The following is a 54,546-nucleotide window of genomic DNA, read 5'->3' on the forward strand; positions in this document are numbered from 1 at the left end:
ACCACCGATGACTTCACCTGTCCGGGCCTTGGCACACCTCCCCTAACGACCCGACAAGCCCAAAGTCACCGGTATTGGGGCTAGCCGACCGTTTCCACCGCCACCTGCTCGCGCGGCACGTCCTGCGCGTCGGCGGCGGTGGAGCGGCGCAGCGCCTCGTGCAGCCTTGCCGGGGTGAGGACGCCCAGGAAGCGGCCGACGCTCCCCTCGTCGATGACCGCGATCCACCCCGCGTCATGCTGAAGCATCGTGGCGAAGGCATGCTTGAGCGAGGCCCCGACGGGCAGCCAGGCCTCCATCCGGCGGGCGTGCCGGCGTACGGAACCGGTTGCGGACGCCGCCCGTTCCGCCGAGATCCAGCCGTGCAGATTGTCGTCGCCGTCCAGGACCACGGCCCAACGCGCGTCCTCTGCCCGCAGTTTCGCGGCGGCCTTCCCGACCGGGTCGTCGAGGTGCACGATGGGCGGCTGCTCCAGGTCGCCCGGCTCGATCGGGGTCACCGAGAGCCGCTTGAGGCCCCGGTCCGCGCCGACGAAGTCCGCCACGTACGGGGTGGCGGGCGCGCCCAGCAAGGTGGCCGGCGGATCGAACTGCTCGATGCGCCCCCGTCCGTACACGGCGATCCGGTCGCCGAGCCGGACCGCCTCCTCGATGTCGTGGGTGACAAAGAGGACGGTCTTGCGGACGGCCTTCTGGAGCGCGAGGAACTCGTTCTGCAGATGCTCCCGGACGACCGGGTCGACCGCCCCGAACGGCTCGTCCATCAGCAGTACGGGTGGATCGGCCGCCAGCGCCCTGGCCACCCCGACGCGCTGCCGCTGGCCGCCGGAGAGCTGCTCCGGGTAGCGGTCGCCGTACACGGCAGGGTCCAGGCCCACCAGATCGAGGAGTTCGGCGGCGCGCTCCCGGCCCTTGGCACGCTTCCAGCCGAGGAGGTGGGGGACGGTCGCGGTGTTCTCCAGGACCGTTTTGTGCGGGAACAGGCCGACTTGCTGGATGACATAGCCGATACGGCGGCGGAGACGGACCGGGTCGATGGCGGATATGTCGTCGCCGTCGAGGAATATCCGGCCCTCGGTCGGCTCGATCAGCCGGTTCACCATCTTCATGGTGGTCGTCTTGCCGCAGCCCGACGGTCCGACGAGCGTGACGAGTTCACCCTCGGCGACCTCGAAGGAAAGGTCGTCGACTGCGGTTGTTCCGTCGTCGTACCGCTTGGTGACGTGCTCGAATCGGATCATGGTTCCCCATTGTCGCCGAGTTGTCGCCGCGTGCGGCCAAGGTTGTGTGAAGGCCGTGTTGCTGGACTGAGACGACTCTCGGTGATTGTCAGAGGTCGGGGTTAGGGTCGGAGACCTGAGGAGGGGGTGGACGCAATGGCCGCGCAGAACTGCCTGGTGACGAACGACTGGATCTGCTGGGAGTACGTCCGCTCCCGCAGCCAGGAGCTGACGGACGCGACCGTGCAGCATGTCTGGATCACGGTGGTTTCGGTGCTGATCGGGCTGGCGGTCGCATTCCCGCTTGCGCTGCTGGCGCGGCGCAGCCGGAGGTTCGCCGGCACGGTCCTGGGACTGACGACCGTGCTCTACACGATTCCCTCACTCGCCATGTTCTCGCTGCTGCTTCCGGTGTTCGGGCTGTCGGCCGCCCTGGTCATCACCGGCCTGGTGCTCTATTCACTGACGATCCTCGTGCGGAACATCCTGGCCGGCCTCGAAGCGGTGCCCGCGGAGGCCCGGGACGCCGCGAAGGGCATGGGGTACGGGGCGGGCCGGCTGCTCTGGGAGGTCGAACTGCCACTCGCGCTGCCCGCGTTGCTGGCCGGCGTCCGGATCGCCACGGTGTCGACGGTCGCGCTGACGACCGTCGGGGCGATCGTCGACAAGGGCGGCCTGGGCAATCTCATCGAGGGCGCGCTGCCGAGCTTCTTCAAGGCGCAGATACTCGCCGCCTCCGTCCTGTGCGTACTGCTGGCCGTCGTCGCGGACCTGCTGCTCCTGGGACTTCAGCGGTTGCTGACGCCCTGGACCCGAATACGTACATCGCCCATACGTACGCCGCGCATCCGTACGCCTCGCCCGGCGAAGGCGGGCTGAGCGATGGGTGTACTGGCCGACGCGTGGACATGGCTGACCACCGGCAGCCACTGGTCCGGCGAGGGCGGGGTCTGGAACCGGCTCGGCGAGCATGTGTACGTCAGCGGGGTGGCCCTCGCGCTGGCCTGCGCGATCGCGCTGCCGGTCGCGCTGTACCTCGGACACATCGGCAAGGGGGGTGCGCTCGCGGTCAACATCTCCAACGTGGGCCGGGCGATACCCGTCTTCGCGGTCCTGGCCCTGTTCATGGTCTCGCCGCTGCGCAGCGCCGGGTATCTGCCGACGATCACCGCGCTCGTGCTGTTCGCCGTACCGCCGCTGCTGACCAACGCCTACGTCGGCATGCGGGAGGTGGACCGGGCGGTGCTGGAGGCTGCCCGGGGGATGGGGATGTCAGGCCGCCAGGTGTTCGTCCGGGTCGAACTCCCCCTCGCCTACCCGATGGTCATGACCGGTCTGCGGTCCGCATCGGTCCAGGTGGTGGCCACCGCGACGATCGCCGCCATGGTGGGCCAGGGCGGGCTCGGCCGGATCATCACGGCCGGCTTCAACACGTACAACACCCCGCAGGTGGTCGCGGGCGCCCTGCTCGTCGCGCTGCTCGCCCTCCTCGTCGAGGGTGCGCTGGTGGCGGCGAACCGACTGTTCAGCCCACTGCGGCAGCACTGATTGGATGGAGAACCTCATGAGCAAGACCTCGCGCATAGCGGGTGCGGTACTCGGCGTGGCGGCTCTGACGGGCTCCCTTGCCGCGTGCGGCGGAGAAAGCCTGGAAAAGGAGAAGGACAGCGGCAGCGCGTCCGCCGGCGCGGGCGCGGGTGCCGGCGCGGGCAAGAAGGGCCCGCTGGTCATCGGCGCGGCCGGCTTCACCGAGTCCCAGGTACTGGCGGAGCTGTACGCGCAGATCCTCAAGGACGCGGGCTACGCCACGTCGGTCACCACCGTGAAGAACCGCGAGCTGTACGAACCCGCCCTGGAGAAGGGCGAGATCGACGTCGTACCGGAATATGCCGCGACGCTCGCGGAATTCCTCAATGCCAAGGTGAACGGCCCCAAGGCGCCGGAGGAGAAGCCGGTCGCCTCCAGCGACGCCGCCGCCACCGTCGCCGCGCTGGAGAAGCTCGGCACCCCGCTCGGTCTGAAGGCACTGCCGGCCGGCGAGGCCGTCGACCAGAACGCCTTCGCGGTGACCAAGGAATTCGCCGAGAAGAACAAGCTCAAGACCCTTTCCGATCTGGGCCGGTCCAAGGTCAAGGTGAAGATCGCGGCGGGCGACGAGTGCGAGATCCGTCCGTTCTGCGCGCCGGGCCTGAAGAAGACGTACGGCATCGACGTCGCCGGTATCGACCCCAAGGGCGTCGGCACTCCGCAGGCGAAGCAGGCGGTCAAGGACGGTGACGACCAGCTGGTCCTGACCACCACCACCGACGCGACGCTGGAAAGCTTCGGCCTGGTCCTTCTCGAGGACGACAAGAAGCTGCAGAACGCGGACAACGTACTGCCGGTGCTGAATGCCGAGGACGCCGGAGCACCCGGGATAGCAGAGGCGCTGGGCAGGCTCACGAAGGCGCTGACGACCGAGGATCTGGTCGAACTGAACCGCAAGGTGGACGCGGAGCGGGCCAAGCCGGCCGAGGCGGCGAAGGCATATCTGGAGTCGAAGGGTCTGCTGAAGTAGCAATCGCCGGGCGGGGCGGCGCGTAGGCAGATAACTCCCGGGAAACAGATTGCCGGGCGGGGCCCCACGCGCCGTCTACGCACGGTAAATTTCAGGCCATGCCACGTGGACGCCACCGCCATTCCCCACCCCTGCACAGGCTCCTCACGCCGTCGACGGTCGCCGGTGTGTCTCTCGCCTGCGCCGCCGTCGCCTGGCTGGTTGCGGAACCGGTGGCGCTCCGCCTGCTGGTCGCCGCGGCGGCAGCCGCCGCGGTCGTCGGCGCCGCCCTCATGCGCAGCTGGGACCGCGTGGCCGGCCGCAAGGTCGCCGAGCTCACCCGGGCGCGGGCGGCCGACGAATGGAAGACCGACGAGCGAATAGCCGAGCTCGAGGCCGACCTCGAGGAATCCCGCGAGCTGCGCACCCGCCTGGACGCGAAACTGCGCGCCAAGCGGTTGGAGTTGGCGGGCCTGCGCGGTGAGCACGCCGAGCTGCTGCGCCGGTACGCCACGGCGGAGACCGAGCGCGCCGGCGCGCTGGAAGGCCGCCGGCTGCTCGCCATCGAAGCCGCGTCCCCGGCGAAGGAACTGCCAGCCGTCTCCGCAGACCGCACCGCGAGCGGCGCGCCGACCCCCGCCGCGTACGCTCGCGCGGCCGAAGCCCTCCGCCACCTCACCCGCAACGCCGCCGCGCAGGAAGCGCGGTGCACGGTCGAGGAGGCCCGCCGCCGCGACCTCGCGGAGCGCGCGCGGGAGGCGGAGGAGCCGCAGGGGAAGCACGCGGCGGCCGCAGGCGCCGAACACACGCGCCCGTCGTCCGCCCTCCCCGCCCGCCGCCCGGTCCCGGCCGCCACGGCGATCGCCCCGTACGCACCGGTCCGCCGCTCCGCCTCGCGCATCGAGGGCGGCTTCGACTTCTTCGGTACGAAGGCGGGCGCGAAGGCCGCCATCGAGGCCGTCCAGAACGAGGACCTCGCCGACGTGGTCGGCGCGGAAGCACTGGCCGCGCACAAGGCCGAGGCAGGCGCCGGCGAGTTCAAGGCACTCCCGCCCGCGAACCGCACGGTCGGCCAGGTCATCGACCTCACGGCACACGACGAGACGGAACAGATCGACGTGGCGCAGCTCCGCACCGCGATCTCCTGATCGCCGAAGTCCGTGCCGGAGAGCTCCCGGCCCTGCGGGACGAGCTGATCGCGCTCTGCGCCCAGGTGTTCTTCGGCCCGCCGTGGCACGAACCGCCGGAGCGATCCGTACGACGGACGTTCACCCTGGCCGAGCTCGCGGTCTCCCCGGCGCACCAGGGCAAGGGCCTGGGCCGCGCCCTCCACGACGCGCTCCTGGCCGGCACCTCCACGCCCAGACTCCTGCTGACCCTGCCCGTCGGGGAGTTGCCCGACCGCTATGCCCGCTGGGGCCGGCGGCGCTGGACGGCGGTCGCGGTGACCGGCCAGCCGGGGGAGAGCTCCCGGTCAGCACTCTCGTGATCAGTCGCCCCGGGGGCGCCAGTCGGCCGCCTGGCGTACGGCGAGCGTGGCTCCCCAGAGCCAGAGCAGCAGGCTGAGCACACCGACCACCGCCGCGCTCAGCGCAAGGAACGTTCCTGAGACGAAGGAAGCGCCGTTGGCGGTTGTCGGCCCGGCGATCCAGACGCCGACGAATTCGCCCACCAGTGCGGCGAGCATCAGTGGCACGAACACCGTCCATGCGGCGATGTTCCAGAAGAAGCCGCGGTTGCCGGTCAGCACGCTGAGGGGGGCGAGAGCCTTTCCGTGGCGGAGCATCTCGGTCAGTCCGCCGAAGCCTGCGGCGGCGGCCAGAATGCCAATCCCCACGAGTCCGAGCAGAGCGATCCAGCGTCCCTGATCTCTGTTCGAGACCGCGACGGGCAACCACTCTGCCCCGATGCTGTCCACGTGTGCCCCGGTGGGAAACGCTCGGTAGGCAGCCCGCTTGATCGCTGGAACCGACAGGTCTTCGCGCTCCGGAGAGAGCATGACCAGTCCTTGCGCGTCCGCGCTCGCAGCGGCCTCGGCCACGTCTCCTCGCTGCACAGCGACATCGCCGTACCACTGGATGAGTTCGCGTACCCGCGGGTCCCGGGGCACACCCTCAAGCCGGGTCACGGAGGCCGGACAGGGCAGGTGCATGAGCTTCAAGGACTCGCACGGACCGGTGAAGACCAGCTGCTCCGCCCCTGGTGGGGAGACGAGCGCCAGGGCTGCGGCGCCCTGCAGCGACTCCCGGAGGAAGCTGCTCACGGACGCAGAATCGGTCGGGCCGCCCGGTCGCACCACGAGGGCGCTGCTGCCGATTCTCGCCTTGGTGGCCTCGGCTGCCTGAGCCTGTGAACCGAAGAGGCCCTGCCAGGCGACGATCTGGACGAGAAGAGTGAGAGCCACGACCACCCCCGCCGTCATCCTGGCGATGGGGCGCGGGTGGCTGCTCGCCCGCTGCCCGGCCACGAGCAGACCGGGACGGCCCCACGAGCGGCCGGCCCTGGCCAGCAGGCCGCCCAGTTTGGACGTGCCCACCGCGACCGCCGCGGGCAAAGTCGCCAAGGTACCTGCCACACCACACCAGTTGATCAATGTGTAGGCGGAGGTCCCCGGGGTGACGAAGTCCGGTCCGCGCACCGCCACCAGAATCATGACCGGGCAGAGCACGGCCCAGAGGACGGGGGATCGCCTGGCCGCGGCCGGGCGAGTGCTGCGGCCGGGACGCCGGGAAACCTGGTCGGCGACGACGGCCACGACCAGCACCAGGGCAACGGCGCACAAAGGCGCGAGTAGCAGCGGCACCAGGGCCCGTTGGGTGTCGGTGAGCGAGAGAGTGAAGCCGACCCACGGCAGGCGGTAACTCACCACCAGCGAACCCAGGATGGGCAGGAAGGCCAGGACGCCGCCCCAGCACGTGGCGCGCCACGCCTCCCCGACCGCGATGAGGGCGCGGTCGCGCGCGCTGCCGCCCAGGACAGCGATCAACGCGGTCCGCCGGTCCCTGGCCTGGGAGCCCGACCGCACGGCCACCGTCAGCAGAACGACCGCCGGCAGCAGGAGCAGCCCCGCCACCATCGACTGAAACACCCACTGCGCCTTGTAGTCCTGGGACGCACCGGCGGCGTTCCGCCCCTGGCCCAGATCCTGGCCGTAGCCGACGATCACATTCTGATCGGGGCCTTCCGTGACGGGGGTTGGCTCACGAAGCGGCCGGACATAGACCGCACGCTCCTCCGGGTCCGCCAGACCCTCTTCCCCAATGATTCCGGCAAGGCGTCCGTAGCGTTCAGCGATCTTCTCCGAGGCGCCCGATCGCAGCAGGGCGGGTGACAGCACCGCCTCCCCGGGCTCGGGCCATTCCCGCACTCCCGGCGGCAGCGGCGCATCCGCGGTGAGGGGGGAGATGAAGAACACGGGGAACTGGCCGCTGCCCTGGAGCGAGTCGTAGCCCTTCTCCCAGACCGCGGCAGCGGGCAGGTCCGGGCGTACCACGCGATCAACGGGCCCGCGTGCTGCCTCCCGCGACTCTTGACCGGCATACGAGGCGTGGACCACAACGAACGCCGCCAGCCCCACCGCCAGAGACGCAGTGGCACACAGCAGCGCCAGGAATCTCATCCCGCCCGACTCGGCGCGCCGGCCCGCCGCCTTACCGATCCGCAGGAGGTGCCGTCGCCTGTCCAGGGCGCTCATCGTGCGCCCGCCGGATCAATGACGGGCGAGAGCTTGCCCTCTTCCAGCCGCACCATCCGATCGGCCCGTCGCGCCACATCAGTGTCGTGAGTGGCCACGAGAAGCCCGCAGTTGTGCCGGGCGGGCATGGCGAACAGCAGCTCGGCGACCCGGTCACGCGACGCCCGGTCCAACGCACCGGTCGGCTCATCGGCGAGCAGCAGCGTGGGCGAGTTGATCAGTGCGCGGGCCACGGCGGTGCGCTGGCGCTCTCCACCGGACAGGTCTTGCGTGGCAGTGCCCGCGGGCACTCCGAGTTCCTCCAGAAGTGAGGCCGCCCGGCTGTACGCCTCGGTACGGTCGGTGCCGGCCAGGAGCGCCGCCAGGGCAACGTTGTCCACCGGCGTCAGTTCCGGCAGGAGCTCACCGAACTGGAAGACCATGCCGATGGCACGGCTTCTGTGCACGGCCAGAGCCTTGCCCTTCATACCGCCCATCGAGGCGCCGGCTACCTCCACCGCACCGGATTCAGGGCGAACCAGCCCCAGGACACACGACAGAAGCGTGCTCTTTCCCGACCCGCTGGGCCCGGTGACCGCGACCGACTCTCCCCGGCACACAGCGAGGTCCAGTCCCGCGAACAGCGACCGCCCAGCGACGCTGTAGCGCAACTCGCTGACGCCCAGCACCGGCCGCGCGTCGGCCACAAGGGCCGCACTGTCACCATGCATCTGGCTTCCTTCTTCTTGCCAAGGGGAAGTGCGGGGACCCTCCGTCAAGCAGGCCGGTCCCCGCACCACACTGAGTGCTAGCCCTGTCCGTGCCAGACAGTGCAGTCGTCCGGGTTCCAGTCGATGGCGACGCATGCCTGCAACTCATCGACAGGGTTGGCCGGTTGGTTCGAGCTGTAGGTGGTCGTACCGTAACCGCTGGAGTTCCTCAGCTCGAGACCGTCAGCGTTTCGACGGTTGTAGTTCGCATAGACCTCTTTACTGTCTCGAGCCGTGTCAGCCACCGCGATCTGGCCGCGACTCCCGGCGCTCCACGACTTCACGCCCGTTCTCTGCGCGGAAAGGTCCTTGGCGAGCGCAGGTGACGCACCTATTGCTGCGGCGCCAACGACCGTAAAGAGCATGGCCTTAGCCACGGTCTTTCGCATGTGCATTGGGATGAAACTCCTCTAGGGATTGGATGCAAAGCGCCCAGCCCGAGGGGCCTCAGTACGTGCGTTCGATTCCCCCCGGATCTCGGGTGATTCAACACGGCGTCGCAACCCCCGTCAACCACCCTTCGCTCTGGCTCCGTTATAGCTAGCTACTACTTTCAGCCACTGTTTATTCATCTGGGTCCAGTCGGCTGAGAGCCGCGGGTCGAACTTTGCGGGCGAGGCCGTTTATTGCTTGGCGCACGAAGTTCGGCCTGTGCTACCACTTCGGGGTTTGCTAACGCTGATCACGAAACCCGCGAAGGGCTGGAACACATCGTGCTCGGAGACCTGGTTAAGCTGCGCCCGATGGGGCCGTCGGATGCTGAGGCGCTGTGGCGGTGGAACCACGACCCCGACGTCATGCGGTGGATGGACGACGGCTACGCCCAGCCGCTGGCCCAGGTCGAGAAGTGGATGGCCGAGCGGCCGCGCAATACGTACGGCGACGTGCTGTTCGGGATAGAGGTACTCGCCGACGCGAAGCTCATCGGCCTGGTCGCCCTGCACGACGCCGAGCCGGAAACGGGATGCGCCACGCTCGACATCTACCTCGGCGAGAAGGATTACTGGGGGCGCGGCTACGCCACCGACGCGATGCGGACGATCTGCCGCTACGGCTTCGAGGACATGCGGCTGCACAAGATCACGCTAACGGTAGTCACCGAGAACCACGCCGCTCGCCGCGTCTACCAGAAGGTCGGCTTCGTAGACGAGGGCAGGCTGCGCCAGGTCTTCCGACGCGACGGCAAGTGGTACGACCAGTTCACGATGGGCATGCTGGAAGGCGAACTCCGCTGACAGGCTAGGAGACTCGGCGTTGGCGGCAGTCGCTGCAATGACCTGGCTCGTGTGACCGGAAGGCGCGTTCGCAGCCCGGGCAGTTCTGCAGGGGTTCCGGGAGGGAGCCTCTTGGTTCAGGCGCGCGGGGCGCGGGGAGCGCGGGTGGCAGCCATTCGGCGAGCCGGTGGGCGAGCAGTTTGGCCGGCCGGTGGATGATGCCCACGGGGAGCGTGCTGGTGAGCGTGCGACGGACCTGCCCGGGGAGTACGCCCCGCTCCAGCCAGGCGGCCACGCCCGGTACGAGCTGGGAGATGTCCCGTACGGAGAGCGTGAGCCGGGGGTCCGCGCTGCGGAGGCCGGCGAGCAGGTCGGCGGCGGGCTGGTGCAGAACGGGATCGACCGGCGGGGGCGGTGACGTTGGCGTGGGTGTGGGTGTGGGCGTGGGCGGTTTGGGGTCCGGCTCGGGCTCGGGGCGAGGGGGCTCGGGCTTCGGCGCGGGCTCGCGAGGCGCTGACTCCCGGTGGCCGGGGTGCTCGTAGTACGTCGTACGCGTGACGATCCGCTGAGCCGGTGTCCGTTCCTTCCACCGCAGGAGATACCCCGCCTCCTCCAGCTCCCGCAGCGCGCCTGCGATGCGGTACTCGCTCTCCGGGAAGCGCTCGGCCAGCGCCTTGATGCCGACCCTCGCGCCGTCGGGCAGCGACTGGATGCGTACGGCGATACCGATCGCCATCGCGGAGAGGGTGGGGTGCTGGGCGAGATGGTTGCCGACCACGGTGAAGTGGGTCTCGTGGTGGTGGCGGACGTGGACGACGCCGGAGGCGTGCGCGATAGACTCAGCTGAAGTCATCGGGAAGGGTCTTCTTCCTGGTGATCAGGCCCTCGGCTTTGGGATGCCAGTCCCGCCGGGGGCCGTTGCTTTGTGAGGTTGTGACGCGAACGTACCGCGCCGCCTCCGGCATATTCCACTCCGTCACCCGATGTGATGACGTGAGGAGTTGGGGAGTGGGAGGGGAGGGTTTGGAAGTTTCTTTCCCTGTTTCTTTAGGAGGCGTCGGGGTCCTCCGCGTCGTCCGCCACCGGATCGCGGGGATCGTGATGCGGCAAACGATCACCGCGCGAGACGGCCACCCGCAGGCAGTCGTGGAGCGCCTCGGCGAGCCGCATGGAAAGGAAACGAAACTCCGTGCTGGGGACGCTGGGCGCGCGGAACATCAGGCGGGCGTGGGTGAGGAGTTCCTCGCTGACGGAGAGCTGCATTTCCTCGATCCGGTCGGCGAGTTCGGAGACCGGGCCGGTGCCGTCGGTGGACAGGTAACAGGGAGCGCCGTCGGGCCGCGCCCAGGGCAGAAGCCGGTGTGCGGAATTCGTCGTCATGTCACCAACGGTGACAGTCAGTAGCTATCGTGGAGAGGTGCGACGGCGTCAGGCGACCGCACAGTCCGTGCAGTGCGGAGGGGGTGCGGTGATGTCCCGCGAGAATCAACCACCGGTCAGCTTGCAGATGTTCGGCGAACTGGTGAAGTGCCGACGGGAGGGCAAGGGGTGGACGCAGGCTCGGCTGGGAAAGTCCCTGGGCTACTCCGAGTCCTGGGTGCGGAAACTGGAGAGTGGCGGCTACAAGCCGAAACCGGAACAGGTAGAGGTCCTGGAATTCGCCCTGGACGGTGACGGCTCGATCCGGAGGCTGGCGAAGTTCCTGGTCCGGGACGGCTTCCCAGAGTGGTTCGCGGAGTATGCGAATCTGGAGGCGGAGGCGATCGTGCTCCAGTCGTACAACACGCATGTACTGCACGGGCTGTTGCAGACCGAGGCGTACGCCCGGGCGGTGCTCGCGGCCCGTGTTCCGGCATCCCGCGTGGAAGAGGCGGAGCGCTGGCTCCAGGCCCGGATGTCCCGCAAGGAGATCTTCGACCGCACGCCGCTGCCCACTCTCACCTTCGTCATCGAGGCATGGGTGCTGATGCGGCCGGTCGGCGGGCGAGCCGTGATGAAGGAGCAGCTGCGGCATCTTCTGGAACTGGGACAGCTGCCGAACGTCTCGATCCAGGTCATGCCGATCGAATGCGAGGCGCACGCCGGATTCGACGGTCCGATGACCCTGCTTGAAACGCCCGACCATCGGATCGCGGGCTACGCAGAAGGGCAGGTGAAGAGCAGGGTGATCACCAACCCGCATGAAGTCAGCATCATGGTGCAGCGCTATGGCACACTCCGCAGTCAGGCCCTGACCATCGGCGAATCAGCCCGTTTTATCCAGGAGTTGGAGCAACAGCTATGAGTGCCGACCTTGCGTGGTTCACCTCCAGCTACAGCGGCAGCGACGGCGGCGAATGCGTCGAGGTCGCCGTCGAGTGGCGCACCTCCAGCTACAGCGGCAGCGGTGGCGGCGAGTGCGTAGAGGTCGCCACCTGCTCCGGCGCGGTCCACGTCCGGGACTCCAAGGACCGCACCCGCCCCGGCCTGACCGTCGCCCCCGCCCAGTGGGCGGCGTTCACCGGCTTCGTCTCCGACCCTCGGGTAGCTTGGCGAGTGTGACTGCCCAGGCCATCGAAGAGGTCCGGCTGACCCTCGTCGGGCGGCAGCACCGGAAGTGACCTCGTTGCACACGCCGCCAACAAGCGACGGCTGCGGCGACCTCAACATCCTCGTGGAGCGGGACCGGTATCTGGCTCGTACGTCCGGTATCGAGGCCACCGTCTGGAACTTGGACGAGCTGCTGAAGGCGCACGCGTGACTCTCGTGCGCCCCGCCCGGCATCGCGAGTTTCTCGCCTTGCCCCGGACCGATGCGGACCGCACGCTGGACGTATGACGTTTCCGGGCGAGTCGGCCGAGTACCGGGCCGCACGCGATCGGCTGCTCCTGCAGGAGGTCGCGCTGCGCCGCGCCACCGAGGCGGTGGCCGCAACGAGGCGCAAGCTGCCACCGGGTGGAGTGGTCACCGAGGACTATGTGTTCCAGGGGGTGGGAGCGGACGGCGCTCCGACCGATGTGCGGCTGTCCGAGCTGTTCGCGCCCGGCAAGGACTCGCTGGTGATCTACAGCTTCATGTTCCCGCGCCACTCCGGCGACGACCGGCCGGGGCCGACGACCGGGCGCACGGCGCAGCTGAAGCTCGAAGAGGGCCCGTGCCCGTCGTGCACGGCATTGCTCGATCAGCTCGACGGCGCCGTGGAGCATGCTGCTCCGCACCTCAACTTCGCGGTCGTGGCGAAGGCGCCGCTGCCGCGACTTCTCGACTTCGCCGAAGAGCGTGGCTGGCGACGGCTGCGGCTGCTGTCCGCGGGCGGCAACACGTACCAGCGCGACTATCTCGCCGAGGCGGCGGACGGATCGGCGATGCCGATGCTGAACGTGTTCCGGCGCGACGGTGAGACGATCCGGCACTTCTGGGGCTCGGAGCTGCTGTACGCGCCCACCGAGCCCGGTCAGGATCCCCGCCATGTCGGCACCATCGAGCCGGTCTGGAACCTGTTCGATCTCACCCCCGAGGGGCGCGGCAGCGACTGGGACGAGCAGCTGAGCTACTAGGGCGCCGTTGGCTCGGCATCGTCCGCCTTCACACAAGCCTTTGGCTGTCAGTGCCGGCGGATAGCCTGCACTGACGTGAACTGGCAGGCCCACCCCGGGAGGACTCACGCCGTGCCCCGCAGCATCCCCGAGCCGCCTTTCGACTTGGAGGCGTTGATACCGGAGTTCGCCGGCCCCGCCAGGGAGACGATCCTGCTGTACCCGAGAAGCGGGGACCCTGGCGTACACGAGAGTTCCATGGGCGGCCCGCTGCTCTGGCCGGCCGGGGAACCCTGGCCGTACTGCACCCAGTCCGGGCACTCAATCTGAACAAGGTGGTCACGCACTGGCCGGACATGCTGCGGGTGGCCGGCTCCCTGGTGACCGGGCAGGGCCGCGCGTACGACCTGCTGCGGATGTTCGGCCGCGAGGGGCGGCCGATGCCGCTGGGCCAAGCCTTCGCCGAGTACGGGCGGATCGGCAAAACCCTGCACCTGCCACCGGGTCGTCGACCCGGTGGACGACACCTACCGCCGACAGATGAACCGGCAGCTCACCGTCCAGGAGTCCCGCCACAAGCTGGCCCGCGACATCTGTCACGGCCGGCGAGGAGTAGTGAAACGCCGACGGCGATTTCCCGGCCCGGGGCTTCCGGCGCCGCCGATGGCGCTCTGCTCGTGCGCTTTTGCCCGGCGTGTGGGGCCGCGTGGAGCTGCCGCCTGGGGGTATCGACGGCGTTTGTGGGACTACCAAGGGTTTCTGTTACCTCCTGCCCGGAATGTCTGCCTAGCCTCGGATGCAGAAGCGGTGATCAAGAGGGTCACCGGCGTCGACGCGAAGAGGTGCTGAGCATGGCTGAGAGGACGCTGCGGGACAAGGTCGCGGTCATCGGCGGAGGTGAGAAGAACCTGGGCGGTCTGCTCAGCAGGACCTTCGCCGAATCCGGAGCGAAGGTCGTGGTGCATTACCACACCTCCGAGAGCGACGCGGAGCAGACGGTGAAGGCGATCCAGGACGCCGACGGCCAGGCGGTCTCGGTGCAGGGTGATCTCACGCAGGTCGCGGACGTGCGACGACTGTTCGACACCGCGGTCGACACGTACGGCGGTGTGGACATCGCGGTGAACACCACCGGGATGGTGCTGCGCAAGCCCATCCTGGAGACGACCGAGGAAGAGTATGACCGCATGTTCGGCATCAACGCCAAGGCGGCGTACTTCTTCATCCAGGAGGCGGGGCGGCGGCTGAACGACCACGGCAAGATCATCAGCCTGGGCACGTCCCTGCTGGCCGCGTTCACCGACGGCTACTCCACCTACGCCGGCGGCAAGGCGCCGCTGGAGCACTTCACCCGGGCGGCGGCCAAGGAGTTCGCGGACCGGCACATCTCTGTGAACACCGTGGCTCCGGGGCCGATGGACACCCCGTTCTTCTACCCCCAGGAGACCCCCGAACGGGTGGAGTTCCACAAGTCGCAGGCAATGGGCAACCAGCTCACTGAGATCGAGGACATCGTCCCGGTGATCCGGTTCCTGGCCACTGAGGGCTGGTGGTTCACCGGCCAGACCATGTTCCCCAACGGCGGCTACACCACCCGCTGACCTGCACGCCCCGGGACGGGCTCTGCCGTGGACACCGGCCGGCCCGTCCCGGACGGCCTTCCCCGCTCCAGCACGTGGAGGAAACGATGACTGACCAGCTGATCGACCCCGCAGTGGCCGCCCTCGTCGACGCGGTCAACGCCGGCGGCAAGGAAGCCTTCTTCGCCACGCTGACCGACCACGCCACGATGTCCGACGACGGCACCGACCGCGAGCTCGGCACGTGGGCGGAGAGGGAGATCTTCTCCTCCAGCGGCCGCATGGACGTCGAGAACGTTTCCGCCGACGGACGGACGCTGACGGCCACCTACACCAACGCCACCTGGGGCAGCATGCGCACCCGATGGACCTTCACCGTCACCGAGGATGGCCGGATCAGCCGCTTCGAGACCGGCCAAGCCTGAACCACTCCGCCCGGCCAGGTCACAGCGGCGATCGAAGGAGAGACGTAATGAGCGATCACGGCGCGTCCACCACAGGGCCGCTGCGGCGCGCGATGCGCGGGCGGGATCCGGGCGAGGAGCACCGTGCCGCGACACCGCTGGAGCTGTTGTTCGACCTGACGTTCGTGGTCGCGATCTCGCAGGCCGCCGCCCAACTTCACCACGCGCTGAGCGAAGGTCACCTCGGGCCCGCACTGGCCGGGTACGCGGCGGTGTTCTTCGCGATCTGGTGGGCGTGGATGAACTTCACCTGGTTCGCCTCCGCCTACGACACCGACGACGTGCCCTACCGGCTGCTGACGCTGCTGCAGATGGGCGGGGTGCTGGTCCTGGCCGCAGGAGTACCCGCCGTATTCGAGGACGGCGACTTCACCGTGGTGGTCGTCGGCTACGTGATCATGCGGGTGGCGGTGATCACCCAATGGCTGCGGGCCGCGGCCGAACACCCGCAAGGACGCAGCACGGCCCTGCGCTACGCCGCCGGGATCGCCGTGGTCCAGGCCGGGTGGATCGCCCGGCTGTGGGCGCCCGGAGCATGGGCGTGGATCACGTTCGTGGTGCTGGTCGCGGCGGAGCTGGCCGTGCCGGTCTGGGCGGAGTACCGGGGCGGGCCCACTGCCTGGCACCCCGGTCACATCGCCGAGCGTTACGGCCTGTTCACCATCATCGTGCTCGGCGAGGTCATACTCGCCTCCCTGGCAGCCGTCCAGTCCGCCGTCAGCGAGGGTGGTCTGTCCAGCAGCCTGCTGATGATCGTCATCGGGGGTCTGCTGCTGGTCTTCGGCCTGTGGTGGATCTACTTCACCGGCCAGAACGTCACCCTCACCAGCTTGCGCACCGCCCTGGGCTGGGGGTACGGCCACTACGCCGTGTTCGCCGCCGTCGCCGCGATCGGCGCCGGCATCGAAGTGACCCTGGCGGCTGCGGAACACCACGCGCACGTCTCCGACCGGACAGCCGCCCTGGCCGTTGCCGTACCGGTGGTGATCGTCCTGGCCGTCCTGGGCGTCCTGCACCGCGCGACCGGCACCGGCGCGGTGGGCCACTGGCTGCTGGTGGCCGTCGGCGTCCTCATCGTGCTGGCACTGGGCCTCGCCGCCCCGGCCCTCGGGGTGGGCGGCGCGGTGCTGGGCATGGGCCTGGCCGTCGCCGCCACTCTGGCCGCCAACCTGCTCACCGTCCACCGCCGCACCGCCGGCGAGGCATGACATGAACCTCGACCTGCACAAGCTGGACCACCTGATCGCCGTCGCGGAGGAAGGCAGCCTCACCCGCGCCGCCGCCCGCCTCCACCTGTCCCAGCAGGCCCTGTCCACCTCCATCAGGGTCCTCGAACGCGAAGTCGGCGTACCCCTGCTGGAACGCGGCAGCACCGGCATCACCCTGCTCCCCGCCGGACAAGCCCTGGTCGAAGACGCCCGCGTCCTGCACGCCATGGCACGCTCCGCACTGCAACGCGCCCGCCGCACAGGACGCGGCGAACCCGAAATCCTGCGCATCGGCCACACCCACGCCATCACCGGCGAAGAGATCATCACTCTCCTGTCACTGGTGACCGAGACCCACCCCGGCCTCGTCCTGGAGGTCCACCAGCGCTACCCCCACGAGCTGGCCTCCGCCCTCCTCGCCGGCGATCTCGACATCGGCCTGTGCCGCGGCATAGCCCCAGCCCACGGACTGGCCCGTGCCACCCTGGGCCACCAACGCCTGCACATCGCCGTCTCCGCCGACCACCACCTCGCCACCCGCACCACCGTGGCACTCACCGAACTCGCCGACGAAACCCTCATGGTGTGGGGACACCCCGGCCGCTCCGGCTACACCGACCTCCTCATCGATCACTGCCGCCGCGCCGGCTTCGAACCCCGCACCGTACGCACCGACCGCCAAGGCACACCCCCGGTCACCGCCGTCATCGGCACCGACCGGATCGCATTCGTCACTGCACCCCCGGGCCCCGCCGCAGGCGGCAAAGCGCACATCCTCACCCTCGAACCCCCCACACACGTACCCCTGCACGCCCTCTACCTGCCCCAAGCCACGAGCCCCGGCCGTGACACCTTCCTCAGCAGCGCCAGCTTCTGAACCTCTCCGGCACGAAGCGTGGCTCTCTCATAAATGACCAGATACGAAAGTTCTGCGAGAGGCCCGGAGTCGATGACGTTTCCCCATAGCTAGGACGACCAGAACGTCACCCGGATCGGCTCACCTGGGCGTGGAAGGCCAGGAGGGCGGCGACCAGCGCGGCCAGTGGCGCGAGAATCTGCCCGGCCCGGGCCCTCACTTGTCGATGTCGCCGACGACGAAGAAGAGTGAGCCGAGGATCGCCACCATGTCCGCGACCAGCGTGCCGGGCAGGAGTTCCGTCAGCGCCTGGATGTTGTTGTACGAAGCCGAGCGCAGTTTGAGGCGGTACGGGGTCTTCTCGCCCTTCGACACCAGGTAGTAGCCGTTGATGCCGAGCGGGTTCTCGGTCCAGGCGTATGTGGCGCCCTCGGGGGCCTTCAGTACCTTCGGCAGGCGCTGGTTGATCGGGCCGGGCGGCAGGTCGGCCATGCGGTCCAGGCACGCGTCCGCCAGGTCCAGCGCGTTGTGGGTCTGGGCCAGCAGGCATTCGAAGCGGGCCAGGCAGTCGCCCTCGGTGCGGGTGACGACCTTGAGGGTGTCCTGAAGGTCCGGGTAGGCCAGGTACGGCTCGTCGCGGCGCAGGTCGAAGTCGACGCCCGAGGCGCGGGCGATGGGGCCGCTGACTCCGTACGCGTGGACCGTCTCGGCGGAGAGGACGCCCACGCCGCGGGTCCGGGCGCGGAAGATCTCGTTGCCGAGGACGAGGTTGTCGTACACGTCCATACGGGACTGGCACTCGGCGACCGCGGCGCGGGCGCGGCCGAGCCAGCCGGCCGGGAGGTCCTCCTTGAGGCCGCCTACGCGGTTGAACATGTAGTGCATCCGGCCGCCGGAGACTTCCTCCATGACGTGCTGGAGGTCTTCGCGTTCCCGGAAAGCGTGGAAGATCGGGGTGATTCCGCCGAGTTCGAGCGGATATGAGCCGAGGAACATGAGGTGGTTCAGCACCCGGTTCAGCTCGGCGAGCAGCGTGCGCGTCCAGACCGCGCGCTCCGGGACCTCCATGCCGAGCATGCGCTCGACCGCCATCACCACGCCCAGCTCGTTGGAGAAGGCGGACAGCCAGTCGTGCCGGTTCGCGAGCATGACGATCTGCCGGTAGTCGCGCGCCTCGAAGAGCTTCTCCGCGCCGCGGTGCATATAGCCGATGACCGGCTCCGCGTGCTGGATCCGCTCGCCGTCGAGTACCAGGCGGAGGCGCAGCACACCGTGGGTGGAAGGGTGCTGGGGCCCGATGTTGAGCACCATGTCGGTGCTCTCCGCCGCGCCGCCGATGCCAACCGTCGTCTCCGTCATGGACACAGTCTCTCAGCCCTACGCTGGAGGCATGGATACGGGGACGGCAGCACCGGAGTCGGACGCGACGGAAGAACCACGATGGACCGGACTGCCCGGGGGGCTGCTCTCCATGAGGCGGCTGTTGCTGGCGGGGTGGCTGGGGGTGATCGCCGTCGCGGGCGGGATCCTGCTGTGGATCTTCGCCGCGCCGGGCTGGGCCGCTTTCGCGGTGCTGCCGGTCGCGCTGCTGGTGTGGGGCTGGGTGATGCTCGGCCGCAACTGGCGGTCCTGGCGGTACGCCGAGCGCGCCGACGACCTGCTGATCAGCCGGGGAGTGCTGTGGCGGGAGGAGACGGTCGTGCCGTACGGGCGGATGCAGCTCGTCGAGGTGACGTCCGGGCCGCTGGAGCGCCGCTTCGGGCTGTCCAGCGTCCAGCTGCACACGGCCGCCGCGGCGACCGACGCCCGGATTCCCGGACTGCTGCCCGAAGAGGCGGCCCGGCTGCGCGACCGGCTCACGGAGCTGGGCGAAGCCAGGTCGGCGGGCCTGTGAGCGGCGCCGTCAGCGGCCCCGGCCCGTCGCCCGAGCCTCTGGGCGAGCGGCGGCTGCATCCCGTTACCCCGCTGCGCCGCGCCTGGGCGCCGATAGCCGTCGTCGCGGGTATCGCCTTCCACGACCTCCGCCAGGCGCAGCACTGGGTGGAGGGGCTGACGGTCGGGACCGGGCTGCTGATCGTCGCCGTCGCGATCCCGGCCGCCGGCCTGTACGGCTTCCTCACCTGGTGGGTCACCCACTTCGCGGTCACTGACACGGAACTGCGGATCAGGACCGGTCTGCTCTTCCGTCGCACCGCCCACATCCGGCTCGACCGGCTGCAAGCCGTCGACGTCACGCAACCGCTGCTGGCGCGCTTCGTCGGCGTGGCCAAGCTCAAGCTCGACGTCATCGGTACGAACGACAAGGACGAGCTGGCCTACCTCGGCGAGAGGGACGCACGCGCGCTGCGGGCCGCACTCCTGGCGCGGGCGGCCGGATTCGCCCCCGAGGACGCGGCGGGGGTCGGCGAGGCGCCGGTGCGGGAACTCGTCCGCGTACAGCCGAAGATCCTCGCCATGTCGCTGCTGCTGACCGGGGGGACCTGGAGTGCGCTGCTCGCGGCGCTCGTCGTGCCGCCGTTCGTCTGGTGGCTCAGCGGCAGCCTGTGGGCGGCTATCGCGACGGCCCTGCCGTTCCTGGGCGGGGTGTGGGCGGCCAGCGCCGGGCGCTTCATCGGCGAGTACGACTGGACCGTCGCCGAATCCCCCGACGGGCTGCGCCTGGACCACGGCCTGCTCGACCGTACGCACGAGACGGTGCCGCCGGGCCGGGTCCAGACCGTACGCATCGTGGAACCGCTGCTGTGGCGGCGGCGTGGCTGGGTGCGGGTGGAACTGGACGTGGCGGGGTCCTCGAACAACGTCCTGCTGCCGGTCGCGGAACGTGCCGTCGCCGAGCGCGTCATCGCCAGGGTCCTGCCGGGCGTGGACCTCCGCGCCCTCGTCTTCTCGCCCTCGCCGGGGCGGGCGGCGCGATGGTGCGTACCGCTGTGGTGGAAGGGGTACGGGCTGGCCGCCGACGCGACGGTCTTCGCGGCCCGGCACGGGCGGCTGTGCCGGCGCGTCGAGGTCGTCCCGCACGCGAAGGTCCAGAGCGTGCGGCTGACCCAGGGCCCGTGGGAGCGCGGGCGCGGCCTCGCGGACGTCCACGTGGACACGGGAGCGAACAAGACGGTGACGGCGCGGCTGCGCGAGACGGGTGAGGCGGCGGCTCTGCTGGCCGAACAGGCGGACCGGTCCCGGACGGGCCGGGCGGAGGCCCGCCCGGACCGGTGGATGGCGTAGCTCCCGGCGGCCGGGGCCGGACGCCACCGGGGTGTCCGGCCCCGGCCGCCGGGCCGGCAGCCGCCTTCCGGCCGCCGTCGCGGCGCAGCCCCACGGCTGGGCCGCGCTTCGCTCACTGGAGGCCGGGATCCACCCGCACGAGTGGCGGTCCGCTCAGAGCGGCGGAACCGGAACCGCGATGCCCACCGGGTGCAGGAGCCAGCCGAAGTCCCCCAGGCCACCCTGGGCCGTCAGTTCCGCCGCCTCGCCCGCCGCCGACAGGGCGCGCACGTACCCGGCCGGGTCCGTCGAGGCCTGACCCAGGGGCGGGCGGGCAGCCGAGACGCCCAGGGCGCGCAGCGCCTCCCGCTGCCTCAGCAGGGTCGCGTCCGGGCCGGCGCACGCGTCCAGGGCGACATGGGCGGTGATGTCGCACGTGCCGTCCGGCACCGGGTTCACCTCGCGGCCCTCGCGGAAGCCGGTCAGCGTGCCGAACGGCGGGCGCGCCTCCCGCGTGTGGCTGTAGTCGACGGCGACCGCCAGGCCGCGGTCCATCGTGGCCACCGCCGCCGCCCAAGCCTCGTCCCGGGGGCGGCCGATCTCGGCGCGCAGGCCGGGGACCGGGGCCAGCGGCCACCAGCTCGTCAGCCAGGCGAGGTCCGGGCCGGACACCGGGTCGCCCCGCGCTTCCGTACCGTCCGGGCCGACCAGGACGTACCGGGCGACACCGTCCTCGCCGACCTCCGCCACGTCCACCGGCACGTTGTCCAGCCACTCGTTCGCGAAGAGGAGTCCGGTGATTCCGCTCGGCGGCTCCTCCTGCCACGCGATGGCGGGGTCCACGCCCTCCGGGGGACGCGGGGCGCGCTCCACCGCGTGGGCGCGGACCCGTTCCCGTACCGCCGGATCCAGCGCCGCCAGTACGTCCGTCAGCAGTTCGCCGCGGCCCGCGCCCATATCCACCAGGGCGAGTTCCGCCGGGTGTCCGAGCGCGGTGTCGACCCTGGTCAGCAGCCGGGCGACCGCCCCCGCGTACAGCGGTGAGGCATGCACCGACGTACGGAAGTGGCCCGCGGGGCCGGGACCGTCGGGGCGCCGGTAGAAGCCGCCCGGACCGTACAGGGCGGACTCGGCCGCCTCTCGCCACCCTCGCCACTCGCCTGTCACACGGTCAAGGCTAGGCTCTGTCTCCACCTTGGGGAGTACGCGCCCGAGGACCGGATCGCTCCTCCGGTTGACCCCTGCACCTATTCGCTGTCCCTACGCTGGGTTACGTGCAACGCCTCTACGACTTCATTCGCAGGCACCCGACGAGTGTCGACAGCTTCTGGGCTGTGACGCTCCTCGGGTTCTCCATGCTGTGGGTCGTCCACGCGTCGATGGCCCCAGTGCCGATGTACGCCGCCATCCCCATCGTCCTCGCACTGTGCACCGTGGTCGCGCTGCGCCGCCGCGCGCCGGAGTGGATGCTCGGCCTCGCGGTGGCCGCGGGCGTGGCGCAGCTCGCGCTGAACGTCGAGATCAATCCCGCCGACTGGGCGATGCTCGTCATCATCTACACGGTCGCCGCGACCGACGCCCGGCGCTGGGTGTCCCGGTTCGCCCTGATCGGCGGCCTGTGCGCGGCGCCGCTCGCGCAGCTGCGCTGGCCGGAGCCGAACATGAGCCTCCTCGGCCGGATCTTCTTCATATCGATCATGATTGTTCCGTTTGCCCTCGCCTGGGTTCTGGGCGATTCGATGCGCACCCGCCGTGCGTACTTCGCGCAGCTCGAGGCGCGCAACGCCAGCCTGGAGCAGGAGCGTGAGGCGCAGGCCAAGGTGGCGGTCGCCGCCGAGCGGGCCCGTATCGCCCGCGAACTGCACGACGTCGTCGCGCACAACGTCTCGGTGATGGTGGTGCAGGCGGACGGCGCGGCGTACGTCATGGACGCCGCGCCCGACCAGGCCAGGCAGGCGCTGGAGACGATCTCCAGCACGGGCCGGCAGGCCCTCGCCGAGATGCGCCGCCTGCTGGGCGTGCTGCGCACCGGCGAACCGAAGGAGGGCGGCGAGTACGTACCGCAGCCCGATGTCGAGCAGATCGAGGACCTGGTCGAGCAGGTACGGACGGCCGGTCTGGCGGTGGACTTCAAGGTCGAGGGGACACCGCGGCCGCTGCCGAGCGGCGTGGAGCTGACCGCGTACCGCATCGTGCAGGAGGCCCTCACCAACACCCGCAAGCACGGCGGTCCCGACGTCGGCGCGAGTGTCCGGCTCGTCTACTTCGACGACGGGCTCGGTCTCCTCGTGGAGGACGACGGACGGGGTGCCGCGCACGAGATGTACGAGGACGGCGGCGCCGACGGGCGCGGCCACGGCCTCATCGGCATGCGCGAACGCGTCGGCATGGTGGGGGGCACGCTGGACGCGGGCCCGCGGCCGGGCGGCGGCTTCCGGATCAGTGCGCTGCTCCCCCTGAAACCGGCCCACTGATGCCCGTATCCGCGCACAGGAACTAGGAAAGGGACGACACATGTCGATCCGCATGATGCTCGTCGACGACCAGGTGCTGCTGCGCACCGGTTTCCGTATGGTGCTGGCCGCCCAGCCCGACATGGAAGTCGTCGCGGAGGCGGGTGACGGCGTCGAGGCGATCGAGGTGCTGCGGTCGACGGCGGTCGACGTCGTGCTGATGGATGTACGTATGCCGAAGCTGGACGGGGTGGAGGCGACCCGCCGCATCTGCGGGCAGGAGGTCCACCCGAAGGTCATCATCCTGACGACGTTCGACCTCGACGAGTACGCCTTCTCCGGCCTGAAGGCGGGCGCGAGCGGCTTCATGCTCAAGGATGTGCCGCCGGGTGAACTGCTCGGCGCGATCCGCGCGGTGCACAGCGGAGACGCGGTGGTCGCGCCGTCGACGACGCGGCGGCTGCTGAACCGGTTCGCGCCGATGCTGCCGAGCAGCGACAAGGAGCCGCATCACAAGGAGATCGAGCGGCTGACGGAACGCGAGCGCGAGGTCATGCTGCTGGTCGCGCAGGGCCTGTCGAACGGCGAGATCGCGGCCCGGCTGGTGCTGTCGGAGGCGACGGTCAAGACGCACGTCGGCCGCATCCTGACCAAGCTGGGCCTGCGCGACCGGGTGCAGGTGGTGGTCCTGGCGTACGAGACGGGCCTGGTCCGGGCGGGCAGCGGCGGGGTCTGAGCGCTTGCCCGACCGCTTGCCTGATCACACTCACGCCCATGGTGCGGTCCGCCCATGGCCGGGGCCGGGCGCGGGGTGCGGGCCGCGTCGGCCCGCGTGAGTCGGCCCCCAGCCGACGCGGCCCGCCGGCTAGGTCCTGTCCGGCCGATCATGCCGGGCTCGCGTGCCCGCGGTGACATCAGCCGCTCCGCGGCGGGCCGCGCCTCGCCGCGTTGTCGTCGGTCGCCGACGTCCCCCAGCTACCTCCCCCAGCTACCTCCCCCACCGCGTCGCCCGTCGCGGCAGCGACTGATGTCACGGCCTCCTCCGCCTTGCGATCCACGGCACCAGACCCCGCTCCCTTATCCGGCCTGATCGACCGGAAAGGCCCTAGGCAAGGCGCGTGACGAAGTCCGCCACCGCCGCCTTCACTTCGGCCGGCGTCCACTCCAGGCCGGGCGCCGTCACCGTTACCTCGGTGACCGACAGGCCGGGCGGGGTGTCCGGGAACCAGCGGCGGAAGAGGGTCACGCCCGTCTCCTCCGCCTGCCGCACCGACGCCTCGTCCAGTGCGTCCGCCTCGTACGGTAGCCACATCTGGAACTGGTGCGTGTGCGGCACCTGCGGGTGCACCCGGAACCACGGCACCCCGGCCTCCCGGAAGCCGTCCCGAAGGGCGGCGGCGACCACCTTCGCGTGAGCGACGTACGACGGCAGCCGGGGCAGCTCCCGCTCCATGCCGAGCAGCGCGCTCAGCACCGCCGGGTACTGCTGGAAGAGCTGGCCGCCGTACCGGTGACGCCACACCCGCGCCTCGTCGACCAGCGACTCCGAGCCTGCGAGCACCGCGCCGGACATACCGTCGAGCGACTTGTAGAAGGACACGTACACGCTGTCCGCGAGGCCCGCGATCTCGGGGAGCGTACGGCCGAAGTGGGGGGCGCACTCCCACAGCCGTGCGCCGTCGAAGTGCACCACCGCATCGCGTTCCCGGGCGGCCTCCACCACCTCGGTCAGCTCGTCCCACGACGGCAGCACGAAGCCCGCCTCCCGCAGTGGCAGCTCCAGCATCAGCGTCCCGAACGGCTCGTGGCAGGCCCGCACCTCCTGTGCGGTCGGCAGCCGCGGCCCGGACGTCGGATATACGGTCCGCAGCCCGCTGACGACGGAGAGGGCATCCCCTTCGTGCAGCTCCGGATGGGCCAGCGGGTGCAGCGCGACGAGCGGGTTTCCGGTACGCCCCGCCCAGCAGCGCAGCGCCACCTGCTGGGCCATCGTCCCGGTCGGGAAGAACGCCGCGGCCTGAAGGTCCAGCAGGTCGGCGACCCGCCGCTCCAGCTCCGCGACCACCCCGAGGCCGTACAGGTCGACCCCCTCGTCGACGTCGAGCACGGAGCCGGCGTCCGCCGCAAGCGCGGCCAACTGTGCGCCGATCGTCGCGTCGGCGGAGGCGCGCCACAGCAGCCGCTTCGACCCGCGCCAGGCGGCGATCCTGCGCCGCCGCCGGTGCTGCTCGTCCGGCTCGTTCGTCACATCCGTCGCCGTACCTGCCGTATCCGCCATCCGTCGATCATCGCCCACGCGCCGCCGCCCTGCCCACAGCCTGTGGACAACTGAAGGGCGCGGAGTGACGCTGGCGTAGCATGACGAAGAATCGTCCGGTACCCCCCGCGGACTGGAACGGAAGGCCGTCGCGCGTGAACGCATCCCCACCAGCGGACCCTCGGGACCGCCCCGCCCGTCTGACCGTCGGCGTGGTCGGAGCAGGCAGGGTCGGCCCTGCCCTCGCCGCTTCGCTTCAGCTCGCGGGGCACCGGCCCGTCGCCGTCTCGGGCGTCTCCGACGCATCGCTCCGCAGGGCCGCGACGCTGCTCCCCGATGTCCCGGTTGTCACACCCGCCCAGGTTCTCGAGCGAGCCGAACTGGTGCTGCTCACCGTCCCCGACGACGCGCTGCCGGGTCTCGTCGAGGGGCTCGCCGAGACCGGGGCGGTGCGGCCGGGGCAGCTGCTGGTGCACACCTCCGGGCGGTACGGTACGGCCGTCCTCGCCCCCGCCCGACGGGCCGGCGGCCTGCCGCTCGCCCTGCACCCCGCGATGACGTTCACCGGCACCGCCGTCGACGTCCAGCGGCTGGCCGGCTGCTCGTTCGGTGTCACCGCCCCCGAGGAGCTGCGGCTCGCGGCCGAGGCGCTGGTCATCGAGATGGGCGGCGAGCCCGAGTGGATCGAGGAGGAGGCCCGTCCGCTCTACCACGCGGCCCTCGCGCTCGGCGCGAACCATCTCGTCACCCTGGTCGCCCAGTCGATGGAGCTGCTGCGTACGGCCGGGGTGGAAGCTCCCGACCGGATGCTCGGCCCGCTGCTCGGCGCGGCCCTCGACAACGCCCTGCGGTCGGGGGACGCTGCCCTGACGGGACCCGTCGCCAGAGGCGACGCCGGTACCGTCGCCGCCCATGTCGCGGAGCTGCGCAAGCACGCGCCGCAGGCTGTGGCCGGCTACCTGGCGATGGCCCGCACCACCGCGGACCGCGCGCTCGCACACGGCCTGCTCAAGCCGGAGCTGGCCGAGGACCTGCTCGGCGTACTGGCAGAAGGAGGCGACCGGTGAGCCCCAGGCCGTTCGCCCGCGACGCGGTCGTGCCCCGGCGCGGGGGGTTCGAGCTGATCCCCACCCGCGACGACCTCGAATACGCCCTCTCCCCTTACGGCGAGCCCGGCCGCAACGCCGTCGTCATGACCATGGGCGCCCTGCACGAGGGTCATGCGAGCCTGATCCGTGCCGCCAGGGAACGCGTCGGCAACGACGGCTTCGTCGTCGTCACCGTCTTCGTCAACCCCCTCCAGTTCGGGGCCAACGAGGACCTCGACCGCTACCCCCGCACCATCGACGCCGACGTCAAGATCGCCGAGGAGGCGGGCGCGAGCGCCGTGTTCGCGCCCTCCGTCGACGAGGTCTACCCGGGCGGCGCCCCACAAGTCCGGCTCAGCTCGGGCCCGATGGGTGAGCGCCTCGAAGGAGCCACCCGGCCCGGCCACTTCGACGGCATGCTCACGGTCGTCGCGAAGCTGCTCCACCTCACCCGCCCCGACCTGGCCTTCTTCGGTCAGAAGGATGCCCAGCAGCTCGCCCTGATCCGGCGTATGGCCCAGGACCTCAACTTCCCGGTCGAGATCGTCGGCGTACCCACCGTCCGGGAGCCCGACGGCCTCGCGCTGTCCAGCCGCAACCGCTACCTCTCAACCGCCGAGCGGCACACGGCCCTCGCCCTCTCCCGCGCCCTGTTCGCGGGCCGTGACCGGCTCGCCGCGCAGGAGGCGCTGCGCGCCCGCGCCGAATCCGTGCCCGCCACCGACGAGCGCGCCGCCGCGCTGGCCAAGCTCGGGGAGGCCCGCGCCTCCGCGGACGCCCATGCCATAGCCCGGGCCGCGGACGGACTGCCCACAGCGGTTCGCGCCGCCGCACGGGCCGTACTGGACGAGGCCGCCCGGGCGCAGCCGCCGCTCGCCCTGGACTACCTGGCGCTCGTGGACCCCGCCGACTTCACCGAGGTCCCCGACGACCACACCGGCGACGCGATCCTCGCCGTGGCCGCAAAGGTGGGCACGACCCGCCTGATCGACAATCTCCCGCTGGCCTTTTCCCCGAACCGACACAGTGGAGAGCCCAAGTGACCACCGGTATACGCCTGCACGCCCCCGCCCCCGGCTGGGCGATCGCCGCCGACGTCGTGGTCGTCGGCTCCGGTGTCGCGGGGCTCACTGCCGCCCTGCGCTGCGCCGCGGCGGGCCGTAAGACGGTGGTCGTCACCAAGGCCCGCCTCGACGACGGCTCCACCCGCTGGGCGCAGGGCGGTATCGCGGCCGCCCTCGGCGAGGGCGACACCCCGGGCCAGCACCTGGACGACACGCTCGTCGCGGGCGCGGGGCTGTGCGACGAGGAGGCCGTACGGACGCTCGTCACCGAAGGCCCCGACGCGGTACGGCGGCTGATCGCCACCGGCGCCGTCTTCGACACCTCCGCCGCGACCGGCGAGATAGAGCTGACCCGCGAGGGCGGGCACCACCGCCGCCGCATCGCGCACGCGGGCGGCGACGCGACCGGCGCCGAAATCTCCCGCGCCCTGGTCCAGGCCGTGCACGCCTCCCGCATCGAGACCGTCGAGAACGCCCTCGTGCTCGATCTCCTCACCGACGCCGAAGGCCGTACGGCAGGCGTCACCCTGCACGTCATGGGCGAGGGCCAGCACGACGGGGTCGGCGCGGTGCACGCCCCCGCGGTGATCCTGGCGACCGGCGGCATGGGCCAGGTCTTCTCCGCCACCACCAACCCCTCGGTGTCCACGGGCGACGGCGTGGCCCTCGCGCTGCGCGCCGGGGCCGAGGTCTCCGACCTGGAGTTCGTCCAGTTCCACCCGACCGTGCTGTTCCTCGGCCCGGACGCGGAGGGCCAGCAGCCGCTGGTCTCCGAGGCGGTGCGGGGAGAAGGCGCGTACCTCGTCGATGCGGACGGGGTGCGCTTCATGCTCGGGCAGCACGAGCTGGCGGAGCTTGCTCCCCGGGACATCGTGGCGAAGGCCATCATGCGCCGCATGCAGGAACAGGGCGCCCGGCACATGTACCTGGACGCCCGCCACTTCGGCGCCGAGATGTGGGAGCACCGCTTCCCCACCATCCTCGCCGCCTGCCGCACCCACGGCATCGACCCGGTGACCGAGCCGATCCCGGTCGCTCCCGCCGCGCACTACGCCAGCGGCGGCGTACGGACCGACCTGCGCGGCCGCAGCACGGTCCCCGGCCTGTACGCGTGCGGCGAGGTCGCCTGCACGGGCGTCCACGGCGCGAACCGGCTCGCCTCCAACTCGCTGCTGGAGGGCCTGGTCTTCGCCGAGCGCATCGCCGAGGACATCGCGGAGCACCTGCCCGAGGCCGGCGGCCCCGGCATTCCGGTACCGGCCACCGGCCCGCTGCTCGCCCCCGAGACGCGTATCGAGGTCCAGCGCATCATGACCGGGGGCGCGGGCGTACTGCGCTCCGCGCAGAGCCTCGCGGACGCGGCCGACGGCCTCGAAGCGCTGTACCTCTCCGCGCTGTACGACCTGGAGACGCACGGCAAGACCGGCGAGCCGGGAGTCGACACCTGGGAGGCCACCAACCTCCTGTGCGTGGCCCGCGTCCTGGTCGCCGCGGCCCTGGAACGCGAGGAGACGCGCGGCTGCCACTGGCGCGAGGACCACCCGGACCGCGACGACGTGAACTGGCACCGCCATCTCGTCGTGCGACTCTCCAGGAGCGAGAAGCGGGCCCTGGTGATCCGCCGCACCGACACCGCTGTATTTCCCCCCACTCAAGCCCACCCAGCGGTCCCTCCCGCCGAGCCCATCCCGGCTGTCCCGTCCACCGTCCATCCCGCCGCCCGTCCCCAGGAGCAGTGACCGACCGTGTCCACCCCGAACGACCTTCCCCTCGTCCAGACCGGCTGCGGTGACTCCTGTGGCTGCGGCGCGGACGACGCGTACGACGCCGAACCGATGGAGTGCGGCCTCGACCCCGCCCTCGCCCAGCTCCTCGCCGAGGCGGGCCTGGACCCCGTACTCGTCGAGGACATCGCGCACATGGCGATCTCGGAGGACCTCGACGGGGGCGAGGACGTGACGACCGTCGCGACCGTCCCCGAGGACGCCGTCGCCACCGCCGACTTCACCGCGCGCGAGGCCGGCACGGTCGCGGGCCTGCGCATCGCCGAGGCGGTGCTCTCCCTGGTCTGCACCGACGCGTTCGAGGTGGAGCGGCACGTCGAGGACGGCGACCGTGTCGAGGCCGGACAGAAGCTGCTGTCCGTCACGACCCGCACCCGCGACCTGCTCACCGGTGAGCGCAGCGCGCTCAACATCCTGTGCCGGCTGTCGGGCATCGCGACCGCCACCCGCGCCTGGGCCGACGTACTCGAAGGCACCAAGGCGAAGGTCCGCGACACCCGTAAGACGACGCCCGGCCTGCGCGCGCTGGAGAAGTACGCGGTGCGCTGCGGCGGCGGCGTCAACCACCGCATGTCGCTGTCCGACGCCGCCCTGGTCAAGGACAACCACGTGGTCGCCGCGGGCGGTGTGGCCGAAGCCTTCAACGCCGTACGCAAGGCCTTCCCGGACGTTCCGATCGAGGTCGAGGCAGACACCCTCGCCCAGGTCGGCGAGGTGCTGGAGGCGGGCGCGGACCTGATCCTGCTGGACAACTTCACCCCGACGCAGACCGCGGAAGCGGTCAAGGCCGTCGCCGGAAGGGCCGTCCTGGAGTCCTCGGGCCGGCTGACGCTGGACACGGCCCGCGCGTACGCCGAGACGGGTGTCGACTACCTCGCGGTCGGCGGCCTCACCCACTCCTCCCCGATCCTCGACATCGGCCTCGACCTGCGTGAGGTCGAAGCCTGATGCTGCTCACCATCGACGTCGGCAACACCCACACCGTCCTCGGCCTCTTCGACGGCGACGAGATCGTCGAGCACTGGCGCATCTCCACCGATGCCCGCCGCACGGCGGACGAGCTGGCCGTGCTCCTCCAGGGCCTGATGGGCATGCACCCGCTGCTCGGCGTAGAGCTCGGCGACGGCATCGAGGGCATCGCGATCTGCGCGACCGTCCCCTCGGTCCTGCACGAGCTGCGCGAGGTCACCCGCCGGTACTACGGCGATGTGCCGGCCGTCCTGGTCGAGCCCGGCGTCAAGACCGGTGTCCCGGTCCTCATGGACAACCCCAAGGAGGTCGGCGCCGACCGCATCATCAACGCGGTCGCGGCGGTCGAGCTATACGGCGGCCCGGCGATCGTCGTGGACTTCGGTACGGCGACGACGTTCGACGCGGTGTCGGCCCGTGGCGAGTACGCGGGCGGCGTCATCGCGCCGGGCATCGAGATCTCGGTCGAGGCGCTCGGCGTCAAGGGCGCACAGCTCCGCAAGATCGAACTGGCCCGGCCGCGCAGCGTGATCGGCAAGAACACGGTCGAGGCGATGCAGTCCGGCATCCTGTACGGCTTCGCCGGACAGGTCGACGGAGTGGTCAGCCGGATGGCCAGGGAACTGGCGGGTCCGGACGGAGATCCGGACGACGTCACGGTCATCGCGACGGGCGGGCTCGCGCCGATGGTGCTGGGCGAGGCGTCGGTGATCGACGAGCACGAGCCGTGGCTGACGCTGATCGGGCTCCGCCTGGTCTACGAACGCAACATCACGTCGTTCTGACGCGGCCGCCTCGCCCTGGGTCCCCGACCTCGTGCGCGCGGGAGGCGTACCACCACGCCGGGTGATTGACGGTGAGCAGACTTTGTCCGATTAGCGCGTATTGTCGGTCCATGCCCACGCCATACGGTTCCCGTGGCGGCATGGCGTTCAGCGCAGATGAGCTGCGTGTGCTCCGGCGCGCCCTCGCCCATGCCCTCCACTCCGACTCCACGCCCCTGACGGACGAGGACGTCCAGGACTGCCTGCGCCTCGCGGACTCCGTGGACGAAGCGGTCCGCGAAGGCGGCCGGCTCCGGGCGTTCCTGCTCGCGGATCTCGGCCGCTACCGGGCCGCCCTGCCCGGCACCGTGGCCGGATATCTGGAGCTGCTCCAGGACGCCCTCGCCGCCGGCTACCTCCCGAGCCCCGACGACCTCGCCGCACTCCGCGCGCTGCGCGGCAACCCGGTCGGCGCGGCCCTGCTGAACCGCTGCCAGGCGCTGGCGGAGCAGTCCCTACGGGCCAGGCTGGCCGGCCGTACCGCCCAGGCGCCCGCCCACACAGCCCCCGCGCCGCGTACCCGGCTGCTCGCCCTCCCGGGCGGCAAGGAGGAGCGGAAGCCGGAGAAGCCCGCGCCGGAAAGGCCCGCCCCCCAGCCCTCAGTGCCCCGGCCGGACCGCCCCATCCCGACGCCGGGCGAGGTGTTCCCGCCGCGCCGGAAGCCCACGCCCCCACCACAGGCGCGCGCGGCCGGGTAGCTACCCTGAGGGCATGGACTACGTATCCGCGCTCGTGCCGCCCGTGGTGATGGCCGCCTTCTTCATCGGCCTGATCGTGACCATCGTCAAGAGCCAGGGCGGCGCCAACAAGGCCAAGGAGGACGCGGCCGTCGACGCCGCCATCGCCCGGGCCGAGGCGGTGCGGCAGGCGCCGCGGCCCGGCAGCACCGCCTGAACCCGGCTGCGACCCCGGCAGCGACCCGTGCGGCGTACGGCTCATTTCGAGCCGTACGCCCATTTTGTTGTGCGAATAGCCAGCCAATCGGGACATCTCCGACTATCGTTCTCGTGTGCCTCGCCCCTTGGGAGAACTCGAAGACGCCGTCATGACCCGGGTGTGGCAGTGGAACCGCCCGGTCACCGTTCGGGAAGTCCTGGAAGACCTTCAGAAGGAACGGTCCATCGCGTACACCACCGTCATGACGGTTATGGACAATCTCCATCAGAAGGGCTGGGTGCGGAGGGAAGCGGAAGGCCGCGCCTATCGATATACGGCGGTCTCCACTCGAGCCGCCTACTCGGCCGCACTGATGAACGAAGCCTGGTCGACGAGTGACAACCCCGCCGCAGCCCTGGTCGCCTTCTTCGGCATGATGTCGGCCGAACAGCGAGAAGCGCTCCGCGACGCGGTGCGCGTGGTTCAACGCGACGACCCCGAAGCCGACGCCGAAGCAGGGGACGATAGCGTCCCGACATGACCCCTGCACATCCTCACGTTCCCCGTGCAAACGCAAAAGCCGTCACCATCCGCCGGGCGCGGACGAGCGATGTGCCGACGGTTCGGCGACTCCTGGACTCCTACGTTCGCGATCGGATCCTGCTCGACAAAGCGACGGTCACGCTTTACGAGGACATCCAGGAGTTCTGGGTCGCGGAACGGGTCGAGGATGCCCGGGTGGTCGGCTGCGGCGCCCTGCATGTGATGTGGGAGGACCTGGCAGAAGTACGCACTCTCGCCGTCGACCGAGAGTTCCGGGGCGCCGGAGTGGGGCACCAGGTGCTGGCCAAGCTCTTGCAGACGGCGCGCTGGCTCGGTGTGCGCCGGGTATTCTGCCTCACCTTCGAAGTGGACTTCTTTGCGAAGTACGGCTTCGTCCAGATCGGAGAGACTCCGGTCGACGGAGATGTCTACAGCGAGCTGCTGCGTTCGTCCGACGAGGGCGTCGCCGAGTTCCTCGGTCTCGAACGAGTGAAGCCGAACACCTTGGGCAACAGTCGGATGCTTCTGCACCTGTGATCGCCCGCCCGCTATTCCCGGACGCTGCCGCTCCGCGGGGCCTATGTCCGAATCGCGTACGTTTCCCGCGCTGTTGAGGTCCTGAACCTCTGCCGGGGGTTTGTGTTTTCCAGGCAAAAGCGGTTTCCTTTCCGCGTACTGCATTTTCGATGAAAGGAAATCCGGTGGCACAGAAGGTTCAGGTCCTTCTTGTCGATGACCTCGACGGTGTCGAGGCGGACGAGACCGTGACGTTCGCGCTGGACGGCAAGACCTACGAGATCGACCTCACCACCGCCAACGCGGACAAGCTCCGTGGCCTCCTCGAGCCGTACACCAAGAGCGGACGGCGTACCGGCGGTCGTGCCGCGACCGGCCGCGGCAAGGGTCGTGCGGTCGCCGCTGGTGGCGGCAAGGACACCGCGGAGATCCGTGCGTGGGCGAAGGCCAACAACTACAGCGTCAACGACCGCGGCCGGGTTCCCGCCGAGATCCGCGAGGCCTACGAGAAGGCCAACGCCTGAGTAGTTGTACGCGACAGCCGGGCACGGTGGCATTCCGTCGCCGCCGCGTCCACCAGCCGTACGAGATCGGGGGCACCCCCAATGTCCCCGAGTCCGGCCCCGTGTCCCATTGGGGCAATGGCCGGAAGTCTTGCCTCGCACCCCGGCTCGGGGGGCCGCAGCCACCTGGCGGCCCCCCGCGAGCCCGCCCCTGGAAATCCGGGCGGCGCCGGGGCGGTGATCCGGCCGCCCGCACCCGTCGCGGTCAGATCGAGGGCGATTCCGCCCCAGTCGAGCCAGTCGAGCAGCCCGTCCAGCTCGTCCGCGCTCCCCGCGGCCACCAGCAGCCGCATCCTCCCCTTGCCTTCGGCATGGGGGACCCCACCCGTGAGCGCCACCGGACCGGTGGCCGCGATGCGCCGCAGTACCGCGTGGCCCGCGTCGGCCGGCAGCTCCAGTACGTCGAAGCGCAGCCCGGTCAGCAGCTCCACCGGGACCCCGCCGGCGACCGCCCAGCCGAGCTCGCGCTCGTACCAGTGCGCGATGCCGTCGAGCGGCGCACGGGGGAGCGGGACAGTCGGGGCCACGCCCGGAGCAACTCCCGCGAACGCCGATGAGTTACGCAGAGTCGGCTCGTGATCGCTTTCCGTGGTGGCATCGGAAGCGCGTCAACGCTTTCGGGGGCGCAAGTGTGTTCGCCCGTAGCGGAGGGAACCGGGGAAAGCGGCATGGAGTGTCAGTGCTTACGGGTAAGACATTCCTAGTGGGAAGGGGCGACACGCAGTTCTGGCGGTCTCACGTTCGCCATCGGCGTACTGATGGCACGGGTATCTGCCTGGCCTGCGGGAACATCGTCTCGCACCATCAGGTTGGAGCAGTTGTCGACTGTTCGGGGCAGGAGGCCAAGGACGGGTGTCGGCAGTTGGAATGAGCTGTCCCGTCTTGCGGGACTAGCATGCGGAAGGACTGCGGGGAGGGGACACGCCCCTCTCACTGCCCGACCGCTCTGAGGAGCGATTAACGATGTTCGAGAGGTTCACCGACCGCGCGCGGCGGGTTGTCGTCCTGGCTCAGGAAGAAGCCCGGATGCTCAACCACAACTACATCGGCACCGAGCACATCCTCCTGGGCCTTATCCACGAGGGTGAGGGTGTCGCCGCTAAGGCCCTGGAGAGCCTCGGGATTTCGCTCGAGGCGGTCCGCCAGCAGGTGGAGGAGATCATCGGGCAGGGGCAGCAGGCCCCGTCCGGGCACATCCCCTTCACCCCTCGTGCAAAGAAGGTCCTGGAGCTCTCGCTCCGCGAGGCCCTTCAGCTCGGCCACAACTACATCGGCACGGAGCACATCCTGCTCGGCCTGATCCGCGAGGGCGAGGGCGTCGCCGCCCAGGTCCTCGTGAAGCTGGGCGCCGATCTGAACCGGGTGCGGCAGCAGGTCATCCAGCTGCTCTCCGGCTACCAGGGCAAGGAGGCCGCCACGGCCGGCGGCCCGGCCGAGGGAACCCCCTCGACCTCGCTCGTCCTGGACCAGTTCGGCCGCAACCTGACCCAGGCTGCCCGCGAATCCAAGCTCGACCCGGTCATCGGGCGCGAGAAGGAGATCGAGCGGGTCATGCAGGTGCTGTCCCGCCGTACGAAGAACAACCCGGTCCTGATCGGCGAGCCCGGCGTCGGAAAGACGGCGGTCGTCGAGGGACTGGCCCAGGCCATCGTCAAGGGCGAGGTGCCCGAGACCCTCAAGGACAAGCACCTCTACACCCTCGACCTCGGTGCGCTCGTCGCCGGATCCCGCTACCGCGGTGACTTCGAGGAGCGCCTGAAGAAGGTCCTGAAGGAGATCCGCACCCGCGGCGACATCATCCTGTTCATCGACGAGCTCCACACCCTCGTGGGTGCGGGCGCCGCCGAGGGCGCGATCGACGCCGCCAGCATCCTGAAGCCGATGCTGGCCCGCGGTGAGCTGCAGACCATCGGTGCCACGACGCTCGACGAGTACCGCAAGCACCTGGAGAAGGACGCGGCCCTCGAGCGCCGCTTCCAGCCGATCCAGGTCGCGGAGCCGTCGCTGCCGCACACGATCGAGATCCTGAAGGGTTTGCGCGACCGCTACGAGGCGCACCACCGGGTGTCCATCACGGACTCCGCGCTGGTCGCCGCAGCGACGCTCGCCGACCGGTACATCTCCGACCGCTTCCTGCCGGACAAGGCGATCGACCTGATCGACGAGGCCGGCTCCCGGATGCGCATCCGCCGGATGACCGCGCCGCCGGACCTCCGCGAGTTCGACGAGAAGATCGCCGGTGTCCGCCGGGACAAGGAGTCCGCGATCGACTCGCAGGACTTCGAGAAGGCGGCTTCCCTCCGCGACAAGGAGAAGCAGCTCCTCGCTGGCAAGACCAAGCGCGAGAAGGAGTGGAAGGCCGGCGACATGGACGTCGTCGCCGAGGTGGACGAGGAGCTGATTGCCGAGGTCCTCGCGACCGCCACCGGCATTCCGGTCTTCAAGCTCACCGAGGAGGAGTCGTCCCGGCTGCTGCGCATGGAGGACGAGCTCCACAAGCGCGTCATCGGCCAGAAGGACGCCATCAAGGCCCTGTCGCAGGCGATCCGCCGTACGCGAGCGGGCCTGAAGGACCCGAAGCGCCCCGGTGGCTCGTTCATCTTCGCCGGCCCGTCCGGTGTCGGTAAGACCGAGCTCTCCAAGACGCTCGCCGAATTCCTCTTCGGCGACGAGGACGCGCTGATCTCCCTCGACATGTCGGAGTTCAGCGAGAAGCACACGGTGTCCCGTCTCTTCGGTTCTCCCCCCGGATACGTGGGTTACGAAGAGGGCGGCCAGCTCACCGAGAAGGTGCGCCGGAAGCCGTTCTCCGTCGTCCTCTTCGACGAGGTCGAGAAGGCCCACCCCGATATCTTCAATTCCCTTCTGCAGATCCTGGAGGACGGTCGCCTGACCGACTCCCAGGGCCGCGTCGTGGACTTCAAGAACACGGTCATCATCATGACGACCAACCTTGGGACCCGGGACATCTCGAAGGGCTTCAACCTGGGCTTCGCCGCCCAGGGCGACACCAAGTCGAACTACGACCGGATGAAGAACAAGGTCAACGAGGAGCTCAAGCAGCACTTCCGGCCGGAGTTCCTCAACCGTGTCGACGACACCGTGGTCTTCCACCAGCTCACCGAGGAAGACATCATCCAGATCGTCGACCTCATGATCGCCAAGGTGGACGAGCGTCTGAAAGATCGCGACATGGGCCTCGAGCTCAGCGCGGACGCCAAGTCGCTCCTCGCCAAGAAGGGCTACGACCCGGTCATGGGCGCCCGGCCGCTGCGCCGGACGATCCAGCGGGAGATCGAGGACGTGCTGTCGGAGAAGATCCTCTTCGGCGAGCTGCGCCCCGGTCACATCGTGGTTGTGGACACCGAGGGCGAGGGGGACGAGCGGAAGTTCACCTTCCGTGGCGAGGAGAAGTCGGCCCTGCCGGACGTCCCGCCGATCGAGCAGGCGACGGGCGGCAGCGCCGGCCCCAACCTGAGCAAGGACGCGTAACACTCGCGGCCTGCATGAGCAAAGGGGCGGCCCCCGGAAACCAAGGTTTCCGGGGGCCGCCCCTTTGCCGTGTGCCCTCAGACTGCCGTGGGCCCCGAGACCCCCCAGGTGTGGAGGATCCGGACATGGATCGGAAGCCGGTCGGCACCCTCCGCCGACCCGGCAGCGCCGGGGACGTAGACACGCTCCAGCCGGGCCAGATCACCCAGTGGTCCGAGGTCGACCCGGCCGCCGGCCCCGGCCGAGATACGCAGCTGCGTGAGCTCCGGGACGCGCCGGAGGTCGGGGACCTGGCCCCCTGGTACGAGAGCTCCAGTTCCCTGACCTGGGGGAAGAGTGCGCCGCCCGGGTGGGTGTCCAGCGACTGCGCGGCCACCTCCAGCAGCTGGAGGGTCTGTGCCTCCGCGAGGTCCTGCCAGTCGACAGCCGTCCGGGGACTGCTGTCCCTGCCCAGGCGCAGACCCTCCAGGCCGGCCCAGCGGCCGATGTCCCGGTAGCCGGTCTCCGGCGTGCCGGTCCGTACGAGGTCGAGCGTGCGCAGCGGCGCGTCCGGTGCGAGACCTACCGTCATCCGTCCAGGACGAGCATCAAGTATGGGATGCAGTCGGCGCCTGTCCCCCCGAAACGGTCCCGTTTCGAGGCTCGGCTTAGTGAGGATCCGTGTGACCCCGGTCTCGAATCCGGGCTTTCCGGAGCGGGCCCGCGGTGACAAGGCGCACAGGCGTTTTGGGCGGTACTAGGCGGACTAGGAGGTCGTGCGCGGTGCGGCGGGGGGCCTCAGTCGGGGTGGTGTGGGGCTTCTGTGCCGACGCGGGCGAAGAGTCCGGATCCTTACGTAGATATCCGGATACGCGGGCCGCGAGCTGCGGTTAAACCCCCTCCGCGGCATGAAATCATGGCGTCCGAATTGGGTGGATTTGGGTGTCAACAGTTCTTTATGCCCAGGGGACTTCTACGAACTTTGGTAGTAATAGGGGGGTTTGAGCCCGACGGGGAGCACGGGTTACCAATGTGAGGCCAGCCCGGCATGCGTGCCGGGTCCATTCATGCCCGGAGGTTCTCCCCGTATGTCGAAGCGCACCCTTTCCCTCAGCACCCGCCGCCCGTCCGCCCTCCGCACTCGTGCCGCCGTCCTGGCCGCGGGCATGGGTGCCTCGGTGGTGCTCGGGGCGGGCGTCGCGTTCGCCGATGACGCGGTCGCCTCCTCGAACGTCCTGGCCGCGCCGGCCGCCTCCATCGCCGCGCAGGCCGAGGCGCAGGCCAAGGCCGCCGCGGTCGCCAAGCAGGCGGCGCAGGCCAAGAAGGCCGCCGAGGTCAAGAAGGCCGCACTGGCCAAGAAGGCCAAGAAGGCCAAGAAGAAGGCGGCCAACCCCGCCTGGACCAACCCGGTCGCCAAGTACACCCTGAGCGCCAGCTTCGGCCTCGGCGGCAACATGTGGTCGCAGAAGCACTCCGGCCAGGACTACGCGGTTCCGGTCGGCACCTCGGTGAAGGCCGCGGGCTCCGGCACCGTGGTCAAGGCCGGCCCGAACGGTGGCGGCGACGGTCCCGCGTACGGCAACGCCGTGGTGATCAAGCACTCCAACGGCAAGTACTCGCAGTACGCGCACCTGTCGAAGATCAAGGTGAGCATCGGCCAGAAGGTCAAGACGAACCAGCAGATCGCGCTCTCCGGCAACACCGGAAACTCCAGCGGCCCGCACCTGCACTTCGAGATCCGTACGACCCCGAACTACGGCTCGGCGGTCAACCCGGTCGCGTTCCTGCGCAGCGCCGGCGTTCAGCTCTGACGATCGGTTGACCGATTGTTCGATGGCGACTTCGAGGACAGCCTTGCGCTTGTCCTCGAAGTCGCCTTCGGCGTTTTGTCAGTGCCTCGTGCCGGCATCGAATACGTGACGCATCTGGCTCATCTCAAGCAGCTGCGGCTCGCCAAGGACGCGATGGACCGCGACTGGGCCGAGCCGCTCGACCTGGACGCGGTCGCCGCGCACGCGGGCTACTCCCGCTACCACTTCGTCCGGGCCTTCAAGGCGGTGTACGACCCGGAGTCGGCGGAGGCGATGAAGACGCTGGTCTCCAAGGGCGTCCTCGGCGCCGGGGTGCTGGCCACCGACGACATCCACGGCGACTACGAGAAGCTCAAGGCGCGCGGGGTGCAGTTCCTCCAGGAGCCGCAGGAGCGGCCGTACGGAACCGAGGCGATCTTCCGCGACGACTCGGGGAACTGGTTCTCCTTCACCCAGCAGCGCGAGGGGGGCGACCTCGACTTCGACAAGGACTGGGCCTGCTGACGAGAGCTGCGAGCGGCCAGGGTGTGTCCGGCATGATCGGCCGGACACCCTCCTATTCCGGCAGCCGTACGACCGGGAAGCTTCCGGTGGTCGTCGGTGCGTGCTCGGGCAGCCACAGCACCGCGATCGCGCCGCCGGCGCCCGGCGCCGTGTCACTCTCCGGGCGGGCGGCGTTGCGGAAGGTCAGGCGCGCCCCCAGGACGCGCGCCTGGCCCGTGGCGATGGTCAGGCCCAGCCCGTGGCCGACGCCCGCGCGGTCGCTGCTGCCCGTGCGGAACCGGCTCGGCCCCTCGCGCAGCAGCGCCTCGGGGAACCCGGGCCCATGATCACGTACGCGTACCACCCGGCCCTCCACGGTGACCTCGACCGGCGGCTTGCCGTGCTTGGCGGCATTGGCCAGCAGATTGCCGAGGATGCGCTCCAGCCGCCGCGGATCGGTGCTGACCCACGACTCGTGCACCACGCGCACGACCGCGTCCGGGTCCATCGTCCGCACCCGGCGGCTGACGAATTCGCCGAGCGCGACCTCCTGGAGCTCGGCCCGCTCGGAGGCGCTGTCCAGCCGCGCCACCTCCAGTACGTCCTCGACCAGCACCCGCATCGCCTGCGCCCGGTCCCGGACCAGCTCGGTGGGCCGCCCCGGCGGCAGCAGTTCCGCCGCCGTCAGCAGCCCGGTCACCGGCGTGCGCAGCTCGTGCGCGATGTCCGCGGTGACCCGCCGCTCCGCCTCCAGGCGCTGCTGAAGGGCGTCCGCCATGGCGTCCACGGCGCGTGCGAGGTCGTTCGTCTCGTCGCGTACGACGCCGCCGACCGCGTCCCGTACGCGTACGTCCGGGTCGCCCTGGGCGACCTTGCCCGCCGCGGTGGCCGCCTTGCGCAGCCGGCGGGAGATCTGGCCGCCGATGAGCACGCCGAGCGCGGAGCCGGCGAAGACGACCGCGACAGATCCGATGACCAGCGCCCGGTCCAGGTCCTTCATCACGTTCGCGCTGTCGGTGAAGCGGGTGTGCAGCGACAGGACCTGCCCGTTGCCCAGCGGCACGGCGGCCCACACGTCGGGCGCACCGCTGTCGTGCTCCTGTACGTACGTGCCGCGGCGGCCCGACGTGGCCTTGTCCCTGAGCGCCCCGGGCAGCTCGGGATCGTTCAGTTTGGCGCCGAGCGGCGGCTTCTTCGCCGCCTCCGAGTTACGGGCGATGAACTGCACCCGCTCCAGCTGCACGTCACGGGCGTTGTCGAGCATCGAGACACGCGCGGCGTTGTGCACGACCAGGCTGAGGGCCACGGTGATCAGCGCGCCGACCGCGGCGATCGCGAAGCTGATCTTCCAGCGGATACCCGTGCGCAGGGCGAACCGCTTCATGCCTTCAACTTGTAGCCGAAGCCGCGGACCGTCTCGATCCGATCCTGGCCGATCTTGGTGCGCAGCCGCTGCACATGGACGTCCACGACCCGGGTGTCACCGCCCCACCCGTAGTCCCACACCCGCTCCAGCAGCCGGTCGCGGGAGAGCACGGTGCCCGGCGCCGCGGAGAACTCCAGCAGCAGCCGCATCTCGGTCGGTGTGAGCGCCACCGGCGCGCCGCCCTTGCGTACCTCCATGCCCTCCGTGTCGACCTCCAGGTCGCCGAAGGACAGCGGCCCGCTCTCGCCCTGGCCGTCCGTGTCGCGCTGCCCGCCGGGCCCGCCCGCGTGTCCGAAGCGGCGCAGCACGGCCCGGATGCGGGCCACCAGCACGGCGCCGTCGAAGGGCTTGGTCACGTAGTCGTCGGCGCCGGCCTCCAGGCCCAGCACCACGTCGATCGAGTCGGCGCGCGCGGACAGCATGATCACCGGAACGGTCGACTCGTCCCGGATCCGGCGGCACAGGCTGACCCCGTCCAGGCCCGGCACCATCACATCCAGCAGCGCGATGTCCGGCCGGTTCGAGCGGAACGCCTCCAGGCCCGACAGCCCGTCCGGCATCGCGGTCACCCGGAAGCCGTCCCGCTCCAGCGCCAGCTGGGTGGCCTCACGGATGACGTCGTCGTCCTCGACGAAAAGCACATGAGTCTCGGCCATCGGCTGCTCTCAGTCCTCCGACGGCGCGGCGGGCGGCTGCGCGCCGCCGTCGACCGCGTTGCTGTAGTCGTTGTGCACCCGGTCGACCTCGGTGAACTTCTCCCCCGACCAGCGGTACGTGATGATGTCCTCGCCGGACGGGAAGGCCACCGAGTCGCCTTTGGCGTACACCTGCTTGGTGAGCACCAGGTCGCCCCGGTCGATCTCCGCGTAGACCGGCGGCTCCTCGGCCGCAAAGACGTTCTCGTACGTTTCGCCCTCGGCGCGATATACGTACGTGCCCACGCCCACCGCGTCCGCGCACGACAGGACGTTGACCACGACGTCGTTGACCCCGTTCGCGGTGATCTTGCCGTACGAGACGTCGACCGGGTACTCGTCGGCGACACAGGGCTTCAGATCGCGCTTGACCGCCTCGCTGACCTCCGGGTCGTTCTTCACCAGCGACACCGCGTCGACCATCTGCAGAGCCTCGGAGGACGGCGTCGTGGTGGGCGCGACCTTCGCCACCTGGCCGGAACGCGCCGCCCCCTCGTCGCGCACCCCGGCACCGCCCGTGGAGCAGCCCGCCACCAACAGGCCGGCGGCGGCGAGGCCGGCCGCTGCCGTGCCCGTCGCCGCCCGTGAGGCTCTGTCTAGGCCGCGCACCGCTCCCGCCCCTCGTTCCGCGCGGCGTGTTCACCGCGCTCCAGCGCCCGCGCATCCAGGTCGCGGCTCTCCAGCTCCTGGCGGAGCCGGGCCAGCGCCCGGTGCAGCGTGCTCTTCACCGTACCTGCCGACATACCGAGCGCCGCAGCGGTCTCCTCGGTGCTCATCTGCTCCCAGTGTCGCAGCACGACCACGCTGCGCTGCTTGGGCGCCAGCACGCCGAGGATGTCCATCAGAAGGGCGCGGTCGGCGCGCTGCTCGGTGCCGTCCTCGACGCTCGCGTCGGGCAGCTGCTCGGTGGGGACCTCTTCGAGCTTGCGGGCGCGCCACCACTCGGTGCGGGTGTTGATCATCACCCGTCGGAGGTAGGCGTCGGCCAGGGACTTGTCCGCTATGCCGTCCCAGCGGCCGTACGTACGGGCGAGCGCGGTCTGCAGCAGGTCCTGGGCGTCGACGGGGTCCGGGACCAGACGACGGGCACTGCGCAGCAGCGCGTCCTGCCGGGTCCGTACGTACTCCTCGAACTCGAGCACCTCGCCGTGCGCCATTTTCCGAACCGCCTCTGCTGCCGCCTCCGTGTTTACGGAGCTGAAGTTACGGAGGCGGTGTCACGAGGCTGTGCGGACCAGCCCTCGGTGGGCGCACGGCTGTCAGTAGGTTGTGTAACAGGACCGCGTTCAACGATTTTTCATCGAGTTCTCAGCGAGTTCGTCGAGGTCCCGGCTCAGCGGCAGCCGGTATACCCCGCCCGGCAGCGGTTCCACGAGCCCGTCCGACACCAGCCCGTCCAGCGCCCTGGCCCGCTGCACCGGCTCGTCCCACACCGCGTCGAGCACCGACTGCGGCACCGGACCGACCGCCTCGCGCAGTACGGCGAGGAGCTTGCCGCGCACCTGCCGGTCCGTACCGGCGTACGTCTGGCCGCGCCGCGGCGGACCCTGGTGCGCGGGCTTGCCCGCCAGCCGCCAGGCGCACTGCTGCGCGATCGGGCAGCGCACGCAGTCCGGGCTCTTCGCCGTACACACCAGCGCGCCGAGCTCCATCGACGCGGCCGCCCAGCGGGCCGCCGTCGGCTCGTCCTCGGGCAGCAGCAGCCGGGCGAGCTTGCGCTCGGCGGCGGTGGTGGCGTTCGGCGGGTACTGGACACCGGTCGCGGCCCGCGCGAACACCCGCCGCACATTGGTGTCGAGCACGGTGTGCCGCTGCCCGTACGCGAAGGAGACGACGGCCGCGGCGGTGTACTCGCCGATCCCGGGCAGCGCGAGCAGCTGGCCGTGCTCGCGCGGTACGTCACCGCCGTGGCGTTCCGTTATCGCCACGGCCGCGCCGTGCAGCCGCAGGGCGCGCCGCGGGTAGCCGAGCCGACCCCAGGCGCGGACCGCCTCGCCGGGCGGCTCGGCCGCCAGGTCGGCGGGGCGCGGCCAGCGGGCCAGCCACTGCTCGTACACCGGGAGCACCCGGCTGACCGGGGTCTGCTGCAGCATGAACTCGCTGACCATCACACCCCAGGGGCCGGCCTCGGGGCGGCGCCAGGGCAGATCGCGCGCGTTCTCGTCGAACCACGCGATGACGGGGGCGTGGAGGGCGCTGGGGGCAGTCGTCGTGAGGGCAGTCATGGCAGTCATGGCAGGACCGATCCTGGCACGTTTCGCGTCGGAAGTGGCTCAGGGGCCGTCGTTGCGAGCGGCGCGAGCGGCATCGCGAGCGCGTGGTGGCGCGAAGGCGCGGGGTCGCACCCCGGGGTGCGCCCACCGGGCGATACCGGGGCGATACCGGTACCTCAGGAGCAACAGTGCGCTCTGCGGGGCCAGTTCCGTGATGATGATCCGCAAAACCTGGACGCAGGGCGGCATGTGGGGCGGGAGTTGGCGCCGATCTCTCGTACAGTTTGCGCCGTGGGATCTCTGCGCAATCCGATCGGGCCGCTTCCCTCCTCCATCTACTGGCGGCGGAGGGCCGTTGCGATGTCGCTCGTCGCGTTGCTCGGACTGCTGATCGTGTGGGTCGTCAGTTCCGGTGGCGGCAACGGCGACAAGGACGGCGACCAGTCCGACGGCAAAGGCCCCGCCCCCTCGATCACTCCCGGCCCCACCGGATCGGGTCCCGCGATCAGTGAAGCCCCGGGTGGCCGCGACGAGTCGGGCGGCACGGGGGGCGGTGGCGGCGATGGCGGCACCGACGCCGGCGCCGGCGGCAAGAACGGCGACACACCGGTGGGCGGCTCGGCGAACGGCGGCGGTGGTACGCCGGTGCGCGTACCCGTGGGCTCCAGCCTCCCCGACTGCACTGCGGGAGCAGTGCAGTTGACGCTGCGCAGCGTCAAGAACGCCTACGAGCCGGGCGAGAAGCCGAAGTTCGAGCTGATCGTGAAGAACGTCTCCGGCGCCACCTGCAAGGTTGACTTCGGGCCGAAGGCCGCCGTGCTGACGATCACCGAGGCGGGCGGCGACGACGAGGTGTGGTCCTCGGCGGACTGCCCGAGCGGTCCGGAAAGCGTGCTGTTCCGGGTGCCGGCGAAGAGCGGGATCACCCACCGGGTGGAGTGGGACCTCAAGCAGAGCGCGCCGCAGTGCGCGACCCCCCCGGCGGGCGCGGCCAAGCCGGGCACGTACCTGGTGGAGGCAAAGGTCCCCGGCCTGTCGGTGACGCCGGCCTCGTTCGTGCTGGAGAAGGACTAGCCGGGCCGATCATGCCGGGCTCGCGTGCCCGCAGTGGCATCGGCCGCTCCGCGGCGGGCCGCGCCGCGTTGTCGTCGGTCGCCGATGTCCAGCTACCTCCCCCAGCTACCCCCAGGGGTGCCCCTAGACGTACCGCTCCAGGATCGACGACTCGGCGAGTCGGGACAGGCCCTCGCGGACCGAGCGGGCTCGCGCCTCGCCGACGCCGTCCACCGTCTGGAGGTCGTCGACGCTCGCCGCGAGCAGCTTCTGCAGGCCGCCGAAGTGCTCGACGAGTCGCTCGATGATCGCGCCGGGCAGCCGCGGCACCTTCGCCAGCAGCCGGTAGCCGCGCGGCGAGACGGCCGAGTCGAGCGTCTCGGGGGAGCCGCTGTAGCCCAGCGCCCGGGCCACGATGGGCAGTTCGAGCAGCTCGGCGTGGCTGAGGGCGTCCAGTTCGGTGAGTGCTTCGGCGACCGTGCGCGAGCGCTTGGCGGTCGGCTCCGGGACGTAGTCGCGGATGACCAGCTCACGCTCGGGCTCGACGCCCGCGATCAGCTCGTCGAGCTGGAGGGAGAGCAGTCGGCCGTCGGTGCCCAGCTCCACCACGTACTCGGCGATCTCGGTGGCGATCCGCCGGACCATCTCCAGGCGCTGTGCGACGGCCGTCACATCCCGGACCGTCACCAGGTCCTCGATCTCCAGCGCGGAGAGCGTCCCGGCGACCTCGTCGAGGCGGAGCTTGTACCGCTCCAGGGTGGCCAGCGCCTGGTTGGCGCGGGACAGGATCGCCGCCGACTCCTCCAGTACGCGGCGCTCCCCGTCGACGTACAGCGCGATCAGCCGCATCGACTGCGAGACCGAGACGACCGGGAAGCCGCACTGCTTGGAGACCCGGTCCGCGGTGCGGTGGCGGGTGCCGGTCTCCTCGGTGTGGATGGACGCGTCCGGGACCAACTGCACGCCGGCCCGCAGAATCTTGGTGATGTCCTTGTCGAGGATGAGCGCGCCGTCGAGCTTGCACAGCTCGCGCAGCCGGGTCGCGGTGAACTCGACGTCCAGCACGAAGCCGCCGGTGCACATCGATTCAACCGTTTTGTCCATGCCGAGGACGATCAGGCCGCCCGTGTTGCCGCGCAGAATGCGCTCCAGGCCGTCGCGCAGGGCCTGCCCCGGCGCGACCGCGCTCAGCGAGGCACGCATCAGCGCTTCGTTGCCGGAACCTCCGCCGGACTTCCCGGATGCTGCCCCGTCCTTGGCTGCCACTGCACTCCTCCGGTCGCGGGTTGCGGTGCCCTGGTGGCACGGTACGTGCTGGCCCACGCGGCCGACCGGGGGGACTGCGGTATTCGTACGGGCGGGCGAGACCAGGGCAAAGTCTACCGGCGCGCGTTGTCCTCCCGCGGGGCCTCTGCCCGAGACCGGCGCGGGAGCACCCGCAGCGCGTCCCCCATGTCGGCCACCTCGGTGACCTTCATGCCGGCGGGGATCTTGCCGGGGTCGGTCGGGACCAGGGCGTGCGTGAAGCCGAGCCGGTGCGCCTCGGCGAGCCGGCGCTGGACCCCCGTGACCCGTCTGACCTCGCCCGCGAGGCCCACTTCACCGATCGCGACCAGGTTCTTCGGCAGCGGAGTGTCGCTGGCCGCGGAGGCCAGCGCGAGCGCGATCGCCAGGTCGGCGGCCGGCTCGGAGAGCTTCACCCCGCCGACCGTCGCGCTGTAGATGTCGCGCTTGCCGAGCGCCGTGATCCGGCCGCGCTGCTCCAGTACGGCCAGCATCATCGAGACCCGCGAGGTTTCCAGGCCGGAGGTGGTCCGCCGGGGCGAGGGGATCTGGGAGTCCACGGTGAGTGCCTGCACCTCGGCGACGAGCGGACGGCGGCCCTCCAGGGTGACGGTCAGGCAGGTGCCGGGCACGGCCTCCGCGCGGCGGGTGAGGAAGAGGCCCGAGGGGTCGGCGAGCCCGGTGATGCCTTCGTCGTGCAGCTCGAAGCAGCCGACCTCGTCGGTCGCGCCGTACCGGTTCTTGACGCCCCGCACCAGCCGCAGCCGCGCGTGCCGGTCGCCCTCGAAGCTGAGCACGACGTCCACCAGGTGCTCCAGCAGGCGCGGGCCCGCGATCGCGCCGTCCTTGGTGACATGGCCGACCAGGAGGGTGGACATGCCGCGCTCCTTGGAGACGCGGATCAGCGCGCCCGCCACCTCGCGGACCTGCGCCATACCGCCGGGCGCGCCGTCGATCTCGGGCGAGGCCACGGTCTGTACGGAGTCCAGGACGAGCAGGGACGGCTTGACGGCGTCGAGGTGGCCGAGGACCGCGGACAGGTCGGTCTCGGCGGCGAGGTAGAGGTGGTCGCTGAGGGCGTTGATCCGGTCGGCGCGCAGCCTGACCTGGCTCGCGGACTCCTCGCCGGTGACATAGAGGGTGCGGTGCTCGTCGCCGGACGCCTTGGCCGCGACATCCAGCAGAAGCGTCGACTTGCCGACGCCCGGCTCGCCGGCGAGCAGCACCACGGCGCCGGGCACCAGTCCGCCGCCGAGAACCCGGTCCAGCTCGTCGACCCCGGTCGAGCGGGCCGTGGCCTGCCGGCCGTCCACCTGGCCGATGGGGACCGCGGCGGAGCTGACCCGGCCGGCCGCGGTGGTCCGGACCGCGGGCGCGCCGTACTCCTCGACCGTCCCCCACGCCTGGCACTCGGGGCAGCGGCCGAGCCATTTGGCCGTCGTCCAGCCGCATTCGGTGCAGCGGTAGGACGGCCGGTCCTTGGCGGATGATCGAGCGGTGCGGGCAGCCATGCGGTCACCGTATAGGGGAGGTCTGACATCCCCGGCCGAGTGGCCGCCCCGGACGCCGATGACGGTCGGAATCCCCGATTCCTGTCCCCTTTTGAGGGATCTGTTCACCCGTAAGGATTAAAAGTGCTCAAGGGGTACGAAGGGGCCCCCATCATCCGCCTACGGTCGCCGGGTGATGAGCAGTAGGCACGAACTCCCCACACACACCACCGGCGCACACCGGGCGCACCGGCGCGCGCCGCGCACTCTGGCACAGACGCCCCCCACCCGGTACGAGCCGTATCTGGACGGCCTGTTCACGTACTGCCTCTCCGTGCTGTGCGACCACGACACGGCGACCGAGGTGCTGGGAGACGTACTCGCCATCTCCGAGCGGCAGTTCGGCCGCTGCCCGTCGGGCGAGGGTCAGCGCAGGGCATGGCTGTACGCGCTCGCCCGCTGGGCCTGCCTGCGCAAGCTCACCGAGCAGAGGCGCCGCCGTCAGGGGGCGCACGCCGGGCAGCGCACGCCGGAGCCCGAGAAGGCCGCTCCGGTCTCCGAGGCTGTCGCGCAGCAGCGCCGCCGCGAACTCGCCCGGCTCGCCTGGCCCGAAGCGGCCGGGACGACGCCCGAGCAGCGCGAGGCCCTCGAACTCGCCGTGCGCCACCGGCTGGCCCCGCGCGAGGTGGCCGCCGTACTGGGCATGGAAGCCCTGGCGGCGCGCGAGCTGCTGGCCGGCGCCGCGTGCGAGGTGGAACGGACCCGGGCCGCGCTCGCCGTCGTCGAGACCGGCTCGTGCCCGGTCGTCGCCCGCCTCACCGGCGACAACCAGGTACTGCTGTCCAGCGCGCTGCGCCGCGAGCTCGTCCGGCACGTCGACGACTGCCCGCGCTGCCGGCGCGCCGCCGAGCGGGCCGGGGCCGGCGGGCCCTGGCCCGGCTCCGTCGTCACCCCCGCCACGCTCCCGCTGCTCGAAGCGCCGCGCGCCGCCGCGCATGTCGCGATGATGCACGTGCCGGGGGCTCGCGGTGCCGGTCCCCGCTTCAACCGGACCGGCTTCCCCATGGACCCCAAGGACCACGCCGCGCGGCGCGATCGGCTGCGCGCCCGCGCCGTGACCACCACCGTGGTCGCCACCGTCGTAGCGGCCCCGGTGCTGGCCCTGTGGGCGGCCTACCGAGGGGCGCCCCTCACCGGGGAAGCCGGCAGAGACGGTTCTTCGGTCTCCGCCGGCGAGGTGGACGCCCCGGGCGGGCTGGAGGGCCGCCCGCACGACACATACGAGAACGCGGGCAACGCCCGCACCGAGCCCGTGCCCCGCTTCACGGCGGGCAGCCGCTCTCCGGACGTCTCGGTCGAGGTCATCAGCCCCTCCGCCCCGTCCGGTCCGGGACCGGCCTCGGGGCCCGGCCGGCTCACCGTGGAGGCGGTGCCCAGCGGCGACACGACGCTCATCACCCTGACCGCCTCCGGCGGCGCACCGGTCGAGTGGACGGCCTGGACGGACGCGCACTGGCTGTACGTGAGCCAGTCGTCCGGGACGCTTGCACCCGGGGAGTCGGTCACGCTGTATGTCTCCGTCGACCATGCCCGGGAGCCGGAGGGCCACTGGAGTGCGCGGATCGGGGTGGACCCGTCGGGCGCGGTGATCGTGGTCGAGGGGCACGGCAAGGCGTCGCCCCCGCCGTCGTCGGAGCCGCCCCCGTCGAGCGAGCCCCCGCCGTCGTCCGAGCCGCCGCCCTCGTCGGAACCCCCGCCCTCGTCGGAGCCGCCTCCGGACCCGGACCCGGTCCCGTCGGACGGCTCACCGGCCCCCGCGGAGTCGCAGGCGCCCAGCCCTACGGGCTGACGGCGCCCGCGTCAGGAAGTCGGGTCCGCCGGGTGCGGGGCCATCGGGAGCAGCGACGCCAGCCGCTCCTCGCACAGCTCTACCAGCCGGTCGTACGCCCCCTTGCCCATCAGCTCGGTCAGCTCGGGGCGGTACGAGACGTACACCGGCTCACCCGCCCCGTGCGCCGACGTCGCCGACGTGCACCACCAGTGCAGGTCGTGACCGCCGGGGCCCCACCCGCGGCGGTCGTACTCGCCGATGGAGACCTGGAGGACGCGCGTGTCGTCGGGCCGTTCGATCCAGTCGTACGTACGCCGGACCGGGAGCTGCCAGCAGACGTCCGGCTTGGTTTCGAGCGGCTCCCGCCCCTCGCGCAGGGCGAGGATGTGCAGCGAGCAGCCCATGCCGCCCTCGAATCCGGGCCGGTTCTGGAAGATGCAGGAGCCCTCCCAGCGCCGCGTCTGGCGGTCGCCGTCCTCGTCGGTCTGGACCCAGCCGGACTCCGTACCGACGTCGTGGAACTGCCACAGGTCGGGGGTGAGCCGCGCCACGTGCGAGGCGACCCGCTTCTCGTCGTCCTCGTCGGAGAAGTGCGCGCCGAGCGTGCAGCAGCCGTCGTCGGCGCGGCCGGCCTGGATGCCCTGGCAGCCGCTGCCGAAGATGCAGGTCCAGCGCGACGTCAGCCAGGTCAGGTCGCAGCGGAAGACCTGCTCTTCATCGTCCGGATCGGGGAACTCGACCCACGCGCGGGCGAAGTCCAGGCCCTTCTCGTCCGGGACGGAGGAAACCCGTGGCTGCTTCTTCATCGATGCTTTGTCCTGCTTCGCCTTTTTCGTCTTGGGCACGGGACAAGCGTAAGCGGGCGGAAGGCACTCCGTGGCCGGTCGGGCGCCGCAATCGCAGTAGCGTTCCGTACATGAGACTCGGTGTCCTTGACGTGGGTTCGAACACGGTGCATCTGCTGGTGGTGGATGCGCACCCCGGTGCGCGCCCGTTGCCGGCGCACTCGCACAAGGCGGAGCTGCGCCTCGCGGAACTCCTCGACACGGACGGGGCGATCGGCCCCGCGGGCATCGACAAGCTGGTGGCGGTGATCACGGACGCGGTGCAGGCCGCGGAGGACAAGGGCTGCGAGGACGTGCTGCCGTTCGCCACGTCCGCGGTGCGGGAGGCTACCAATGCCGACCAGGTGCTCGCCCGGGTCCGCGAGGAGACCGGCGTCGATCTGGCGGTGCTGACCGGCGCGGAGGAGGCCCGGCTGACCTTCCTGGCGGCCCGCCGCTGGTTCGGCTGGTCTTCGGGCCGGCTGCTGGTGCTGGACATCGGCGGGGGCTCGCTGGAGATCGCGTACGGGATCGACGAGGAGCCGGACATCGCCGTGTCCCTGCCGCTGGGCGCGGGCCGGCTGACGGCCGGCTGGCTGCCGGGCGACCCGCCGGACCCGCTGGACGTGAAGGCGCTGCGCCGCCATGTGCGCGCCCAGGTCGCCCGTACGGTCGGCGCCTTCAACCGCTCCGGTTCGCCGGACCACGTGGTGGCCACGTCGAAGACCTTCAAGCAGCTGGCGCGGATAGCGGGGGCGGCCCGCTCCGCCGAGGGGCTGTACGTCCAGCGTGATCTGAGTCGCAAATCCCTGGAGGAGTGGGTGCCGAAGCTGGCGGCGATGACGGCCGCACAGCGCGAGGATCTCCCCGGCGTCTCCGAGGGCCGGGCACTGCAGCTGCTGGCAGGAGCGCTGGTCGCGGAGGGTGCGATGGATCTGTTCGGGGTCGACGTGCTGGAGATCTGCCCCTGGGCGCTGCGCGAGGGAGTCATCCTGCGGCGCCTGGACCATCTGCCAGAGTCCTAGAGAGTCCCCGTACGCTGTCCCTCGTGGCAGAACCAGTGGTGCGCATCCCGGATGCGAAGGTCGCGCTGTCCACGGCGTCCGTGTACCCGGAGTCGACGGCGACGGCCTTCGAGATCGCCGCGCGCCTCGGCTACGACGGGGTCGAGGTGATGGTGTGGACGGACCCTGTCAGCCAGGACATCGAGGCCCTGCGGCGGCTCTCCGACTACCACGAGGTGCCGATCCTGGCCGTGCACGCGCCCTGTCTGCTGATCACGCAGCGGGTGTGGTCCACGGACCCGTGGGTGAAGCTCCAGCGGGCGCAGGCGGCGGCCGAGAAGCTGGGCGCGTCGACCGTGGTCGTCCACCCGCCGTTCCGCTGGCAGCGGCAGTACGCGCGTGACTTCGTGCGGGGCATCTGGCGGATGGCGGACGAGACGGACGTCCGGTTCGCTGTCGAGAACATGTACCCGTGGCGCTACCGGGACCGCGAGATGCTCGCGTACGCCCCCGACTGGGACGTGACCAAGGAGGACTTCCGCGACTTCACGGTGGACCTCTCGCACACCGCGACCTCGCGCATCGACACCATGGCCATGGTCGACCGGATGGGCGACCGGCTGGCGCATGTCCACCTGGCCGACGGAAACGGCTCCAGCAAGGACGAGCACCTGGTGCCTGGCCGCGGCAATCAGCCCTGCGCCGAGCTGCTGGAGCGGCTGGCGCTCGGCGGCTTCGGAGGCCATGTCGTCATCGAGGTCAACACGCGGCGCGCGATGTCCGCCGCCGAACGCGAGGCCGACCTGGCGGAGGCGCTGGCCTTCACCCGGCTGCATCTGGCGTCGGCCCTGCGGGTGCCCCGCTCATGACCGACCCCGCCAAGCCGCGCCGCAGGGGCCGCCCGGCCCGTACGGACGCGGACAGCGGCCCCGGCGCCCGCGAGCGGATCCTGGCGGCGGCCCGTACGGATTTCGCCGAGCGCGGGTACGACAAGACGTCGGTACGCGGGATCGCCAAGGCGGCCGGGGTCGACCCGGCACTCGTCCACCACTACTTCGGTACGAAGGACGAGCTCTTCGCGGCGGCGATCGAGGTGTCCTTCGAACCGGCCCTGCTGATCCCGGCGGTGCTGGGCGAGGGCCCTGAAGGCATCGGTGAGCGGCTGGCCCGCTACTTCATCGGCGTATGGGAGAACCCGGCGACGCGGGCCCCGCTGCTGGCGGTCATCCGGTCCGCGCTGACCCACGAGGCGGCGGCGAAGGTGCTTCGCGCCTTTGTGCTGCGGCGGCTGCTGGAGCGGGTGGCGGCGGATCTGAAGGTGCCGGACCCGAAGTTCCGGGCCGAGCTGGCCGCCTCGCACATGATCGGGATCGCGATCCTGCGGTACGTGATCAAGGTCGAGCCGCTGGCGTCGGCGGACCCGGAGGACATCGTGGCGATGGTCGCTCCGACGCTCCAGCGGTATCTGACCGAGGGCTAGGGCCTTTCGTTCGGATCTTGCCGGGCTCGCGGGCCCTGGCACCGCACCGCACCTCGCCGCGTTGTCGTCAGTCGCCAGGGCTCCGCCATGGCTCCTTCCTCCGCCTTGCGATGCACGGCACCAGACCCCGCTCCCTGATCCGGCCTGATCCAAACGAAAGGCCCTAGCGGGCGTCGGGGGGCCGCGGGGCTGACCGAAAGCTGAGCGCCCCGTCCCGTAATCCGGACAGACTGTCCAGATCTTGGAGCCGGGGCGTAGGCTCGAAGGCAGTCGTATCTGCCTATGGGGAGTGAACCCGATGCCCGAGCTCAGGTCCCGCACCGTCACCCACGGCCGCAACATGGCGGGCGCCCGCGCTCTTATGCGGGCGTCGGGCGTAGCGAGCGCGGACATCGGGAAGCCGATCATCGCGGTCGCCAACTCCTTCACCGAGTTCGTCCCCGGCCACACCCACCTCGCGCCGGTCGGCCGGATCGTCTCCGACGCGATCCTGGCGGCGGGCGCGGTGCCGCGCGAGTTCAACACGATCGCTGTCGACGACGGCATCGCTATGGGCCACGCCGGCATGCTCTATTCGCTGCCCTCCCGCGACCTGATCGCCGACTCGGTCGAGTACATGGTCGAGGCGCACTGCGCCGACGCGCTGATCTGCATCTCCAACTGCGACAAGATCACGCCGGGCATGCTGATGGCCGCGATGCGGCTCAACATCCCCGTCGTCTTCGTCTCCGGCGGCCCGATGGAGGCCGGCCAGGCCACCCTCGTCGACGGCACGGTCCGCAAGCTCGACCTGATCAACGCCATCACGGACGCGGTCAACGAGAACGTCTCGGACGAGGACATCCTCCGTATCGAGGAGAACGCCTGCCCGACCTGCGGCTCCTGTTCCGGCATGTTCACCGCCAACTCGATGAACTGCCTGACCGAGGCCATGGGCCTGTCCCTGCCGGGCAACGGCTCGGTCCTCGCCACGCACACCGCCCGCAAGGCGCTGTACGAGGCGGCCGGCCGTACGGTCGTCGAGATCACCAAGCGCTACTACGAGCAGGACGACGAGACCGTCCTGCCGCGCAACGTGGCGACCCGCGCCGCCTTCGACAACGCCATGGCCCTCGACATCGCCATGGGCGGCTCGACCAACACGATCCTGCACCTGCTCGCCGCCGCGCAGGAGGCCGGGCTCGACTACGACCTCACGGACATCGACGCGGTCTCGCGCCGCGTGCCGTGCCTGGCCAAGGTCGCGCCGAACGTCGCGCCCGGCGGCACGTACTACATGGAGGACGTGCACCGCGCCGGCGGCATCCCCGCCATCCTCGGCGAGCTGTACCGGGCCGGCCTGCTCGACGAGGGCGTGCACTCGGTCCACTCGCCCACGCTGGCCGACTGGCTCAAGACCTGGGACGTGCGCGGCGGTTCGCCGTCCGTCGAGGCGGTCGAGCAGTGGCACGCGGCGCCCGGGTGCGTGCGGTCCGCGACCGCCTTCTCGCAGTCCGAGCGCTGGGACTCCCTCGACGTGGACGCGGCCGGCGGCTGCATCCGCGACGCGGCGCACGCGTACTCCAAGGACGGCGGACTGGCCGTACTCAAGGGGAACCTGGCGGTCGACGGCTGTGTCGTGAAGACGGCCGGCGTCGACGAGTCGATCTGGCGGTTCGAGGGACCGGCCGTCGTCTGCGAGTCGCAGGAGGACGCGGTCGACAAGATCCTCCGCAAGGAGATCAAGGAGGGCGACGTCGTCGTCATCCGCTACGAGGGCCCCAAGGGCGGCCCGGGCATGCAGGAGATGCTCTACCCGACGTCCTTCCTCAAGGGCCGGGGTCTGGGCAAGTCCTGCGCACTGATCACCGACGGCCGCTTCTCCGGCGGTACGTCGGGCCTGTCCATCGGCCACGCCTCGCCCGAGGCAGCCTCCGGCGGCATGATCGCGGTCGTCGAGGACGGCGACCGTATCCGCATCGACATCCCGGCCCGCTCGATCGAACTCCTCGTCCCGGAGGCCGAACTGGCGGCGCGCCACGAGGCCCTGAACGGCGTCTACGCGCCGAAGGACCGCGAGCGCACGGTCTCGGCCGCACTGCGCGCGTACGCGGCGATGGCGACCAGCGCCGACAAGGGCGCGGTGCGGGACGTCTCGAAGCTGGGCTGACCTACCAGTTGGCCGGGTTCGCCGCGTCCACGGCGAACACCGACCCGTCGGGGGCACTGGCGAAGACCCGGCCCCCGACGGGCACCGGCGCGGGCAGGGTGGGCGCTTCGATCCACGAATCCAGGTACGGGACGACCGTCGGACGACGAAAGGCAACG

General features: G+C 70.7%; 57 protein-coding genes and 1 pseudogene. 40 read left to right on the top strand and 18 right to left on the bottom strand.

Going from position 1 to position 54,546, the window contains the following annotated elements:
* Positions 1–80: 80 nt before the first annotated feature.
* Positions 81–1,241, bottom strand: coding sequence for an ABC transporter ATP-binding protein (locus NLX86_RS30685; RefSeq protein ID WP_254375080.1), 1,161 nt, complete (start codon positions 1,239–1,241; stop codon positions 81–83).
* A gap of 135 nt (positions 1,242–1,376) precedes the next feature.
* Here NLX86_RS30685 and NLX86_RS30690 point away from each other — a divergent pair, with 135 nt between their 5' ends.
* From NLX86_RS30690 to NLX86_RS30710, 5 genes are all read left to right on the top strand, one after another.
* Complete coding sequence (locus NLX86_RS30690; protein ID WP_254375081.1) at positions 1,377–2,099, top strand: ABC transporter permease; 723 nt, start codon at positions 1,377–1,379, stop codon at positions 2,097–2,099.
* A gap of 3 nt (positions 2,100–2,102) precedes the next feature.
* Complete coding sequence (locus NLX86_RS30695; protein WP_254375082.1) at positions 2,103–2,768, top strand: ABC transporter permease; 666 nt, start codon at positions 2,103–2,105, stop codon at positions 2,766–2,768.
* Between the two features lie 16 nt (positions 2,769–2,784).
* On the top strand, positions 2,785–3,777 hold the full coding sequence (locus tag NLX86_RS30700) for an ABC transporter substrate-binding protein (protein ID WP_254375083.1): 993 nt from the start codon (positions 2,785–2,787) through the stop codon (positions 3,775–3,777).
* Positions 3,778–3,875: 98 nt separating this feature from the next.
* On the top strand, positions 3,876–4,904 hold the full coding sequence (locus tag NLX86_RS30705) for a hypothetical protein (protein ID WP_254375084.1): 1,029 nt from the start codon (positions 3,876–3,878) through the stop codon (positions 4,902–4,904).
* Positions 4,905–4,969: 65 nt separating this feature from the next.
* Positions 4,970–5,245: a GNAT family N-acetyltransferase gene (locus tag NLX86_RS30710; protein ID WP_254375085.1), complete on the top strand. Its 276-nt coding sequence runs from the start codon at positions 4,970–4,972 to the stop codon at positions 5,243–5,245.
* Here the strand turns inward: NLX86_RS30710 and NLX86_RS30715 are convergent, their stop codons facing one another.
* The 3 genes from NLX86_RS30715 to NLX86_RS30725 all read right to left on the bottom strand — a co-directional run bounded on the left by NLX86_RS30715 (position 5,246) and on the right by NLX86_RS30725 (position 8,594).
* On the bottom strand, positions 5,246–7,450 hold the full coding sequence (locus tag NLX86_RS30715) for an ABC transporter permease (RefSeq protein WP_254375086.1): 2,205 nt from the start codon (positions 7,448–7,450) through the stop codon (positions 5,246–5,248).
* The gene (locus NLX86_RS30720) at positions 7,447–8,160 is read right to left on the bottom strand and encodes an ABC transporter ATP-binding protein (RefSeq protein ID WP_254375087.1); all 714 of its coding nucleotides are present in this window, start codon (positions 8,158–8,160) and stop codon (positions 7,447–7,449) included. The genes NLX86_RS30715 and NLX86_RS30720 overlap by 4 nt, the downstream gene beginning before the upstream one ends.
* Before the next feature lie 77 nt (positions 8,161–8,237).
* Entirely contained in the window at positions 8,238–8,594 is a 357-nt protein-coding gene (locus tag NLX86_RS30725; RefSeq protein ID WP_254375088.1) for a hypothetical protein, read from the bottom strand.
* A gap of 348 nt (positions 8,595–8,942) precedes the next feature.
* On the opposite strand from NLX86_RS30725, the gene NLX86_RS30730 reads away from it, so the two are divergent.
* Positions 8,943–9,434: a GNAT family N-acetyltransferase gene (locus tag NLX86_RS30730; protein ID WP_254375089.1), complete on the top strand. Its 492-nt coding sequence runs from the start codon at positions 8,943–8,945 to the stop codon at positions 9,432–9,434.
* Between the two features lie 4 nt (positions 9,435–9,438).
* On the opposite strand, the gene NLX86_RS30735 is transcribed toward NLX86_RS30730, so the two are convergent.
* Both NLX86_RS30735 and NLX86_RS30740 read right to left on the bottom strand, forming a co-directional pair.
* Positions 9,439–10,266 carry a helix-turn-helix domain-containing protein gene (locus NLX86_RS30735; protein ID WP_254375090.1) on the bottom strand — a complete coding sequence of 276 codons (828 nt, stop codon included), beginning with the start codon at positions 10,264–10,266 and terminating at the stop codon, positions 9,439–9,441.
* A gap of 194 nt (positions 10,267–10,460) precedes the next feature.
* A complete protein-coding gene (locus tag NLX86_RS30740) occupies positions 10,461–10,793 on the bottom strand; it encodes a hypothetical protein (protein ID WP_254375091.1) in 333 nt (110 codons plus the stop codon).
* Between the two features lie 91 nt (positions 10,794–10,884).
* Here NLX86_RS30740 and NLX86_RS30745 point away from each other — a divergent pair, with 91 nt between their 5' ends.
* From NLX86_RS30745 to NLX86_RS30790, 10 genes and pseudogenes are all read left to right on the top strand, one after another.
* Positions 10,885–11,697 carry a Scr1 family TA system antitoxin-like transcriptional regulator gene (locus NLX86_RS30745; RefSeq protein WP_254375092.1) on the top strand — a complete coding sequence of 271 codons (813 nt, stop codon included), beginning with the start codon at positions 10,885–10,887 and terminating at the stop codon, positions 11,695–11,697.
* Positions 11,694–11,954, top strand: coding sequence for a DUF397 domain-containing protein (locus tag NLX86_RS30750; RefSeq protein WP_254375093.1), 261 nt, complete (start codon positions 11,694–11,696; stop codon positions 11,952–11,954). Before NLX86_RS30745 ends, NLX86_RS30750 begins: the two co-directional genes overlap by 4 nt.
* A 55-nt stretch (positions 11,955–12,009) precedes the next feature.
* On the top strand, positions 12,010–12,153 hold the full coding sequence (locus NLX86_RS30755; protein WP_254375094.1) for a hypothetical protein: 144 nt from the start codon (positions 12,010–12,012) through the stop codon (positions 12,151–12,153).
* A 73-nt stretch (positions 12,154–12,226) separates the two neighbouring features.
* Positions 12,227–12,949 carry a DUF899 family protein gene (locus NLX86_RS30760; RefSeq protein ID WP_254375095.1) on the top strand — a complete coding sequence of 241 codons (723 nt, stop codon included), beginning with the start codon at positions 12,227–12,229 and terminating at the stop codon, positions 12,947–12,949.
* A 111-nt stretch (positions 12,950–13,060) separates the two neighbouring features.
* Positions 13,061–13,258 carry a hypothetical protein gene (locus tag NLX86_RS30765; protein ID WP_254375096.1) on the top strand — a complete coding sequence of 66 codons (198 nt, stop codon included), beginning with the start codon at positions 13,061–13,063 and terminating at the stop codon, positions 13,256–13,258.
* Positions 13,249–13,561, top strand: a pseudogene (locus NLX86_RS30770) (Tn3 family transposase); the annotation flags it as partial. The gene NLX86_RS30765 and the pseudogene NLX86_RS30770, both read left to right, overlap by 10 nt.
* Before the next feature lie 218 nt (positions 13,562–13,779).
* Positions 13,780–14,529: an SDR family oxidoreductase gene (locus NLX86_RS30775; RefSeq protein ID WP_254375097.1), complete on the top strand. Its 750-nt coding sequence runs from the start codon at positions 13,780–13,782 to the stop codon at positions 14,527–14,529.
* 86 nt (positions 14,530–14,615) lie between these two features.
* On the top strand, positions 14,616–14,933 hold the full coding sequence (locus NLX86_RS30780; RefSeq protein WP_254375098.1) for a nuclear transport factor 2 family protein: 318 nt from the start codon (positions 14,616–14,618) through the stop codon (positions 14,931–14,933).
* Between the two features lie 47 nt (positions 14,934–14,980).
* Entirely contained in the window at positions 14,981–16,180 is a 1,200-nt protein-coding gene (locus tag NLX86_RS30785; protein ID WP_254375099.1) for a low temperature requirement protein A, read from the top strand.
* A gap of 1 nt (position 16,181) precedes the next feature.
* Entirely contained in the window at positions 16,182–17,057 is an 876-nt protein-coding gene (locus NLX86_RS30790; RefSeq protein WP_254375100.1) for a LysR substrate-binding domain-containing protein, read from the top strand.
* A gap of 195 nt (positions 17,058–17,252) precedes the next feature.
* Here NLX86_RS30790 and NLX86_RS30795 read toward each other — a convergent pair whose 3' ends face one another.
* Positions 17,253–18,395 carry an NADH-quinone oxidoreductase subunit D gene (locus tag NLX86_RS30795; protein WP_254375101.1) on the bottom strand — a complete coding sequence of 381 codons (1,143 nt, stop codon included), beginning with the start codon at positions 18,393–18,395 and terminating at the stop codon, positions 17,253–17,255.
* 31 nt (positions 18,396–18,426) lie between these two features.
* Between NLX86_RS30795 and NLX86_RS30800 the strand changes: the two genes are divergently transcribed.
* Both NLX86_RS30800 and NLX86_RS30805 read left to right on the top strand, forming a co-directional pair.
* On the top strand, positions 18,427–18,930 hold the full coding sequence (locus NLX86_RS30800; RefSeq protein ID WP_254375102.1) for a PH domain-containing protein: 504 nt from the start codon (positions 18,427–18,429) through the stop codon (positions 18,928–18,930).
* Complete coding sequence (locus NLX86_RS30805; RefSeq protein ID WP_254375103.1) at positions 18,927–20,258, top strand: PH domain-containing protein; 1,332 nt, start codon at positions 18,927–18,929, stop codon at positions 20,256–20,258. Before NLX86_RS30800 ends, NLX86_RS30805 begins: the two co-directional genes overlap by 4 nt.
* 153 nt (positions 20,259–20,411) lie before the next feature.
* Here NLX86_RS30805 and NLX86_RS30810 read toward each other — a convergent pair whose 3' ends face one another.
* Positions 20,412–21,404, bottom strand: coding sequence for an SAM-dependent methyltransferase (locus NLX86_RS30810; RefSeq protein WP_254375104.1), 993 nt, complete (start codon positions 21,402–21,404; stop codon positions 20,412–20,414).
* A gap of 107 nt (positions 21,405–21,511) precedes the next feature.
* Here NLX86_RS30810 and NLX86_RS30815 point away from each other — a divergent pair, with 107 nt between their 5' ends.
* Positions 21,512–22,711 (top strand): sensor histidine kinase, encoded by a 1,200-nt coding sequence (locus NLX86_RS30815; RefSeq protein WP_254375105.1) that lies wholly within the window; start codon positions 21,512–21,514, stop codon positions 22,709–22,711.
* Between the two features lie 40 nt (positions 22,712–22,751).
* Entirely contained in the window at positions 22,752–23,426 is a 675-nt protein-coding gene (locus NLX86_RS30820) for a response regulator transcription factor (protein ID WP_254375106.1), read from the top strand.
* A 369-nt stretch (positions 23,427–23,795) separates the two neighbouring features.
* Here the strand turns inward: NLX86_RS30820 and NLX86_RS30825 are convergent, their stop codons facing one another.
* The gene (locus NLX86_RS30825; RefSeq protein ID WP_254375107.1) at positions 23,796–24,968 is read right to left on the bottom strand and encodes a low specificity L-threonine aldolase; all 1,173 of its coding nucleotides are present in this window, start codon (positions 24,966–24,968) and stop codon (positions 23,796–23,798) included.
* A 134-nt stretch (positions 24,969–25,102) separates the two neighbouring features.
* On the opposite strand from NLX86_RS30825, the gene NLX86_RS30830 reads away from it, so the two are divergent.
* The 10 genes from NLX86_RS30830 (at position 25,103) to NLX86_RS30875 (ending at position 33,135) form a co-directional block, all read left to right on the top strand.
* On the top strand, positions 25,103–26,014 hold the full coding sequence (locus NLX86_RS30830) for a Rossmann-like and DUF2520 domain-containing protein (RefSeq protein WP_254375108.1): 912 nt from the start codon (positions 25,103–25,105) through the stop codon (positions 26,012–26,014).
* 56 nt (positions 26,015–26,070) lie between these two features.
* On the top strand, positions 26,071–27,078 hold the full coding sequence (gene panC / locus NLX86_RS30835) for a pantoate--beta-alanine ligase (protein ID WP_254375143.1): 1,008 nt from the start codon (positions 26,071–26,073) through the stop codon (positions 27,076–27,078).
* A complete protein-coding gene (locus tag NLX86_RS30840) occupies positions 27,075–28,838 on the top strand; it encodes an L-aspartate oxidase (RefSeq protein WP_254375109.1) in 1,764 nt (587 codons plus the stop codon). The genes panC and NLX86_RS30840 overlap by 4 nt, the downstream gene beginning before the upstream one ends.
* A 6-nt stretch (positions 28,839–28,844) precedes the next feature.
* Complete coding sequence (gene nadC, locus NLX86_RS30845) at positions 28,845–29,831, top strand: carboxylating nicotinate-nucleotide diphosphorylase (RefSeq protein ID WP_254375110.1); 987 nt, start codon at positions 28,845–28,847, stop codon at positions 29,829–29,831.
* Positions 29,831–30,637, top strand: coding sequence for a type III pantothenate kinase (locus NLX86_RS30850; RefSeq protein ID WP_254375111.1), 807 nt, complete (start codon positions 29,831–29,833; stop codon positions 30,635–30,637). Before nadC ends, NLX86_RS30850 begins: the two co-directional genes overlap by 1 nt.
* A 110-nt stretch (positions 30,638–30,747) precedes the next feature.
* The gene (locus NLX86_RS30855; protein WP_254375112.1) at positions 30,748–31,374 is read left to right on the top strand and encodes a hypothetical protein; all 627 of its coding nucleotides are present in this window, start codon (positions 30,748–30,750) and stop codon (positions 31,372–31,374) included.
* Between the two features lie 13 nt (positions 31,375–31,387).
* A complete protein-coding gene (locus tag NLX86_RS30860) occupies positions 31,388–31,570 on the top strand; it encodes a hypothetical protein (RefSeq protein ID WP_254375113.1) in 183 nt (60 codons plus the stop codon).
* Between the two features lie 115 nt (positions 31,571–31,685).
* A complete protein-coding gene (locus NLX86_RS30865) occupies positions 31,686–32,093 on the top strand; it encodes a BlaI/MecI/CopY family transcriptional regulator (RefSeq protein ID WP_254375114.1) in 408 nt (135 codons plus the stop codon).
* Positions 32,090–32,632 (top strand): amino-acid N-acetyltransferase, encoded by a 543-nt coding sequence (locus tag NLX86_RS30870; protein ID WP_254375115.1) that lies wholly within the window; start codon positions 32,090–32,092, stop codon positions 32,630–32,632. The genes NLX86_RS30865 and NLX86_RS30870 overlap by 4 nt, the downstream gene beginning before the upstream one ends.
* A 164-nt stretch (positions 32,633–32,796) precedes the next feature.
* Positions 32,797–33,135, top strand: a complete 339-nt coding sequence (locus tag NLX86_RS30875) for an Lsr2 family protein (RefSeq protein WP_254375116.1) — start codon at positions 32,797–32,799, stop codon at positions 33,133–33,135.
* On the opposite strand, the gene NLX86_RS30880 is transcribed toward NLX86_RS30875, so the two are convergent.
* Positions 33,114–33,701 (bottom strand): SCO3374 family protein, encoded by a 588-nt coding sequence (locus NLX86_RS30880; protein ID WP_254375117.1) that lies wholly within the window; start codon positions 33,699–33,701, stop codon positions 33,114–33,116. The genes NLX86_RS30875 and NLX86_RS30880 overlap by 22 nt on opposite strands.
* A 436-nt stretch (positions 33,702–34,137) precedes the next feature.
* Between NLX86_RS30880 and NLX86_RS30885 the strand changes: the two genes are divergently transcribed.
* The 4 genes from NLX86_RS30885 (at position 34,138) to NLX86_RS30900 (ending at position 38,960) form a co-directional block, all read left to right on the top strand.
* The gene (locus tag NLX86_RS30885) at positions 34,138–36,666 is read left to right on the top strand and encodes an ATP-dependent Clp protease ATP-binding subunit (RefSeq protein WP_254375118.1); all 2,529 of its coding nucleotides are present in this window, start codon (positions 34,138–34,140) and stop codon (positions 36,664–36,666) included.
* Positions 36,667–36,791: 125 nt separating this feature from the next.
* Positions 36,792–37,163: a hypothetical protein gene (locus NLX86_RS30890; RefSeq protein WP_254375119.1), complete on the top strand. Its 372-nt coding sequence runs from the start codon at positions 36,792–36,794 to the stop codon at positions 37,161–37,163.
* 570 nt (positions 37,164–37,733) lie between these two features.
* A complete protein-coding gene (locus NLX86_RS30895) occupies positions 37,734–38,456 on the top strand; it encodes a M23 family metallopeptidase (protein WP_254375120.1) in 723 nt (240 codons plus the stop codon).
* Positions 38,457–38,609: 153 nt separating this feature from the next.
* Positions 38,610–38,960, top strand: a complete 351-nt coding sequence (locus NLX86_RS30900; protein ID WP_254375144.1) for a VOC family protein — start codon at positions 38,610–38,612, stop codon at positions 38,958–38,960.
* Positions 38,961–39,012: 52 nt separating this feature from the next.
* Here the strand turns inward: NLX86_RS30900 and cseC are convergent, their stop codons facing one another.
* The 5 genes from cseC to NLX86_RS30925 all read right to left on the bottom strand — a co-directional run bounded on the left by cseC (position 39,013) and on the right by NLX86_RS30925 (position 43,294).
* Entirely contained in the window at positions 39,013–40,323 is a 1,311-nt protein-coding gene (gene cseC, locus NLX86_RS30905) for a two-component system sensor histidine kinase CseC (protein WP_254375121.1), read from the bottom strand.
* A complete protein-coding gene (cseB, locus tag NLX86_RS30910) occupies positions 40,320–41,021 on the bottom strand; it encodes a two-component system response regulator CseB (RefSeq protein WP_254375122.1) in 702 nt (233 codons plus the stop codon). The genes cseC and cseB overlap by 4 nt, the downstream gene beginning before the upstream one ends.
* 9 nt (positions 41,022–41,030) lie before the next feature.
* Positions 41,031–41,669 (bottom strand): hypothetical protein, encoded by a 639-nt coding sequence (locus NLX86_RS30915; protein WP_254375123.1) that lies wholly within the window; start codon positions 41,667–41,669, stop codon positions 41,031–41,033.
* A complete protein-coding gene (locus NLX86_RS30920) occupies positions 41,657–42,217 on the bottom strand; it encodes a SigE family RNA polymerase sigma factor (RefSeq protein ID WP_254375124.1) in 561 nt (186 codons plus the stop codon). The genes NLX86_RS30915 and NLX86_RS30920 overlap by 13 nt, the downstream gene beginning before the upstream one ends.
* Positions 42,218–42,346: 129 nt before the next feature.
* Positions 42,347–43,294 carry an A/G-specific adenine glycosylase gene (locus NLX86_RS30925; protein ID WP_254375125.1) on the bottom strand — a complete coding sequence of 316 codons (948 nt, stop codon included), beginning with the start codon at positions 43,292–43,294 and terminating at the stop codon, positions 42,347–42,349.
* 270 nt (positions 43,295–43,564) lie between these two features.
* On the opposite strand from NLX86_RS30925, the gene NLX86_RS30930 reads away from it, so the two are divergent.
* Positions 43,565–44,347, top strand: a complete 783-nt coding sequence (locus NLX86_RS30930) for a hypothetical protein (RefSeq protein ID WP_254375126.1) — start codon at positions 43,565–43,567, stop codon at positions 44,345–44,347.
* A 123-nt stretch (positions 44,348–44,470) separates the two neighbouring features.
* On the opposite strand, the gene disA is transcribed toward NLX86_RS30930, so the two are convergent.
* Both disA and radA read right to left on the bottom strand, forming a co-directional pair.
* Complete coding sequence (gene disA, locus NLX86_RS30935; protein ID WP_254375127.1) at positions 44,471–45,592, bottom strand: DNA integrity scanning diadenylate cyclase DisA; 1,122 nt, start codon at positions 45,590–45,592, stop codon at positions 44,471–44,473.
* Between the two features lie 113 nt (positions 45,593–45,705).
* Positions 45,706–47,121, bottom strand: a complete 1,416-nt coding sequence (gene radA, locus NLX86_RS30940) for a DNA repair protein RadA (protein ID WP_254375128.1) — start codon at positions 47,119–47,121, stop codon at positions 45,706–45,708.
* A gap of 175 nt (positions 47,122–47,296) precedes the next feature.
* On the opposite strand from radA, the gene NLX86_RS30945 reads away from it, so the two are divergent.
* Positions 47,297–48,949, top strand: a complete 1,653-nt coding sequence (locus NLX86_RS30945; protein ID WP_254375129.1) for a hypothetical protein — start codon at positions 47,297–47,299, stop codon at positions 48,947–48,949.
* Between the two features lie 11 nt (positions 48,950–48,960).
* On the opposite strand, the gene NLX86_RS30950 is transcribed toward NLX86_RS30945, so the two are convergent.
* Positions 48,961–49,776, bottom strand: a complete 816-nt coding sequence (locus NLX86_RS30950) for a hypothetical protein (RefSeq protein WP_254375130.1) — start codon at positions 49,774–49,776, stop codon at positions 48,961–48,963.
* Positions 49,777–49,847: 71 nt separating this feature from the next.
* On the opposite strand from NLX86_RS30950, the gene NLX86_RS30955 reads away from it, so the two are divergent.
* The 4 genes from NLX86_RS30955 (at position 49,848) to ilvD (ending at position 54,388) form a co-directional block, all read left to right on the top strand.
* Positions 49,848–50,780: a Ppx/GppA phosphatase family protein gene (locus NLX86_RS30955; RefSeq protein WP_254375131.1), complete on the top strand. Its 933-nt coding sequence runs from the start codon at positions 49,848–49,850 to the stop codon at positions 50,778–50,780.
* 23 nt (positions 50,781–50,803) lie between these two features.
* On the top strand, positions 50,804–51,628 hold the full coding sequence (locus tag NLX86_RS30960) for a sugar phosphate isomerase/epimerase (RefSeq protein WP_254375132.1): 825 nt from the start codon (positions 50,804–50,806) through the stop codon (positions 51,626–51,628).
* A complete protein-coding gene (locus tag NLX86_RS30965; protein WP_254375133.1) occupies positions 51,625–52,239 on the top strand; it encodes a TetR family transcriptional regulator in 615 nt (204 codons plus the stop codon). Before NLX86_RS30960 ends, NLX86_RS30965 begins: the two co-directional genes overlap by 4 nt.
* A gap of 298 nt (positions 52,240–52,537) precedes the next feature.
* Positions 52,538–54,388: a dihydroxy-acid dehydratase gene (gene ilvD / locus NLX86_RS30970; protein WP_254375134.1), complete on the top strand. Its 1,851-nt coding sequence runs from the start codon at positions 52,538–52,540 to the stop codon at positions 54,386–54,388.
* The last annotated feature ends 158 nt before the right edge of the window (positions 54,389–54,546 follow it).

The organism is Streptomyces sp. A3M-1-3 (assembly GCF_024213665.1).
Lineage (GTDB): Bacteria > Actinomycetota > Actinomycetes > Streptomycetales > Streptomycetaceae > Streptomyces.

Bases quoted from the DNA above. Each gene is read 5' to 3' on its own strand.
- NLX86_RS30870 (WP_254375115.1), top strand. From the start codon at position 32,090: ATGACCCCTGCACATCCTCACGTTCCCCGTGCAAACGCAAAAGCCGTC.
- NLX86_RS30780 (WP_254375098.1), top strand. From the start codon at position 14,616: ATGACTGACCAGCTGATCGACCCCGCAGTGGCCGCCCTCGTCGACGCG.
- NLX86_RS30690 (WP_254375081.1), top strand. From the start codon at position 1,377: ATGGCCGCGCAGAACTGCCTGGTGACGAACGACTGGATCTGCTGGGAG.
- NLX86_RS30890 (WP_254375119.1), top strand. From the start codon at position 36,792: ATGGATCGGAAGCCGGTCGGCACCCTCCGCCGACCCGGCAGCGCCGGG.
- NLX86_RS30695 (WP_254375082.1), top strand. From the start codon at position 2,103: ATGGGTGTACTGGCCGACGCGTGGACATGGCTGACCACCGGCAGCCAC.
- cseC (WP_254375121.1), bottom strand. From the start codon at position 40,323: ATGAAGCGGTTCGCCCTGCGCACGGGTATCCGCTGGAAGATCAGCTTC.
- NLX86_RS30925 (WP_254375125.1), bottom strand. From the start codon at position 43,294: ATGACTGCCATGACTGCCCTCACGACGACTGCCCCCAGCGCCCTCCAC.
- NLX86_RS30885 (WP_254375118.1), top strand. From the start codon at position 34,138: ATGTTCGAGAGGTTCACCGACCGCGCGCGGCGGGTTGTCGTCCTGGCT.
- NLX86_RS30945 (WP_254375129.1), top strand. From the start codon at position 47,297: ATGAGCAGTAGGCACGAACTCCCCACACACACCACCGGCGCACACCGG.
- NLX86_RS30900 (WP_254375144.1), top strand. From the start codon at position 38,610: ATGGACCGCGACTGGGCCGAGCCGCTCGACCTGGACGCGGTCGCCGCG.
- NLX86_RS30860 (WP_254375113.1), top strand. From the start codon at position 31,388: ATGGACTACGTATCCGCGCTCGTGCCGCCCGTGGTGATGGCCGCCTTC.
- NLX86_RS30795 (WP_254375101.1), bottom strand. From the start codon at position 18,395: ATGACGGAGACGACGGTTGGCATCGGCGGCGCGGCGGAGAGCACCGAC.
- NLX86_RS30955 (WP_254375131.1), top strand. From the start codon at position 49,848: ATGAGACTCGGTGTCCTTGACGTGGGTTCGAACACGGTGCATCTGCTG.
- NLX86_RS30730 (WP_254375089.1), top strand. From the start codon at position 8,943: ATGGGGCCGTCGGATGCTGAGGCGCTGTGGCGGTGGAACCACGACCCC.
- NLX86_RS30685 (WP_254375080.1), bottom strand. From the start codon at position 1,241: ATGATCCGATTCGAGCACGTCACCAAGCGGTACGACGACGGAACAACC.
- cseB (WP_254375122.1), bottom strand. From the start codon at position 41,021: ATGGCCGAGACTCATGTGCTTTTCGTCGAGGACGACGACGTCATCCGT.
- NLX86_RS30745 (WP_254375092.1), top strand. From the start codon at position 10,885: ATGTCCCGCGAGAATCAACCACCGGTCAGCTTGCAGATGTTCGGCGAA.
- NLX86_RS30895 (WP_254375120.1), top strand. From the start codon at position 37,734: ATGTCGAAGCGCACCCTTTCCCTCAGCACCCGCCGCCCGTCCGCCCTC.
- NLX86_RS30850 (WP_254375111.1), top strand. From the start codon at position 29,831: ATGCTGCTCACCATCGACGTCGGCAACACCCACACCGTCCTCGGCCTC.
- NLX86_RS30700 (WP_254375083.1), top strand. From the start codon at position 2,785: ATGAGCAAGACCTCGCGCATAGCGGGTGCGGTACTCGGCGTGGCGGCT.
- NLX86_RS30785 (WP_254375099.1), top strand. From the start codon at position 14,981: ATGAGCGATCACGGCGCGTCCACCACAGGGCCGCTGCGGCGCGCGATG.
- NLX86_RS30965 (WP_254375133.1), top strand. From the start codon at position 51,625: ATGACCGACCCCGCCAAGCCGCGCCGCAGGGGCCGCCCGGCCCGTACG.
- NLX86_RS30725 (WP_254375088.1), bottom strand. From the start codon at position 8,594: ATGCACATGCGAAAGACCGTGGCTAAGGCCATGCTCTTTACGGTCGTT.
- NLX86_RS30705 (WP_254375084.1), top strand. From the start codon at position 3,876: ATGCCACGTGGACGCCACCGCCATTCCCCACCCCTGCACAGGCTCCTC.
- NLX86_RS30775 (WP_254375097.1), top strand. From the start codon at position 13,780: ATGGCTGAGAGGACGCTGCGGGACAAGGTCGCGGTCATCGGCGGAGGT.
- ilvD (WP_254375134.1), top strand. From the start codon at position 52,538: ATGCCCGAGCTCAGGTCCCGCACCGTCACCCACGGCCGCAACATGGCG.
- NLX86_RS30715 (WP_254375086.1), bottom strand. From the start codon at position 7,450: ATGAGCGCCCTGGACAGGCGACGGCACCTCCTGCGGATCGGTAAGGCG.
- NLX86_RS30800 (WP_254375102.1), top strand. From the start codon at position 18,427: ATGGATACGGGGACGGCAGCACCGGAGTCGGACGCGACGGAAGAACCA.
- NLX86_RS30750 (WP_254375093.1), top strand. From the start codon at position 11,694: ATGAGTGCCGACCTTGCGTGGTTCACCTCCAGCTACAGCGGCAGCGAC.
- NLX86_RS30760 (WP_254375095.1), top strand. From the start codon at position 12,227: ATGACGTTTCCGGGCGAGTCGGCCGAGTACCGGGCCGCACGCGATCGG.
- NLX86_RS30825 (WP_254375107.1), bottom strand. From the start codon at position 24,968: ATGGCGGATACGGCAGGTACGGCGACGGATGTGACGAACGAGCCGGAC.
- radA (WP_254375128.1), bottom strand. From the start codon at position 47,121: ATGGCTGCCCGCACCGCTCGATCATCCGCCAAGGACCGGCCGTCCTAC.
- NLX86_RS30855 (WP_254375112.1), top strand. From the start codon at position 30,748: ATGCCCACGCCATACGGTTCCCGTGGCGGCATGGCGTTCAGCGCAGAT.
- NLX86_RS30740 (WP_254375091.1), bottom strand. From the start codon at position 10,793: ATGACGACGAATTCCGCACACCGGCTTCTGCCCTGGGCGCGGCCCGAC.
- NLX86_RS30920 (WP_254375124.1), bottom strand. From the start codon at position 42,217: ATGGCGCACGGCGAGGTGCTCGAGTTCGAGGAGTACGTACGGACCCGG.
- NLX86_RS30720 (WP_254375087.1), bottom strand. From the start codon at position 8,160: ATGCATGGTGACAGTGCGGCCCTTGTGGCCGACGCGCGGCCGGTGCTG.
- NLX86_RS30790 (WP_254375100.1), top strand. From the start codon at position 16,182: ATGAACCTCGACCTGCACAAGCTGGACCACCTGATCGCCGTCGCGGAG.
- NLX86_RS30735 (WP_254375090.1), bottom strand. From the start codon at position 10,266: ATGACTTCAGCTGAGTCTATCGCGCACGCCTCCGGCGTCGTCCACGTC.
- NLX86_RS30820 (WP_254375106.1), top strand. From the start codon at position 22,752: ATGTCGATCCGCATGATGCTCGTCGACGACCAGGTGCTGCTGCGCACC.